Here is a 57671-nt window from a genome sequence, read left to right on the forward strand (position 1 = left end):
TTCACGATTCAACTGATGACTTAACACGCCATGCGCACTACTAATAATCACAGGCGCCAAAATCGAGAAGAAAATCAAAAGTACTTTTGTGGTTTCGCCAATACCGAACCAAATTACGAGTAAGGGTAAATAAGCTAACGGCGGAATTGGACGTAATAATTCAACTAAAGGATCTAGAACAGCACGAACCCATTTGTTCAGACCCATCCATAAGCCTAGCGGAACGCCAATCACCACGGCAGCAATCAAAGCTAAAAACACACGCGAGATACTAGCGGCCAAGTGTTGCCACAAAGTCGCCTTCATAAAGCCTTCTTGGCTGACCGATATAAATTTTTGCCAGACTGCCTGTGGGCTCGGTAAAAACAGTTCAGGTACGACATGCAAAGCAGTAATGAGCAACCAGAGTGCAACCACACTTCCCACACTAATTATGCTGACTGCCAAAGTTCGATGCTTCTCAAAAAATGACGATAGAAATGAAGCATTTTCTGTTTGTACATCTGGCTTAAGTTTTAGCTCTGCTTTGTCATATTCATAGACGTTATCTTTAGTATTCATGTAGGTAACGCCTCCTTACCGTTTTGTTTTTGTGCCCTTAAACTTTCAAACAGCTGTTCTCTGAGCTGAATAAATTGAGGGTCCGACTTAATCGAACGAATAGACTCGCCCTGACGATATCGTTTAGCAAAATCGAGATGTAGAGTTTCTACAATTTTGCCCGGATGTGCTGTCATCAGTACTAACTGATTGCTGAGCAATAATGCTTCTTCAATGTCATGAGTAATCAAAAAGAAGCTTTTATTTTGTTGAATCCATAAATCGAGCACTAACTGCTGCATGTTTTCACGCGTAAAAGCATCTAATGCGGCAAAAGGTTCATCTAATAAAATAAACGGCGCGTGACTGATCAAAGCTCTGGCAATACCAACACGTTGTTTCATACCACCGGAAAGTTCCCAGATATTGGCTTTTTCAACGTGACTTAAACCCACAATTTTTAAAATTGCACTCACTTGTTTCTCGATCTCTGCACGCTTTAAACCTTTTAACTGCAAAGCGAAGCCAACATTATCTGCAACATTCAACCAAGGAAGTAAGGCATGATCCTGAAATACAACAGCGCGAGTTACATCTGGTCCAGTTACCACTTCATGATTTACAAGCACATCACCTGAACTCGGCTTTTGAAAGCCTGCCAAGATATTAAGCAAGGTTGTTTTGCCACAACCAGACTCGCCCAAAATTACGGTTAAAGAACCTTCTTCAATCGTTAGGTTAATGTCTTGTAAAACTGGCTTTTGCTGTTTAGGAAAAGTCAGATGAATATGTTTGGCTTCTAATACACTCATGACAACTCCTTAAGGCTGCAAAAATGAAGAATTCACATTGCCTTTATAATCGGCTTTAAGTTGATCGACTTTGCCCTGACCTTTTAAGAATTTCGCCGTATCAAAAATATTTTGCGCAAATTCACCATCTAACGTTTGTTTTTGCTGAGCATGATCAAGATAAATATTTCCACTTAATAAAAGCGGGATATCTTTTGGATCAGAACCTGTGAGCTGGGCAATTTTTTGCACGTTATCGGCATCTTTAACGTAAGCGGCTGGATCTTGATTATATTTTTCAAGCTGCTCAAGTGTGGTTTGCACAAAAGCTTTTAAAAAGTCAGGATTTTTCTCTGCAAAATCTTTACGCACAACCCATAAGTCATAAGTTGGGGCACCCCATTCACCGACTTGTTTCGAGTCAGTTAAAACCGTACCAGATGCTTTGGCTTTACTTAAAGCAGGTTCCCAAACATAGGCAGCATCAATATCACCACGTTCCCATGCAGCTGAAATTTCAGGTGGACGCAAGTTAATAATTTTTACTTTGTCTTCTGGAATGTTCCAATGTTTAAGTGCAGACAAAAGGCTGTAATGGGTTGTTGAAACAAATGGTACAGCAATGGTTTTGCCAATTAAATCTTGAGGGCTTTTTATGCCTGATTTATTACTTACCACTAATGCTTCAGACCCACCAAGTTTTGAAGTAATTAAGAATACTTCAATCGGTAAATCACGGCTTGCGGCAGCAGCAAGTGGACTTGATCCAATATTGCCCAGTACCACATCACCTGAAGCAAGTGCATTTACAACATCTGAACCCGCATCAAATTTTTTCCATTGAATGGTACGTTGACTATGTTTTTCATAGTCTCCATTCGCCTGTGCAACTTTGCTTGGGTCAACTCCGGTTTGATAAGCAATCACGACAGGTTTGTTGTCACGAACTGAAGCACCCGTATTATTATCTTTCTTATTTTGCCATACGATAAATGCAACAATTGCTACAACCACAATTGCCGTGATAATCAACGGTTTGGTTTTTGTGCTCATAATTTCATGATCTTTCAATAATATAAGCCCATGGTATGCAGCCGGCTTTATAATGAAAAATAAAAAAATATGAGTTGCTTATCTAATTTTTATAAATAACTTTTCCTTATAAGTTTTTATCTTTTGGTAAAAAGCAAATTCCAAGTAAACTTACAGATTAAAATAAAAATAAAAATAAAAATAAAAATAAAAATAAAAATACTTATATATCAATAATTAAAAACCATATTCACAAATCATATGATTAGGCAAGCCTGACAGACGGCCTCTAAGTATTTTATCCTCTCATATTTGATCATTTTTATTTTTGCTTATTGCATCCAGAGTTTTGCATCTAATTAATTTTCATTCTTTTATATAAAGTTCAGATTTTATTATCTTTTTATCTTAAAACCTCTGCAAATATTGAGATTTGGGCAAATCTTTTTCTGGTTTATACATGACGCAAATTTAATTTTTATTTTTAAGAGGAGAAAAATTCTTTTGTTTAAACATTCTCAAATTTTGAAAAAAACATTAATTACAACGTCTTTGATTACATTCAGCCTTTCAAGTCATGCAGCACTTACCTTTGGCAATGCTGAAGAAGGTGAACTTAAAGTAAGTGGTACTGTTCGGGCTAAATATATTTATGATTTTGACTCTGAACCCACTACCAGTAAGTTTTCCTTTAATGACGCCGTATTATGGCTGGACTATAACTCTCCGAAATGGATTGGTCGTTTAGATTATCGGGTTTATGAATATTATGGGCGTTTAGGCGATGCCAATTGGCTCACCGATGCATGGATGGGTTATAAAATTAATGACAACAGTAAAATTATTGCTGGCTTAAACCCCGTTCCTTTTGGCTTGGGTCGCTTTTGGGGAAATACTTATTATTTAGGCATTGCCAATAGTGCCGGTTGGGAAGATGTACACAACCTTGGGGTGAAATATGATTTCAATGATGGAACTAATGAAGCACAACTCGCCTTTTATCCTACCGATGGTGGCACCTATAGAGGTAAAAGCAAAGACTCGAGTCGATTTAGTATCAACCCAGTCAATGCGGATGACTCTGTACCACAAGGCACCAATACTAAAGAAAAGAACTCCATTGTTGTTCGCGGTGCTCATACCTTTAAAAATGTCTTAGGCCAAGAAAATTTCTCTACTCAACTGGGTGCCTCCGCATGGTATTCCACTATTGAAAATAAACGTTCAGGGCAAGATGGCGATCGCCAAGTCTATTCAGTTTTTAGCAATACCAATTATAACCAATGGAATTTACAGCTTTTGGCTGGTTATCAAGACATTGATAATGCCGACACTGAATATAAAGACCACCTAACTTTGGGCGGTTTCGATTATTCATTTAACTCGGCAACCAAAGGTCAGATTTATTCAGCCGAACTGAGCTATTTATTTCCTCAGCAATTTGGCCCTATTACCTCTGTTCGTCCATACCTAAACTATAGTTCTTATCGCAAAGAGCAAGATGGCTTTAAAGACTCCACCCGTTTTATTCCGGGTATTGCGTTTAATTATCAAAAATTGACGGTACAAGCCGAGTTGCTGATGGGGAAACATGACCCATATTTAGGCGATAGCGAAGGCCTTGCGGCTGGTGGAAGTAATGATAAATGGAACAAAAAAGCATTTGTAATTTTTGCTTATTACTTCTAAATCCAAGAATAAAGGCCAACAGATGTTGGCCTTTATTTTTATCTAGATATTTATTTTTACTCTAGTCGATTACTGGTGAATTATTGAGAGGAAGTTCTGTTTTATCCTCATCGATAACATCGACATCTTGGGCGGTAGGCTCAAACTTAATCAGTAGCCCAATCACAATTAAAGGAATAAACGCAAAGATAGAAATAATCAGGTAAACATCAGTTTTATATCCCGCCATCCAGATTGGTAAAACAAACAAAGCAATTGCTTGAGCAACACCCGTTACTGCACGGTTAAAGCCAACACCAACACCACGAATCGAAGCTGGATAAGCCATAGTCGGATAGACCATCATTTGTGCACCTGGCCCAAAACCTTCAGCAAAAAGCCACAAACCGAGCATGCCAATTGCGGTGTAGAGTAAAAAGCTATTACCGGGTTCACCAATTAATGCTAAGGCAATCAGGGCAATAAACTGGAGTAAAAAGCCTGTAAGCAACACATGACGAGATTTAAATCTGCTAGCAACAAATACACCTAACAGCCCGCCCGTAAATGCAAACAGCAAATTGAGTCCGAGTGTTGTAGTAATGGTCGTCAAGACATCTGTATGAAAGAATCGCGTTAAAATAGAAGGTAAAAAGAAGGCAATGGTCGTGTACTGAAATGCCACCGAAATGTGAATCACAATGGCCACAATAGTTCTTGGCAAATAGGTTTTATTAAATAAAACCGCAAACCCCTCGCGCTTTTTCTTTTCAGCAGTTCTTTCTACTTTTTCAACTGTAGCGACTGCATTAATTGCATAGGATTCTTGTAGAACTTTAGCTGCACCTTTTAAATCACCTTGGTTTGCAAGCCAGATTGGTGATTCAGTTAAATATTTACCACGAATGAAAATAATGAGTAACGCGGGCACGGCTCCAAAAATTAAAGATGCTCGCCATAGCCAATTGCTATGCTCTGGTGGTAAAAGAAAATAAAGTGCCAGAACTAGACCAAAACACACCGAAGAAGCGGCATACCACATTGGGCACCATGCGGCTAAACGGGCTGCCTTGTTGCTCCTACCGTTAAACTTGGAAAACTCAGATAAGTATGACATTGCCACAGGCAGATCAATACCAACACTAATTCCCATAATAAATCTGGCTAAAATCAAAACCCAGACATTTGGTGCAAAGCCTGCGACAATTGCCGCAATGACAAAGAGCACCATGTCCGCCATGAAGACCCGATAACGGCCAATTTTATCTGTCAGCCAACCACTAATCAGGTTACCAACAATAGTTCCGCAGACAATTGCTGAAGCCACCACACCAGTCATCACAGGGCTTAAAGAAAACTCTGAGATAACTTGCTCAATACCGAAAGAGAGCGTTGTTAAATCATAGGCATCAATAAATACCCCAATCAGTGCCAACCAAATAACTTTATTCGATTTACCCTTCCCTGCAAATTTTGAAATTAATTGTGAAACATCATCGGGAGATTTAATTTCATAACGGTGGTTATGATCGAGTTCTTGTGTGCTCACTTAATAATTCCTGAATTTTAATAACAGAAACAAAATAATGATTATTCACATAATACAAAAACAAATTAATCTGATGTTTTAATCTAAATTATAGAATTATCTTTTCATTATTAACTCAGCAGTAAAACCGATATAAAAAGACAAAATAAAAGCTGGTATTTAACCAGCTATTTATTTAAAGGTTTTCTAAAATATTAACTCGCCTCAGCAAGTTTTAACTCTTTTAGATTACGATATTTTGCACCTCGGTGATTTTCAGGCAAATATGGCCCAGCACCAAATAGTTTTTCTCTTAATGTTCCTTGTGCATATGAGGTTTGATATACCCCACGTTTTTGCAACTCTGGCACAATAAATTCGACCACATCGGCAAAGGTTTGATGCGCCAAAATATAGGCAAGGTTAAAGCCATCGACATTTGTATCTTCCACCCATTGCTGTAGAGCATCTGAAACTGTTTCTGCCGAACCCACTAACACAGGTCCATTCCCACCTAAGCTGTTCCAGTTTGCAATTTCTTCAATGGTCCAAACACGTTCTGGGTCCGCATTTACATAAGAATCTAATAAAGATTGAATGGCATTGGTTTGAATATATTCAACTTTATCCGTTGGCTGGTATTGTGAAAAATCTACACCTGACCAGCCAGACAGCAAGGTTAAAGCACCATCATAGCTTCCATAGCTTTGATATTCTTTAAACTTAGCCTGAGCTTTTGCATCGGTTTCATCAGTGACAATCGATAAAAGCGCATAAATTTTGACAGAGTACGGATCGCGGCCTTCTTGAGCCAATTTCTGGCGAATGCCTTGTACCACTTTTTTAGTGGCAATTTTAGACGGCGCTGCTATGAATACACACTCGGCATTTTGACTGGCAAATTTCTGCCCACGTGAAGATGCACCTGCTTGGTAAAGTACTGGTGTTCTTTGCGGTGATGGTTCACAAATATGAATACCCGGTACAGTAAAATATTTACCTTCGTGCTGAATCGGATGCACTTTTTTATGGTCAGCGAAGATACCATTTTCACGATCACGCAGGACCGAACCTTCTTCCCAAGAACCTTCCCAAAGTTTGTAAAGGACTTCTAAATATTCATCAGCAATATCATAACGATTATCATGATTAACCTGAGTTTTTAGGCCCAAGTTTTTCGAACCACTTTCCAAATAAGAAGTCACGATATTCCAACCAACTCGACCTTTGGTTAAATGATCTAGCGTGCTAATACGTCTAGCAAAAGGATAAGGATGTTCAAAAGAAATAGAGGTCGTGACACCAAAACCCAAATGCTTGGTGACTGCAGCCATCGCTGGCACAATCTGAAGCGGATCATTGACCGGAACTTGTACTGCACCTGTTAAGGCATGTTCAGCACTTTGATGATAAACATCATAAATACCAAGCACATCTGCAATAAAAATACCGTCAAAAAAACCACGCTCAAGAATTTGCGCTAAATCTGTCCAATATTCTAAATCTTTATATTCAACAGATCGATCTTGAGGATGCCGCCATAATCCAGGAGATTGATGGGCAATACAATTCATTTCAAAAGCATTAAAACTAATTTTCTTAGTCATAAACTATCAACCAGCATTTTATTTAATTTTTATACTAAAGCAATTTTTAGGTTTTCTTTATAATATAAACCCCAAACAAAATATGATTTTATTCTAATAGGCTTTTATAATTTATTTTAAAAATATAAATAATATTAAGCCGCAAAAATAGCAGCTTAATATCTAAAACTATAATTTATTTTTTAGCAACATTCCCTATTCGCCATTGATACGGTGGTAATGTACCGTTTACACTAAAATCACCGACAATTCGATTTTTAAATACTCTCGGGTTATGTGAAGATAACGTTCGTACATTACGCCAGTATCGATCTAAGCCTAAATCTTTATCTGTTGCGGAAGCACCTAAAGCGTCAAATAAAATTGTAGAGGCATTTAAAATTAGATCGGTAATGACCGTTTGAGACTGTGCACTTTCAAGCTCGGCAAGTGCATTTTGTTCTTCTTCAAGCTGCTCATTATTTTGAAATGCAGCCAAGTAAGCACGTTGTAAGCTTTGTGCGACTTTTTCAACAATCGCCCCTGCACTGTAAGCCGCACCACGAATTTGTCCTACGACTTGTAAAATTTGCGGATCTTGTTTTACAAATTGGGCATTTGCATGCGTGTAGTTTCGGGTACGTTTAGCAACAGCTTGAGAAACATCATAGGTTGCAGCGCGCCCTAGACCTGTAATAATTGCCAGTTGAACCAGTTGATAGTAAGCCGCTGAATATTTAAAACGATCATCATCAGGTAAAATTTCAGCTTCATCGACCAATACATCATGGAAATATGCTGTACCACTTGCAGTGAGTTGCTGACCAAAGCCATTCCAGTCATCAACAATTTCGACACCTTCATCTTCACGGCGAACAACGACCGAACCAGATTCACCCTTTAAATCTGTTACACCAACATCAACCCAGTCTGCATATAAACTCCCTGTGGTGTAATATTTTTTACCTTTAACGCGAATTTTTCCTTCACTGTCTCGATACAAATGTGTTTCAAACTGATCAATTGACTCTTTCCCACCTTCTGACCATGCGCTACCGATTGTTTCTCCATTTGCAATTCGGCTAAACCAACGCTGTTGAAAAGCATTGTCTTTAGTTACCAAGACATCTTCAGTGAAACCAAAATGCACACGCAAAGCTTGCGGTAAGTTTGAATCGGCCTCTGCAAGTTCAATGAGCAATGCAAATAATTCAGGAATGGTTGCATCAAAGCCCCCATGAGCTTTGGGAAGTCGTAAGCGTGTAAACCCGATATCTTTAAGCCACTGAAGTTGTTCATAAGGTAAAATATGCTGTTGCTCACGTATTAAAGCCCCTTCTTTAATACGGGCAAAAGTCGGTCTGAAATTTTTTGCCAATTCATCATAACGTTCCGAAGGCCCTTCACCCCACACGCGAGAAATAATTGAGGCCTGACTAAGTGCTGCATGCGTTAGTGAACCGAGATGATGCTCAAAATTTAAATTTGTCATGTAAGTAAAACCAATATTGCTTTGCTTTTACCATAAAATATTTATTTCACATGAAAACGATTATTTTTTTATAACTGTATTCATTCTTTATATAACGCGAAACAAAAGCCTGAAAGCGCTAAGCAATCTCTTTCTTGTTAAGACTATGCTGACTTTGCAATAAGGTTTGCATATATTCTGAATAGACAGATAACTTTTCAAAAATATGTTCTGAATAAAACATGTCGTCAATTAAATGCGTCATTTGAGGCGTCGTAAAAGTGTCACAGAGTACTACCAATTCAGCATTCATTTGAGCAAATTTTGCGCATAATTTGACATAAGTTTCATTTTTATTTTTGAATAATAATTTCCGCATTTCTAAGCTATTTAAATTTTTCAAGTCATCATCTTTTGTCGTTTTAATCCAATAAATTTTGACCTTTAAAAATTGCTCCAGTGCTTCTAAATGCTCGATATCTATGTCTAAACTCGTAATTAAAAACACTGTAGAGAGATCACTTCGGCATAGTGCCTTGATTAAGCTTAGATAAATAAATTCGACTTCATTAAGCTCTGCAAGTTCCAAATCTATATAAATTTTTAGACTTTCTAAAACGTCATCTACTTTAAAGAGTACTTTCTTCTCAGCTTGGTAATATTTATTCAGAATAGAAAGCACAGGCGCAGTTGCAGGCGTTGTATAAATAGCTGCCTTGTTTAAGTTAGCAAAAATAAATGGTGAAAATAGATAGGCCACACTACTTTGCTGTGGCTCAATATGAGATTGGATTAAATATACAGTTTCAGATTTAGAAAAGTCTCTGAGTACTTTCGCTCTTAATAAAGTAGCTTCAAAATTAACGTAAGTCTGCTCTAACTGAACTAATATAGATACAGGAATAGGCTGATTTTTAATAATTTTATGCAGGACATTGAGTTGAGAAGTAATAAACATTTTTTAACATCCAAGCTATTTTAGAAGAGCTACACTTAAATCAGGTCTTTAATAACCTACGTAACAACCAGACCTCACGCAAAACAACAAAGGAATAAAAGAGAAGAAACTATTCTGCGCTTATTACCCAAAGTCGCATTCACTTTGTTTTGGAGAGTGATTTTGGCCATTCGTAAATCTTGTTCATTTATTTTGGACTTTTGAAGAATGGATACATAGCTACAGATAATTGAAAAAAAACTATAGCACACCTCATGACTGCTCCAGACTGTTATAGTTTTATAAAAAATTTCTGTATCTACATATACAAAAAGAGTAAGTGCATGATTAAGGAAACTTCTTAAGGTAGGTAGTTTTCATGAGACGATCTATTGCATATCGCCAGATATTTCATCAATGTTTCAATGCAACATGCATTTTTACAAATGCAACATCAAGCATAAACTTTGTTAACAGATTGAGAACAATCAATCAGTCTATTCTCTTGGAATATCAAGCAATTATATTGCTTAACCCTGTTGGCATTTTACTTGCTAAGAACATTTATCACAGAAGTAAGTTTAATCGCCAAAATACTTTGTTGCCTGAAAATAAGTATTTAACTCATTCAATCATCATCAGCTAGTTCACAGGGGGAAAGTTTATGAGCCTCGGTCTAACCGCTCTAGAATTAGCGCGAATACAATTTGCTTTTACAGTATCCTTCCATATTATTTTTCCGGCCACTTCCATCGGTCTTGCCTGCTTTTTAGCAGTGTTAGAGTGGAAATGGTTAAGAACCCAAAATCCGATTTATAAAGATCTATTTAAGTACTGGATTAAGATCTTTGCCGTTGCCTTTGGTATGGGTGTGGTCTCGGGCGTGGTCATGAGTTACCAGTTCGGTACGAACTGGAGTGAATTTTCACGCGTCGCCGGAAGTATTACTGGTCCTTTACTTACCTATGAAGTCTTGAGTGCCTTCTTCTTAGAAGCAGGTTTCTTAGGCATTATGTTATTTGGTTGGGGACGGGTTGGTCCTCGAGCCCATTTCTTCGCAACACTTATGGTGGCCATCGGAACATGTATTTCCATGTTCTGGATTTTATCTTCGAATAGCTGGATGCAGACTCCTCAAGGCTTTGCTATCGAAAATGGCATTATTGTGCCAAAAGACTGGTTTGCAATTGTCTTTAACCCATCCTTCCCTTACCGCTTTGCCCACATGGGTGCAGCAGCTTTCTTAGTTTCATCATTATTGGTCGTCGGAACATCTGCATGGCATTTAGTAAAAGGCCGTCGCGATGAATTGGTGAAAAAATCGTTCTCGATGGGTCTCTGGATGGTGCTTGTGACTTCATGTTTACAAGTGGTAATTGGCGATAACCATGGGTTAAACACCCGTGAACATCAACCTGCCAAACTTGCAGCAATGGAAGGACATTGGGAAACCAATCACAATGAACCAATGCCATTATTGCTATTTGCAATTCCCGATATGAAAGAAGAACGTAACCACTTCGAAGTAGGTGTTCCTTATTTGGGTAGCTTAATTTTAACGCATAGGTTAGATGGCCAAGTGACAGGTTTAAAAGATTTCGCACCAGAAGATCGTCCAAATTCAACCATCGTTTTCTGGAGCTTCCGTGTGATGGTGGGTCTTGGTGTACTCATGGTCACTTTGTCTTTAATTGCGCTTTGGTTACGTAAGCGTGGAAAACTCTATGAAACATCTTGGTTCCATAAATTTGCTTTAGTAATGGGGCCTTCTGGTTACGTTGCCATGCTTGCAGGTTGGGTAACAACTGAAGTCGGTCGTCAACCGTGGGTTGTATACGGCATTATGCGCACAAAAGACGGGCTTTCACATACTGTTTCCGCAGATCAGGTCGGACTTAGCCTGTTTATTTTTGTGGTGGTCTATACCATCGTTTTTGGTAGCGGTATCTACTACACCTTAAAACTGATTAATAAAGGCCCTGTATTTATCGATACACCAAATGTTGAAACTGGTGGCGTTGGACACTTTAAAACACCAATGCGTCCACTCAGTGCGGTCGATGAAAACATTGACGATAATCAAAAATCTGGGGAGAAACATCATGATTGATCTTTCTTTAATATGGGTCGGTATTATTGGTTTAGGTGTTTTAATTTACGTGGTCATGGACGGTTTTGACTTAGGAATAGGAATTATGTTCCCTTTCATTAAGAACAGCCAAGAACGTGATGTCATGATGAATACCGTCGCTCCTGTTTGGGATGGTAACGAAACTTGGATGGTTCTCGGTGGTGCTGGTCTATACGCAGCATTCCCACTGGTCTATTCAACAGTTTTATCCGCACTATATTTACCGATCATTTTTATGGTGATCGCCCTGATTTTCCGTGGCGTGGCGTTTGAATTCCGCTTTAAAGCTCATCGCACCAAACACCTTTGGGACTTAGCTTTTATTTGGGGTTCAGTTTTAACTAGCTTCCTGCAAGGGATTATTTTAGGTGCCTATATCCAAGGGATTAAAACCGAAAATGGTATTTATGCTGGTGGTCCATTTGACTGGTTATCTCCATTTACGATCTTTACAGGTATTGGTGTAGTTGCGATGTATGCAACTTTGGGCTGTGGCTGGCTTATCTTAAAAACTGAAAAAGGCTTGCAGCAACGTATGTATGAGCTTATGCCAAAGCTGATTATTGCACTGCTCATTATTTTTGGTGGCGTAAGTTTATATACACCTCTGACTCATCCTGAAATTGCAGATCGCTGGTTCTCTTTACCAAATCTGTTCTATTTTAGTCCTGTGCCTATTTTGGTCTTGTTATTTGTTGGTCTGATTTTATCAGCGTGTAAAAAGCAAGATCACGACCTCAAACCATTTGCATATACATTGGCCCTCGTTTTCCTTGCATTTACTGGTTTTGTAATTAGTTTATGGCCTTATATTATTCCGCCATCAGTCACCATCTGGCAGGCTGCAGCACCTCATTCAAGCCAAATGTTTGCTCTGGTTGGCGCACTTATCTTGATTCCAATCATTATTGCTTACACCATTGTCTCTTACTGGGTATTTAGAGACAAAGTCCGTGTAGGTGATGAAGGCTATCATTAAGTATGGAGGGTTTTATGAAAAAGTCATCCGTTAAACTCAATCAAACCCAATGGTTTATTTTGCTATGGCTCGGGGGGTTTTTAGCCTTAGCTGTGATTGCGGGATTGTTTAAAGTTATCTTGATTTATGCAGCCCCTTACTTAAAGTAAATCTATTGTTCTAAACAAATGCCGTTTGTAGATTCTGCAAACGGCATTTATTATTGATTAAGTGCTTCTTTCATTTTGTTATTTCGTGCAGCTCATACATGTATAAATCAGAACAACTCGCTCATAGCATTCGCCAACTCATTGAGAGCGGCACTTTAAATGCGCATGAAAAATTACCTTCATTAAGAGATCAAGTACAACGCTCTGGCTTTAGCTTAATGACTGTAATGAATGCTTATCAGGAGCTTGAATCACAAGGTCTGATCTATTCAAAAGAAAAATCTGGTTACTTCGTTGCCGAGCAAATTGCACTAAAGCCACTCGAACAATATTCAATTGTTTCACTAAACTCTAAAATTGAAATTAATTCCTTAGTTTTTAAATATCTTAAGTCAATCCAACATGAATCTGTCGTACCTTTTGGCTCAGCTTTTCCAGACAGTCAGCTTTTAACAGCACCTAAACTTATTCAAATTATGGGGCAACTTGCGCGCAAAAGACAAAGCTATGACCAGACCACAAGCTTGCCTCCTGGTAATTTAGCGTTAAGAAAACTGATTGCTCAGCGCTACTGTATGCAAGGTATACAGACCGATCCAGATGACATTGTCATTACATCTGGAGGTTTAGATGCACTAAACCTTTCGCTACAAGCGGTTGCTCAACCCGGCGATTATATTTTATTACAGCAAACCGTGTTTTATGGGGCATGGCAAGCCGCTGAGCGTTTAGGACTTAAAGTGATTACCATTCCTGAACATCCTCAACATGGTTTTGACCTAGAGGCTTTCGAACAGGTTATTCAAACATATCCAATCAGGGTGTGTTGGCTGATGCTGAATGCCCATAACCCGATTGGCTTTACAGTCAGTGATGACATTAAATATAAAATTGCCAAATTGCTTCACGAACATCAAATCTATTTAATTGAAGATGATGTCTATGAAGAGCTTTATTACGGTGGGCAAAAACCACTTTCAATGAAGTATTTTGATCAACAAAATCTGGTACTGCACTGTTCGTCTTTTTCTAAAACATTAGGTGCAGGTTTTCGGGTCGGTTGGGTCTATGCGGGTAAATTTTCAGACCATATTCAACACTTACAGCTCATGAGTACTATTTCAGTGAATGCACTCATTCAAAATGCATTGGTTGAGTTTTTGTCTCATCATCATTATGAAAAGCACTTGCGTACCCTTAGACTTTCCCTCGAGCGTTATAAAAAGCAGTTTTATCATTATTTGAAGCAACATTTACCTAACTCTTGTGAAGTGTATTACTACCCAAGTGGTTATTTTCTATGGGTCAAACTACCCAGTACCCTAGACAGTATGCAAGTTTATGAAGCGTTGATTCAGCAAGACATTGGCGTTGCACCAAGTCCTCTGTTTAGTGTTTTACCCGCACAGCAGCATTATTTGAGAATTAACTGTTCTTTTGAATGGAACACTAAAATTCAAAATGCTTTAGATCAAGTCATCAAAACCATTCAACAAAGAGTTGAAGCAAGTTTATAAAGATATGCTTCGACCTAAGCACAATTTTATAGTCTTTATTTTGTGCTAACTTTATAGCTCAAATCTATAGTGTTAAGGGAAACTGGTTCAAGGAATTAATATGGAAATTGATGAAGAACTCACCCTTAAAAAAATACAGATTTTTTTAGCTTTTATGCGCTGTGGGAATTTGTCTAAAACAGCCACAGAAATGCAGTTGAGTAATGTCAGTGTTCATAAAGCCTTACATTCTTTAGAAAGTGCTTTACGTTGCCCTCTTTTTAAAAATGAAGGCCGTAATCTCATTCCTTTAAAAAGTGCTTATGTCTTTGAAGAACGGGCACAAAAAATCGTACAAGACATTTTTATTACCGTAAATAAAACCAGAGAAGCCGCTGGCTTTGCAGCTAAGGTTTTACATTTAGGTTCTCTTTATTCTTTGACTGTAAATACAATTCCAAATGTGATTAGCGGTCTTAAGCTCCGACGTAGTGAGCTTGATATTCAACTGTTGCTGAGTTCAAATCAGGATTTGGTGAAAAAGCTGAAAGCCACGGAGCTTGATGCCATTATTGTGGCTTTAAATGAAACTACTCAAGATGATGACTTTGAAATTTTGCCAATGTTTTCAGACGATATCTTTCTGGCAGTCAATAAAGATTCAAAATATGCCGATTTTAAAGATATTGATTTAAGCCTTTTAAAAGAAGAAACTTTTTTAACTTTAACTAAGGGGTTTGCAACTCATAACGACAGCGACATCATTTTTAAAAAAGCTGGTTTTTCACCAAAAGTTGCTTTACAGGTCAATGATATTTTTACCTTAATTAGTATGGTCAGCTCAGGTGTCGGTTTTGCTCTACTACCCGGTCGTATTTCTGCAGTTTATGAAAGTTCAGTAAAACTTATTCCACTAAAACAGCAATATCACATGCAACAAGAAATCGGTCTCGTCTTTTTAAAAAGTAAAGAGCGCGATCCAAACTTACTTGCTCTGATTGCTGAATGTCGAATGTTTGCCTCTAATTTTCAAAGATAAATATCGGCAACTTATTAAAGAATAATGAGTTGCCGTTATAGGATTTTCAAAAATTTATCCAAAAATCGCATTAACCGTTAAGAAAAATACAGAAGGTCCAAGTAAGCACCCTAGTCCTGTATAGAAGGTTGCAACTAAAGCGCCATAAGGTACCAATCGTACATCAGTGCCAGCTAGGCCTGCTGCTGTGCCACTGGTTGTTCCAGCCAAACCACCAAAGACCATGGCAGAGCGCGGACTTTTTAGATACATAAATTTCGCAAGCAATGGCGTCCCTACCATAAAGAAAACTGACTTGATTAAACCAATTGCAATAGAAAGAGCGATTACATCAGAGCTCGCGCCAATTGCGGTTCCTGTAATCGGACCTACAATATAAGTCATTGCGCCTGCACCGATCGTTGTCATCGAAATTGGATCTCTATAGCCCATGCTCCATGCAACCAAAACCCCAATTGCAAAAGGCACAACACAACCAAGCATTAATGCAATTAGACCAATTTTGCCTGCTTTCTTCACTTCTTTCACATCAACTTCAAATGCAGTTGAAGCGATAGCTAAATCACGAATCATGGCTCCGCCCAACAGCGCAAAACCAGAAAAAATAGCGATGTCAGAAACGCCTTTGGTTCCTTGCGTATAAACCCCTGCAAAGTAAGCAACAACCAAACCTAAAGTAATCGCGATTGCAGAGCTTTGTAGTTTTCCCTTCGTCAAATATTTTGAGAGTAAATGGGAAACAAACATCATTAAACCCGTTACGGCAAGAGCAGTGACTAATGCATTTTTTGATAACACAGCAATTATAGCGTCCATCATTTAAATCCTTTTTGATTGAACTTTTTGTAGTTTATGTTGCTTAGGCTATTTTTTCCTTAGATTCTATTGTCCATTCATAGGTTTCATAGTCACCACTAATTCTATTTAAATAACGGATGACTAAAACCGTGCCAATTAACGATGCAATAGAGACAATCAGCCCTAACATGCCACCCGATAAAGCTGCAACGACATTTTGACCTGCCGACATCGCAACAACGATCGGAATATACATACCTGACCAATACAAGACGCCAAATTGTGTGACTTGAGGTAAATAACCTTTTTTTGCCAATAGTTCTTTAGATAAGATCAACAGAATCATTGAAATAGCAACGCCACCGACATTCGCTTTAACACCTAATACCATGCCTAATGTGTTGCCAAGATAGTCGCCTAATAAATGGCAGATCGCTAATATTGCTGTTCCATATATAATCATTGTAAATCCCTCATATCCTTGGGTTATTACTGAATTTTTAATTTATATTGTAATTACAAAGAAGCGTTATTTTCATTTTGCATTGCTAACTGAATGCTGTCTAAACGTGTTCCCTGAAATGACAATACAGTTCCTTCTTTAAATATTCGACGTGCAAGTGTAGTAAGCACCGTTCCCGGTAAAGCTTCGATCTGCAATCTTACACCTCGCTCCCATGCAGCTTGGATAGTACTTTCCCAATCTACAGTTCGACTCATGTTAAAAGCTAAGTCATCACCAATCTGTTCTGGCCTGCCCAGTGTACGAGCAGTTGTACCACTTAAATAACGTATTTTAGGCTGCTTTAAAGTCACTCCCTCCATAGACGCTGCAAGTTGCTTTGCTTGCTGACTTAATAATTCACAGTGCGATGGCACCGATACATCTAGTTTTTTTGCCACCACGCCTTGTTGCCTTGCTAAAGCAGCAACTTGGTTCATGGCTGTAAAGCTTCCTGAAATAACGATCTGGTTATGTGCATTAATATTTGCGACATAAACCTCTGACGTTATTTCATAAATCTGTTTGACCCATGTTTCAACAGCTGCACGGTCTGTACCAATCAGAGCTGTCATGCCATATCCAGTGGGGTAAGCGTTTTGCATAAGTTCACCTCGATAGGCAACGAAACGGACTGCATCCTCAAAGGCTAAAACTCCTGCTACAACCGCCGCCGACCATGCACCAATCGACAAACCCGCAACATAATCTGGTGTTAAGTTTTCAGCAGTTAATAGGGCTGAACTCACCACACCTGAAATAAGTAAACACAGCTGTACTGCACGTGTCGACTGCAATGCAGCCGGACTATCTAGCATCAAGACATCTTCTTTGAGTGCATCCGATGCACGCTCAAGGTATTCTTTAACCAGAGCGGTTTGAGGTAAATCGTGCAACATATTGCTTCGTTGCACCCCTTGCCCCGGATATACCCAAATTGAAGCCATGATATCTATTCCCTAATTCCATGGGTTTTCTACTAAAACAGCACCATCAGGACGTTTCAATAGAACTTTTCCACTGTTCCCAGCCCATTCTTTTAATGCCAAACCGCCTTGTGGAAGTTGAAGCTGTATATCCACATTCAGCCCTGCTTGCTGAAAATTTTCGAGTAGCTCAACCGCCTGCTTTTTAGCAAAAGGCTGTTCAGCTCGAATCAACAGATCTATGTCACTTTGCTCGGTTACTGTTTTAATGCCCGTTGCCAGTTCAAACCCAAAACTTCCTGTATATCCCCAACATCCTGAAAAATTTTTCATAATGCTAGAAATGTTCTGTAAACGTTCTGCCAAGTGCTCAAACTGTTGCGTATCTATGCGAGTCAGCGCTTCTGGCTTAAGCTGATTGCTGATTGCTGATAGTCGCATTTGAGCTGCATATCGTTGATAACGAAATTGTCCTCTTACACCCACAGCCACCTGATCTACAGGAGTAATTGCCCGACGAACCACAACAGGATCACCTCGTTGCAATACCTCTCTCACCCAATGCGGAGCATCAGCGGCTAAGCAATCGACCGTCATGCCCCACAGTAAATCATGGGCTTCGAGCTTAAGTTTCATGACCATTGCTCGCGCAATAACTCACGGACCTTTTTAGACATTTGACGGTTTTGGCCATGCAGTCTTTGTTCCAATCCCCTAGATTGATCGGCATTAATTTCTTTAAACGCTTGTGCAATTGCCTGTTTTGCTAATGAAAGATCATCATTTGTCGGTTGTTCAGGGTTTTCGACAGATAACAGTTCAGATAACAAACCCAGCGTTGCATAACTTTCAATGTCATAAGCCATTGGAGGAATACTGGAAGCCAATTGCTCTAACTCATCAACCGATCTTAAGGTAACGCGTGCAGCAGATTCCTTACCCATCGCATGCACCATAACACCTGAATCTTTTAAGGCAATAATACGATTGGCTTGGTATCCATGCGCCAAGAAAGCACCCGACATCGACTTACCAACCAATAAACTCACAATAGGATGACCTGCCAATCTAGCTCTAGCATAGCTATCTACTGCACCTGCTAAAGCTTGATGAATACCTAATAATTCTTCACGGCGCCCATAGGCCTGACTCGGGACATCAACCAAACATAAAATGCCGCGTTTAGTTTCAGCTTGTGCATCAGTCTGTATCACGTCATCAACCGCTTTTGCCAAACTCCAACCTTCCAAGAGTCCAACTTCACCTTGTCTTGCGCGTGGGAACAGATTATTGCCGTCTTGAACAACAGCAATAACACGTACTGCTTGTTGATCGATTTGACCATCAGCCACCCAAACTGAAGTTGGAAAACCTTCAACTGTCTTAAATCCCTGCGTGAGTGCTCTAAACCAATGTGCACCACGTGTAGATGCTTTTAATGTATCAACGGCGATATTCATGCTTGCTCTCCTTGATACAAAGCTTGTACCTGTGCTGGGGTAATCTGCTCAGCAGTATCGACTTGTTGTAACTTCGCTAAATAGAATGAGTAGTTTGAACTACGATGCTGCTGAGGCACACCTTGAGTTAAATAATCGATGACTTGCTCACGAATTTTCTGGCGATCATCGTCAACATAAGCATCTGCCAAACCACTAGCGAAACGCTGATTACCACCCGTAATACTCCATATAAATGGACGATCTTTGGCGTTGTATTCTTGTACCCCAGCTTCCTGTTCAATTACTTGCGGGCCATTTAAGCCTAAACGTCCTTCTTTTGTCATTACAATATAGCTACATAGCCCAGCCGCAATTGACATACCACCGAAGCACCCTACACTGCCTGCAACTACAGCAATGACGGGTTGATACTGACGTAAGTTCACAATTGCAGCCTGAATTTCAGCAATTGCAGCCAAACCCAGATTTGCTTCTTGTAAGCGAACGCCGCCCGTCTCTAATAGTAAAATTGCCGCTGTTGGAATACCTTTTAGATTATCTTCAACTGCAAGTTCTAAGGCACCCGCAATTTTGGCACCGCCCACCTCACCTAAACTTCCGCCTTGAAATAAACCTTCAATAGAAATTAAAACCACTGGGCGTTCTTGAATCGATCCTTTTGCAATCACTACACCATCATCGGCTTGCGGCACGATATTTTGCTGAGCCAACCAAGGCGACATAACACGTGCAAATGGGTCGAGTAGCTCTCGAAAAGTCCCTTCATCTAATAGCGCTTTGGCACGCTCTCTGACGCTGAGTTCAATAAAATCTTGTTTATTTAACAAACTCTGAATATCAGTCATGAGTTATCTCCTCCAATGCTTGTTCCAGACGTAAGCGAACGACACCGGGAGTTGCACCAAAGTCATGAATATCAATATTGACCGCTGGCGGTATTTGCGCAGTAAAAATCCGTTCAAAAAGATTGTGCCAACGTGCTGCACTGCCATCTACCGAAGTTACCACGTGAATAGAAGCTTTTCCTGTTTCACCAGGTTCCATCAAAATTTCTAAATCGCCAGAGCCGACACATCCTACTAGTGCTTTTTTTACAGGTGGCTCTGTGGCCACAAATTCAAAATGAAGTGTTTCCATAATCAAAATCCCTTTTTATTTTTTCCGGATGACTGCTCAGCACGATCTACAAATAGTGTTGCTGCCAACAAATCTGCGGCACCACCAGCAGAAGCTTTCATCCGAAGCAAGTCAATCTCTAAAAGATGCAAAGCACGTCGACCTTCTAAGCTTGAGCTGCCGCCCAAATCCAGTACTTGCTGAGCACCTTGTTGCATACGCTTTAAGCCAGATATTCCAGATCGATAAAGCACACAGGTATCGGTTAGATCAGTCATCATGGCAAGTAAGGCATCTAAGCGAGTGAACTCTTCTTTCATAGGTTTACTACGACTTTGGTAAAGCTGCTTTAAGCCAAAATTTACGATAGTTGGAAAACCTTGTTGAGCCTGTTCTTTAGCACCTAAGATGCCTAATTTCTTTTGTACTTGTTGACCATGACTTAAAGCCTGCTTTGGAATAAAACGATCTTCAAGCTGAGCAATCTGGCCTGCTAACTGGCATAGTTCAACAGCCGATAAATATTGTTGATTGGTGCGCGCCAATGCTGCTGCCGTAACCATTAAACCCAAGGCCCAAATTGCACCGCGGTGTGTGTTAACACCATCTGTTGCCAACATCATGGTCTTTTCACCTTGGCGACCAATTTCACCAATGTCTTCACGTAAAGCTAAACAGACTTTTCCGTGATGCTTTGCAGCTTGAGCCATCGCTTCAAACATGGGTCCTAAACTTTTCGCAGAGCGCTCCATTAATTCCAAAGTCAGGTCATCATGTGCACCACTGCCACGGCGATCTACCAAGGCTGGTTTAGGCGTCAGATTAACTTCCTCAATTAAAGCCTCGACCGCCATATCTGACAAAAGATGACTATCACTAAGTTTTTGATATTGAACTTGTGCCATCATTACCAACTCCTGAATTTTGCAGGTGGTTGATACAAACCATCGGACCATGTCACCAAGTCAGCAATATTTTTCGCAGCTAAAAGCTCACGTGTTGCATCGGTGCGGCGAATACCTAAATCTTCAGGGAATACCACCAAGCCTTCGCTTCTTAAACGTGCTGTTGTTTTAGGGTCTTGAGTTAAACCAATACTGGTCACACCTGCCACAGCAGCAATCATGGCTTGGCGCTCTTCTTGGCTGCTTGCTTTATATAGATAAGCAATGCCTTCTTCGGTGAGTAAATGGGTCACATCATCGCCATAAATCATGATTGGTGCTAAAGGTAGGCCAGCTGTTTTAGCAACATCAATGGCATCAAGACGCTCTACAAAAGTCGGCTTACCGCCCTCTTGGAAAGTTTCCACCATTTGCACAACGAGTTTTTTACCACGTGCCAAATAGGTTTCTGTTTCATTGGCACCTTGCAAGCGCATATCTAGCCATGCTGGCGTATCGTGACGACGGCCACGCGGATCATGCCCCATGTTTGGTGCACCACCGAAACCAGCCAAACGACCTTTGGTGACAGTCGAAGAATGTCCCATGCCATCAACTTGCAAAGTTGCGCCAATAAATAGATCAACAGCGTATTGACCTGCAAGCTGACACATCATGCGGTTGGAACGTAAAGCGCCATCACGACCTGTAAAGAAAACGTCGGGACGAGCAGCAACATATTTTTCCATACCGAGTTCAGTACCAAAACAATGTACGCTCTCAACCCAACCTGTTTCAATCGCTGGAATTAAAGTTGGATGCGGATTCAAAGTCCAGTTTCGGCAGATTTTTCCTTTTAAACCTAAAGACTCTCCATAGGTCGGTAAAATCAGTTCAATTGCCGCAGTGTTAAAACCAATACCATGGTTTAACGATTGCACATTATGTTTTTCATAAATTCCGCGAATTGCCATCATGGCCATAAGCACATGCACTGGCTTGATGTGTTTGGGGTCACGAGTAAATAACGGTTCGATATAAAATGGCTGATCTGCCACCACCACATAATCCACCCAAGAAGCAGGAATATCGACACGTGGTAACTCCGAGACATCATCAACCAGTTCATTGACCTGAACAATCACAATACCATCACTAAAAGCCGCGGGTTCAATAAGTGCTGGAGAATCTTCGGTACTTGGACCTGTATAGATATTGCCTTGACGGTCTGCCATAAAGCCCGCTGAGAGCACCACATTTGGAATGAGGTCGACCACCAAACGTGAATACAACTCGATATAGGTATGAATGGCACCAATCTCTAATAGTCCATCTTCAATTAACTGACTAATACGTAAACTTTGTGGGCCAGCAAAAGAAAAATCGAGCTTACGCGCAATCCCTTTTTCAAACAGATCAAGGTGTTCCGAACGCCCGACACTTGGCATAATCATATGCAAATCGTGCAAAATATCTGGATTGGTTTGAGCCAAAGAACGCGAAAGGAAATCTGCCTGCTTTTGGTTATTCCCTTCGAGTACAACTCTATCACCTGGTGTAATTAAGGTTTCTAAAACTTTAATAATGTCTTGAGTTGGAATTACCACACCATCGGTATATTGGTTTGCCATCTCTAGTTTTAGTTGTTTAGCATGACGCCGCTTTGTCCATAACCGTTCTTTATTCTGAACTGATCCTTCCATGTGCTTACCTATATAGATCGCAGTTTTGTTCTGAATCTATAAAAACGCTTTATGGACTTTTGATCAATCAACCTAAATCAGCAGTTATTAACTTCAGGTTAATGATTATCACAGCTTCTCTCTTCTGGCTAAGCCAAAAAAGAGAAAAACAGCTTGCTTAAAATTCCTTTTAACGTGGTTTATTCAACATCCATTCCAGATTTTGGCGAACCGAAGGCCACTCATGTTTTAAAATGCTGTAAACATGAGTGTCCCGCAAAATGTCATCTTTCACAATTTGATGGCTTCTCAGTACACCGTCTAACTTTGCACCCAAACGTATGATCGCGGCTTGACTTTGAACATTTAAAGAAGATGTGCGTAACTCGACTGCAATGCAATTTAAAGTCTCAAATGCATGAGCCAACAATAGCTTTTTACATTCAGTATTTACAGGCGTACGCTGTGCAGATTTGCGGTACCACGTCGAACCAATTTCTACACGGCGATGGGCTTCTTCAATATGCATTAAGGTTGTCATGCCCAACGCCCGCCCCGTTTTTCGGTCTTCAATATAAAATGGCAGCATAGAACCAGATTTTTGCAAACCGAGACGTCTTTCAATTTCAGCAGCCATTTGTTCAGGTCTTGGCACACGGGTATACCAAAGATTATAGAGTTCCCCATCACAAACAGCCTCTTTGAGCGCTTCAGCTTGAGTTAAGTCTAAGGGCTTTAAAATAACGTGCTCACCTACCAACTCAACAGGTGTAGTAAAAGACATCTTTGTCTCCTCAATTGATATTAAAGTTTTATATTTTCAAAATTATTTATTTAACTTAGCCACACTATACATAGCGTCCGCTATAGTTTGATGACCAGATTTTGATAGGCCATCTGCTGCGCCTAAAATGTCTCGGCGTTCTTTGTTTTGCCCAAGTTTTGATTTTCCTTGCAGCTTGGTAATTTCAATTTCTATTCCCACAATCGCCTTTAACATCGGTTCAAGATAGTCTTTTGGTGCATCGGACATTTTCCATGGTTCGGGTTGAGATGCTTCATGAGTGGGGTTAAAAGGAGCCACAACCCCACGAACGTAACGTTCATCATCTCGAATGGTTACTTTGCCATAAGCATGCACAACCCTATAGTTCCATGTCGGTACTTGTCTGTGCTGTTCATGTTTGGATGGGTACCAGTTTGGTGAAGTATAAGCATCGCCTGCTTGAAACACGACCAACACCTCATCTCCATTTTTAATGTCCTGCCAGACAGGATTAACTCTAGACACATGCGCACGTAGTACACCCAATTCCCCTTCATTTGCCTGTAATTCGAATGGAAGATGGTTTGCATCTAAGCCATTACTTCCATGCGTAAAAAGCACGCCAAACGGATATGCGGTAATAAGAGAATGCAATACATCCAAACGGTTTTCTGCATAATCATCGGGGATATACATGGCTCAAAACCTCACTGTAAATATCAGGGTTATTTATATTTTGTGTTGTAAATTTTCTGGTTTATGTGGTTTATTAAAAAGAACCACTTTGTATTTTTTTAAGTAGACCAGAATTATGGCCAGAATGGCAAAAGTTGTTGAACTTCCGTCTATTGCGAAGATTGATAAAAGCAAAGGTAAGATAAGTGCTCAACTGACTCAAGCTTTACGCGAAGCTGTACAAAGTGGTGATTTACAGCCCGGCGATCCGTTGCCTTCTTCACGCGAACTGGCTCAAACACTTGGGGTCGCACGAGGAACTATTATTGAAGCTTACGATCAGCTTTTAGCTGAAGGTGTGTTTGACTCTCAACCACGAACTGGCACTTATGTGTCTCATGCTTTGGTTAAAACATCTGTAATACAACATTCTTCAAAAGAAAATAAACCTAACTCGATCTCTTTGACCAAATCGGCACGTTCTTATGCCAAAGTGCTTGATGAATTTAAGCCACTTCCCCATGTTCCTTTTGCGGTATCTGTCCCCGTTGGACGTACTCAACCAAGTGATATTTGGCGTAAATTTGGTAATAAATTTAGATCACGAGGTGCAGGTGCACCTTCAGGATACGGCGAATCCCAAGGGGTATTATCACTAAGAATTGCTATAGCAGACTATGTACGACGGTCACGTTCTGTCCACTGCGAACCTGAACAAATTGTGATTACACCCGGCATTCAACAGTCACTTTATATTTGCAGTCAGATTTTATTTGAAGCAAAAGATGAAGTTTGGATTGAAGATCCAGCTTATCGGGGTACGACAGCCATTTTTGAACATGCTGTACAAAACATTCGGATGGTGCGTGTTCCTGTCGATGAAGAAGGTATTCAGGTTGAAGCAGGAATTAAACTTTCTAAACATGCACGTGCTGCTTTTGTGACACCGTCTCACCAATATCCACTTGGTATGCCGATGAGTCTTGCAAGACGTACGGCTTTATTGGCTTGGGCAAAACAGCAAAATGCTTGGATCATTGAAGATGACTATGACAGTGAACTTCGCTATAACGGACAGCCCTTCCCATCTTTGCAAGGCATGGCACCCGACCAAGTCATTTATCTTGGCACTTTCAGTAAAGTCCTATTTCCATCACTTAGACTTGGTTATGCAGTATTGCCTAAAGAGTTGGTAGCATCTTTTTGTGGACTCAGAGTATTAATTGATCGACACCCACCTGCTGCCGACCAGCACGTTTTGGCAGCTTTTATTCAAGAGGGTTATTTGGAACGACATATTCGACGCACTCGAAATGTCTATGCAGAAGTCCGAGAATACATTATTGGCTTGATTGAAAAATACATACCTCAAGAACTGGCTTGGTTACAGCCGGGCGATCAAGGCATGCATATGGTGTTATGGCTTGCTCAGCATATTAATGATATTTACGTTGCAAGCTCGGCAGTCGATGCAGGCATTGCCATTAAAGCAATTTCACCGACATTTTCACAAGAACAACAACGTCCGGGTTTAATTGTTGGCTTAGGTGATTTTGAACCGGAGCTGATGAGACAGGCCATCAAAAAACTATCAAGAATTATTCAACAACATGACAAATCAAGTTAGATAAAATCTACAACAGCAACCATAGATGAATCGCAAATGGCCCAATCAGTACCATTAAAATACCTGCAATGACCATGGTTAAACTGGCAATTACACCTTCTTCGCTATTGCGTTGCTGTGCTCTAACTGTACCAAAACCGTGGGCTGCATTTCCGAAGGCTGCCCCATTGGCCACATTAGAACGAATTTTAGTAATCGCTAAAATTGCATCACCACAAATCATACCGACCAAACCCGTAATGACAGTAAATAAAGAAACCAATGCTGCCGAACCGTGAATATCTTCCGCTAAAATCATGGCAAATGGTGTGGAAATAGAACGTGCCATCAAACTATTGGTCACTTCAGGGCTAAAGTGGAACCACTGCGCCATCTCATAGGCTGACATCACACCTACACTCATGCCCACAATAATTGCAATCGAAAGGACGCCAAGGTTTTTACGAATCGTTTCCCGATAACGATAAATCGGTACAGCGAAAGCAACTGTTGCAGGCCCTAATAAATTAACAATCCACTGCGTATCTTCTGCATAAGTTTGATAGGAAATTCCAAAAATCGTCATCAAAATAATGGTGAGTACAGGTACACTAATCGCGGGTGATAACCAAAGTTTTGGATTTTTCTGATAGATCCGCTTTGCCACAACATAGGCTGCCAAAGTCCAGATCAGACAAAGAATTGACCAAATATTCATGTCATTTTCTCTTAGATATGCTTATGTTGAAGACGTTTTCGAGCCTGTAAATAAGCCTTTAAACGATTGTAGTAGTGAATCGTCAGGCACGTACTGAGCATGACCGAAATGGTCCCAACCGCAATGCTCAACACAATTTGCCAGCCTTCGGTCATAAACAAAGTTTTATACTGAACAACGGCGACTACAACAGGCACGAAAAACAGCAACAGTTCACCTAAAACAACAGTTGCTCCCACTGCCACCTGATCCATTTTGATAATTTTAAAGAACAGGCATAAAAGCAATAAAAACATACCTAAAATGCCTGCCGATACAGGCACACCAAGTTTTTGATGTAAGAGATATCCGACCCACCAAAATCCAGCCAAAATCAAAATTTGTTTAACTAAAACTAAAAGTGAAGGTGGTGTGGGTGTGCCAGAAGCAGATTCAGTACTCATTTTGTGAAATTAAATGGTTAACTACACCATTATGCTATCTTGGTTAAATCTGCTAAATATGAATTATTCATGCTAATATTATTCTAAAATGGAATAATTTATTCTTTATTATGCTTTCACTAAAATCATTACAATGCTTCGTTACACTGGTAAAAACTAAAAGTTTTACCCGTACTGCTGAAGAGTTGTATCTGACTCAACCCACTATTAGTAAAATATTACAGCAACTTGAAGAGCAACTTCAGGTACAGCTTTTGGTTAAACCCGATCACGGCCGTAAAAGACAAATTGAGTTAACTGAAATTGGAGAGCGAATTTATCAACATGCGATTGAGCTTCTTCAAGCAGAACAGAACATCTTTCTTGAAATTGAAAACTACCAACAATTAAAAACAGGAACTTTAAAACTTGGCGTTCCGCCTTTAGGCTCGCAGCTCTTAACGACTGCCCTATTTGATTATCATCAGCAATTACCGGATATTGAATTGGCTTTTATGGAGGTTGGTTCACGCGGTATTGAGCAAGCTTTGCTTAACAATGAACTAGACGTTGGCGTTTTATTGCAGCCTTTTGATGAGCAAATCTTTAATAGCATTGAGCTATGTAACTACCCTTTAATGGTACTTTTACGTCGTGATGCCACTTGGGCAACCCGCAAAAAAATAAATCTAGAAGAGTTACAACATCAATCATTTTTAATGTTTCCAGAAAATTTTTCTTTAAACAGTATTATCCTTGATGCTTGTAAGCAGCATGGTTTTTACCCAACCATTGCTTGTCGTACTAGCCAATGGCACCTCTTGGCAGACATGGTGCTACAGCGAATGGGGATTGCACTTCTCCCGCAGTATTATACCGACATGCTTGACCCTAGTTTATTTGCAGCAGTGCCACTCGAGAAACCAAATATTCAGTGGCATTTAGTGATGGCTTGGAAAAAGAATCTTCCTGTCTCACCAGCAGTACAGGCGTGGCTTAGTATTGTTCGTCAGCATTTTCAGCACATTAAGCCCTAACGTTGAAATGGCTTAATTCAAAAACCGATAAAGCTTTTCCACAAAAAAGCTACCCAATCTTGGATCAGCTCACTTAGACTAGATCCGATTGTTTTATGACATGGACAATAACAATGAATAATGAACATTTTAAGCTGTACACAGATTCACAATTTCTAAGCCCCTACGCGTTTACAGTTTTTGTAGGGCTACATGAAAAACAAATTCCATTTGAAATAGCGACCATCAACTTAGGCCAGCAAGGCCAGTTTGAAAAATCTTATGTAGCAAAGTCATTAACTGCCAAAGTGCCTGTACTTGAACATAACGATTTTGCCTTATCAGAATCTTCTGCCATTTTGGAATATTTAGAAGAGCTTTATCCAAACACAGCTATTTATCCAAAAGATATTCAAGCACGCGCAAGAGCAAGACAAATTCAGGCATGGCTCCGATCAGACTTAGTTGCATTAAGAACTGAGCGTCCAACCGATGTTATTTTTATTCAGCCCACCTTCACTCCACTTTCAGAAGAAGGCAAAAAAGCAGCCGAGAAACTTTTCTTTGTTGCAGAAAAACTTCTTGCGTCTGATGCGGAATTTCTTTTTGGTTCATGGAGCATTGTGGATGCTGAACTTGCCCTGATGTTGCAACGCCTTATTCAAAATGGTGATACCGTACCACAGCGTTTAAAAACCTATGCATTACTGCAATGGCAGCGTCCGATCGTACAAAAATGGCTTGCCTTGCGACATAAATAAATCCTTATATTTACACCAAACATGAGATAAAAAATGAGTAATTCAAACTATATTCCTCCACAAGTTTGGCAATGGACTGGAGAAAAAACCGATTTAAACCAACCTACCTCAGGTGCGCGTTACGAGCATACACTTCCAGTAGGGAAACATCCGCACCAGCTCTACTCTTTAGCAACGCCTAATGGTCAAAAAGTCACTATTTTATTAGAAGAGCTTTTAGCGCTAGGACATCAAGATGCTGAATATGATGCATGGCTGATTAAAATCGGTGAAGGACAGCAATTTGGTAGTGGCTTTGTAGAAGCTAATCCAAACTCTAAAATTCCAGCATTGGTTGACCATAGCCAAAACCCGCCATTAAGAGTATTTGAGTCTGGCTCAATTTTGCTTTATTTAGCTGAAAAATTTAAGGCTTTCATTCCAACTGATATTGCTGCACGTACTGAATGCCTTAATTGGTTATTTTGGCAAATGGGCAGCGCGCCTTACCTAGGTGGTGGTTTTGGGCATTTTTATGCCTACGCCCCTGTCAAAATTGAATATGCAATTAACCGCTTTGCCTTGGAAACAAAACGCTTACTTGATGTCTTAGATAAGCATCTAGCAAAAAACGAATATTTGGCTGGTTCTGAATATAGCATCGCTGATATTGCAGCATTCCCTTGGTATGGTGGTCTTGTTAAAAACTGGGTGTATAACGGTGCGGAGTTTTTAGGTGTCGATCAATATAAAAATGTTCAGCGCTGGGCAGATGCGATTCTAGCGCGCCCTGCGGTACAACGTGGCCGTATGGTCAACCGTACCTTTGGTGATTTAGCCACACAGTTGCATGAACGCCATGATGCCAGCGATTTTGAGACCAAGACGCAAGATAAAGTTTAATTATCATTTTTTAAATAAAACCCACTTTTGCTCAAAAAGTGGGTTTTATCATTCTTCCAATAAAAATCTTATTGATGCAAAGAAAGTCCTTTAATTGCCTTATCAACTGCCTTTTTAGGTCCTCTTAATGCTAGCCCAACCAAATTTAATTGATTCGCATCTTCGGCCAAAAATACAGCTCGATTATCCTCATCATTGCCTGTAGAAAACATAGCATGTACATAGGGAATTATCGTTAAATCTTGCTCAATTGCTTTCCTATGCGCTTTTTGTAGACCAGATAAATCCCCCTCAAATACCAACATCGGTTGCCCTAGCATGTTGCCATACTCATAGCCATTTGAATCGATATAAGGTTTCCCCAGCATTTCAGGTACAGCAGAGGCAATCCCCGTTGCCAAAAAAGCCACCACATTTAATCTCTGCCACGTCGCAAGATCATTACGGACAATCAGCGCAATTTTTGTGTCAAACATAAATCTCTTTCCTGAATCGTTTATTTTAGACCGCTCATCATGACTCACTCAGATTTTTCTCGTCTTGTACGTTTGTGCAGGAGCCATCACAAACGTACAAGACCATAAATTTGCGAGTCACTATGCTGGGTTGTTTTTTGTTTCAGTAGATACGTTATGGAAATCTTTTTTTATACCTTGAGTGTGATGTATAGCCCCGGTCCAGTAAATTTTATGGGGCTAAACGCTGGGCTTACCGGACAATTCAAAAGAACAATTTATTTTTTTATGGGTGTCGGTTGTGCAATGCTGATGTTATTCATGATTTTTGGATATATCGGCGCCGCGATCATTCCACAAAATGCCTTGCACTATATTGCTTTATTTGGTGCATGTTATACGTTTTACCTTTCATATCAAATGTTAAAGTCAGATATCGATCTGAATAATGAGGCCACTGAAGTTCAGGTGCTTTCGTTCTGGAATGGTTTTTGGATACAAGCTTTAAACCCCAAAGGGATTTTAGTCATTTTGCCTGTTACAACCATTATGTACCCTACTGCACATATCATTGGCGTTCAAATATTCTTCGTATCATTGCTCATTTCACTGGGTGCAGCTGGCGCGCCCTGCCTTTACTCTTGGGCAGGTGCTGTGTTAGGTAAAAAAATTAAAAATAAAATCTGGTTTAATCGTATAAACCGAGCCATGGGATTGATGCTAATCATTTCCGGCATATTTATGCTTTATGATTTTTTGAAAGGTATGCATCTAATTTAAGATAAAGTCTATGTCAGCCTAAACAGGCTAGCTTTTGTTTATGAAGAGAGCTTATTGATCATCCGCCATCTGGCTGGAGTCAATCCAAATGCTTTTAAAAAATGACGTGTCATGTGGCTTTGATCAAAAAATCCTGCAATCAATGAAGCTTGAGTTAAGGACTCTCCATACATCAAACAGGACTTCACAACTTCCAGCCTACGCATAGTCATATATCGATGTGGACTTGTACCAAACAGTAGTCGAAAATCGCGTGAAAGACTCCAGCGGTCTCGTCCCACATTTTTTTCAATATCATCTAAAGAGATATTTTCATATAAAGAGGCATGTATAAATTCTCTAGCTCGCTCCGCTGCAACATAGTCATAAGCATGTGAGGTACGCTGATTATTACCAGAAATTTCGTAAAGTGTGGTTGCCAGATCATATAAAGCATCTTGTTTTTCTAACGGATCAATATACTGGTCCATCCCCTGTAATAAAACATCAGTTGCTTTAAATAAACGGGGATCCTGACTCAAGCCATTTTCAAAAAATGGTAAAGGTTTACCCTTCATAATTTTCTGTAGTGTTGCAGGTTCTACGTACCCCATCCGATATCTAAAACCGTCTCGACTACCTGACTCGCCATCATGTTTTTCATCAGGATGCAAAACCATCGTCATACCTGGCAAGCTATGTTTCATCTCTCCACGATAATGAAAGCTTTGAACACCTGTTAATGTTCGACCAATTGCAAAAGTATCGTGGCGATGCGACTCATAAGCATGATCGGTAAAAAAGGCTTCAATTCGTTCGAGACTGTTAGGGTCAGAATTTCTGACGATCCAATCATTTGCATTAGGTAATTCAATCACATATTCACCAGAATTTTATATGTGCTAGAGAGCATTCTACCTATACGTTATACGCTATGGTTATTTTGAAAAATACCCCGTATATAACTCACTCAGCCAAGCAACAAAAACTCGTACGCGTGGCGAGAGCTGCCGATGCTGCGGATATAAAGCAGAAACTGACATCTTCGGGATTTCCCACTCAGATAAAACGTCAACCAGTCGCCCGTCTTTTAACTCATTTGCCACATGGTAGCGCGGGACCTGAATTAAACCTGCCCCACGTAAAGCAGATAATACATAGTTTTCAGCGTCATTTACCGCGATCCAGCTTTTTAAAAAATAATCTTGTTTTTTACCGTTCACCATCAATTCAAATGGATAATTCCGTCCACCTGATGTCGAAAAGAAATTAACACAATAATGTGATAACAAATCCTCTGGTTGCTGTGGCATTCCATGTTTATTTAAATAGTCAGGACTTGCACAAATCACTTGTGGCATATCCACCAAATGTCTAGCAATTAAAGTGGAATCATCCAAACGCCCCGCTCTCACCACACAGTCTATCCCTTCCCTAATCAGATCAACCAAGCGATCCCCCGTACTGATTACTAGTTCAATGTCGGGGTACAACTCGTGAAATTGATCGATATTGGGTAAAACAATTTTAGTCGCATGTGCGCCTGATAAATCGACTCGTAATAAACCACGGGGCTGAGCAATTACATTGCGTAAAGATGATTCTGCATCATCAAGTTCCGATAATATTTGTGTGCAGCGTTCATAAAATGCCTGTCCATCTAGTGATGGTCTTACATGCCGAGTCGTCCGTTCTAGCAAACGGCACTGTAAATTACTCTCTAACTCCTTAATGGCATTACTTGCAGTAGCACGTGGGATATTTAGCTGATCGGCTGCCTGACTAAAGCTACCTAGCTCTACGATGCGGGTAAAAAGTTGCAAGGTATCAAATTTATCCATAGTGCTCGCTTTTAACTCTGCCAATTATTAATTTATATGGAATTATCTTATCCAATTCTGATGATTTATCCCATATTTCTATATTATTAAAATAAGCCATACTTACTCAAACAGGCAATCTAAAAATGAATATTTCAAGAAAAACAGCTCTGGTTACTGGCGCATCACGTGGTATTGGTCGTGCTATTGCTGAACGCTTAGCACAAGATGGCTTTTATGTCATTGTTAACTATGCTGGCAATAAGGTTCATGCCCAAGCAACTGTAGATCATATTATTGAGCAAGGTGGTCAAGCCTCAGCTATTAAAGCGGACGTTGCAAATGAACATGAGGTGAGCCGTTTATTTCAAGAGGCAAAGGCCATTAATGGTCAATTAGACGTTGTGGTTCATAGTGCCGGTATTATGCCTATGGCAAAAATTACACCTGAAAGCCTGCCAGATTTCGATAAAGTGATTCATACTAATTTACGTGGCTCGTTTTTAATATTGGCGCATGCGGCCGAAACAGTGCCAGATGGTAGTCGGATTATTGCGCTTTCAACCAGTGTAATTGCCAAATCTTTTCCGGCATATGGTCCTTATCTTGCTTCAAAAGCAGGTGTCGAAGGTTTGGTACATGTGTTAGCAAATGAGTTACGCGGACGGAATATTACTGTAAATGCCGTTGCGCCCGGCCCGACAGGTACTGACCTTTTTTATAATAGGAAAACTGACGAGCAAGTGGAAGCTATTGCAAAACTTGCTCCATTGGAAAGAATCGGGACACCTGACGAAATTGCTGGCGTAGTTGCCATGCTGGCTAGTCCAGATGGACGTTGGGTAAATTCACAAGTCATTCGAGTAAATGGTGGATTTGCTTAATTTTTAAAACCGTGTGGATTATTTTAATTCACACGGTTTTTTACTAACTATTAAAATTTCTTAAATCTATTTTATTTTAATAAGTTTATAAGATTAACTAATACTATTTTTATAAAAATATCCCTCATTCTTATTTATCAAAATAATATATATAAATAGATATTCCTTATTTTTGCTTATATTTAAAAACGCGTAAATTGAACCTTAACAATCTGAATCAAAGATAAGGATATATTCAATGAACGCTAAATTAAATACTGAAACTCCACAAAGTTTTATCTCAAATGGTTCAAATACATCCTTTTCGGCCGAAGATATTCTTGCTAAAGCACAGCAATATGCACAAGAACACGAACTAAATTTTAATGGCAGTTTATCACCTGTTGACGCATGGCAACTCGTACAACAAGGAGAAGCTGTTTTAGTTGATGTGCGTACCAATGAAGAACGCAAATTTGTGGGTTATGTCCCTGAAAGTATCCATGTTGCATGGGCAACAGGCACGTCATTTAATCGTAATCCACGCTTTTTAAAAGAACTTGAATCAAAAGTTGGTAAAGATAAAACCATTCTTTTGTTATGCCGTAGTGGCAACCGTTCAGCACAAGCTGCCGAAGCCGCATTTAATGCTGGTTTTGAGCACATTTATAACGTTCTTGAAGGCTTCGAAGGTGATCTAAATGATCAGCAACAGCGTAATCAGAAAAATGGCTGGCGCATCCACCAACTTCCTTGGCAACAAGACTAATACTTCAATCAATTTTCAGTGAATCAAGGAAAGCTTGTGACTCAATGGAACATTAATGCGGTTGTACAAGGTTTACAACAAGCAAGGCATGACTGGCGTCAGCAGCAGCATAGAACCAAAGAATTTGGGGGTCGTGAACTTCCATCTAAAGAAGCTTTAAAGGCCATTTTAGATGACCTGTGCGGGATTTTATTTCCAATGCGTTTAGGCCCTGCCGACTTACGTCAGGAAACTGAAGATTCTTATATTGCCTATACCTTAAATCGGGTACTAACAGCTTTACATGCTCAAGTACAACTGGCTTTAAATTATGAAGCGAAACGACATTTGAGTCATTCAAGCCCAGTGCAGCAGCCACAAGAACTTGCTCAAACTATTGTGCAGGATTTTGCCAACACTTTGCCCTCTATACGGCGCCTTTTAGACGGCGATGTGCGTGCTGCTTATGAAGGCGATCCGGCGGCACATAGTGTGGATGAAGTATTACTTTGCTATCCGGGCATATTTGCGATTATTTATCACCGAATTGCGCATCAACTGTATGCCCAAGTGCCTTTATTGTCGCGCATTATTTCCGAGTTGGCCCACTCTACAACAGGCATTGATATTCATCCGGGTGCGCAAATCGGCAAAGGATTTTTCATTGATCATGGTACGGGTGTGGTGATTGGTGAGACTTGTGTGATTGGAGAACGCGTTCGTATTTATCAGGCCGTGACCCTTGGAGCAAAACGCTTTGAAACCAATGATGATGGTGGTTTGAAAAAAGATTATATACGCCATCCGATTGTTGAAGATGATGTCGTGATTTATGCAGGTGCCACTATTTTAGGCCGTATTACCATTGGTCGAGGGTCAATTATTGGGGGGAATGTTTGGCTAACCCATAGTGTGGCCGCAGGTAGCCAGATTTTACAGTCACCGAATGAGTCTTATCAAAAAAATCATATTGCCGGTTAAAAACTATAGATGTGAAATAAATAGATAAGGAGATAAATAAACAAAGAACGTGCAGATTAATAAAATGCTTATTTCTAGTTTAAATATATTTTTATTTAGAAAATAGATAACTCATTAATAAGCTCAGTATTTAAAAAATTTATAACGCGATTTTAATTTTAAAACCAGAACTAATTCTAGTTTATATGCATCCTAGAATTTTTATTTTCAAAAAGCCAATGTAATAAGGAAAAATGATTCATGGCGAAAAATACAGATAAAGCCCAACTTGCACTTGGGGACCACGCAGCTCGCCAACTGGCCAATGCAACCAAGACAGCTCCCCAACTTTCTACAATTACTCCCCGATGGCTGACTCATTTACTGCAATGGCTTCCTGTTGAAGCAGGTATCTATCGCCTAAACCGTGTCAATAATACCGATGATATTCAGGTGGCTTGTACACAACGTGATGAAGCAACTTTACCGCAAACTTTTGTCGATTATGATCCAGAACCGCGTGAATACTTTTTAAATGGTGTATCTACAGTTTTAGATGTGCATACACGTGTAGCCGACCTTTACAGCAGCCCACACGACCAAATTAAAGAACAGCTTCGCTTAACCATTGAAACCATTAAAGAACGTCAAGAAAGTGAGCTCATCAATAACCCTGAATATGGTTTACTGGCAAGTGTGACAGATGACCAACGTATTTCGACCTTAAATGGCCCACCTACTCCAGATGATCTTGATGATTTGCTACGTAAAGTCTGGAAAGAACCGGGATTTTTCCTAGCACACCCTGATGCGATTGCAGCATTTGGACGTGAATGTACACGCCGTGGTGTACCGCCTCCAACGGTTAGTCTGTTCGGTTCGCAATTCATTACATGGCGCGGTATTCCACTCATTCCATCAAATAAAATTCCTGTAGAAGATGGCAAAACTAAAATCTTGCTGCTTCGTGTAGGTGAAAAGCGTCAAGGGATTGTTGGTTTGTTCCAACCGGGTCTTGCGGGTGAACAGTCACCGGGGCTTTCAGTACGCTTTATGGGAATTAACCGTAACGCGATTGCGTCGTATCTAATCTCGTTATATTGCTCACTTGCAGTACTCACTGATGATGCGTTGGCAGTATTAGATGATGTGGAGGTGGACAAATATCATGACTACCCAGTTAACTACAAGTAATCTGCAAGGTAGTCCAACGGGGCCTGAAGTGACTGGTGTTAACCCACCAGCCAACTTCCCTGATGAGTCCACCATTGCTCGACTTGCTAATGAGTTTTTTTCAGCATTACCAAGCTCAAGCAGTTCGACTTCTTCATCGGGCCTTAACTTGGACTTACCTGTCGGAGCGCCACCGCCCCCTCCACAACCGGGTGAACCATTCTCTGCTCTCAGTGGTCGTGCGCCCAATATCGCCTTTCAGAAAAGTCTCAATCCGGAATATCCTGAGCATATTCCAAATTTGCCAGACTACCCTGAACGTCGAATTGTAGCGTCTGCGCCTGTGGTTGGTGGAGCTAATTTGCCACGCCCACCATTTGAACCACATTTACCACAAGCTGCTCATAGTGAACCCAACGTGCCACGCATTGAACCAAGCTTACCAACGGGTGCAGGTGAATCACCTTATTATTTTTTAAATGATTTTTCTGCTCCCAATACAGCAGAACCGTCTGTTAAAGGTGTTGAAGATAATTATTCAGTTGCACAGTCTTTTCAATTGCCACATGGTGACCAGCTGAAAACATTGCTGACGGAAGATCGTTTTGCAACGAACACGCCTCCCCAAAGTTCGGCAAGCTCTGCATTTTATTTTTTAGACTTGCCTCAAAGTGGACAAAGTTATAGTCACTATCAACCATCGCAACCCACTTTTGTAGCAAGCAGTGCTCAACCACTCGATGTACATGCCATACGTCGCGATTTCCCAATTTTACAGGAACGCGTCAATGGTCGCCCTCTAGTTTGGTTGGATAATGCTGCGACCACACAAAAACCGCAGCGCGTGATTGACCGGATTGCTTATTTTTATCAGCATGAAAACTCAAATATTCACCGTGCTGCACATGAGTTAGCGGCTCGTGCAACTGATGCCTATGAGCATGCAAGAAATGTAGTTGCCCGATTTATTGCTGCACCCTCTTCTAAAGAAATTATCTTTGTTCGAGGAACAACCGAAGGCATTAACCTGATTGCAAAAACATGGGGTGAGCAAAATATTAGCGAAGGTGATGAAATTATTGTTTCTCATTTAGAACACCATGCCAATATTGTACCTTGGTATCAACTCACTAAAAAAGCAGGGGCAAAGTTACGGGTTATTCCTGTTGATGACACGGGTCAAATTATTTTAAAAGAGTTGCCAAAACTGATTAATGAACGCACTAAACTGCTGTCTATTACTCAAGTTTCGAATGCTTTAGGAACAGTCACACCTGTTGCTGAAGTCATTAAAATTGCGCATGCCAAAGGTGTACGTGTTTTAGTTGACGGCGCGCAATCTGTTTCGCACATCCCTACTAATGTACAAGCTCTTGATGCAGACTTTTTTGTATTTTCTGGACATAAAGTGTTTGGGCCAACGGGTATTGGTGTGGTCTATGCAAAACCAGAACTACTTGAAAGCATGCCTGTTTGGGAAGGCGGCGGTAACATGATTCAGGATGTGACCTTCGAACAGGTAGTTTACCAACCTGCACCCAACAAGTTTGAAGCTGGAACTGGGAACATTGCCGATGCTGTCGGGTTAGGTGCTGCACTTGAATATGTTGAAAGTCTAGGTATTCATAACATTGCTCGCTATGAACATGATCTACTCGAATATGGTCAAAATGTGCTGAGTAGGGTGTCAGGTTTACGTCTGATCGGAACAGCACACCACAAAGCCAGTGTTATGTCCTTTACCTTACAAGGTTATTCAACTGAACAAGTCGGTAAAGCTTTAAATCAACATGGCATTGCCGTACGTTCCGGGCACCATTGTGCACAGCCAATTTTACGCCGTTTTGGTGTGGAACAAACCGTGCGTCCGTCTTTAGCTTTTTATAACACAACTGAAGAAATTGATTTATTGGTTTCGGTGTTACATCAACTGACGCGTAATAGGCGTAGCAACTAAATCTATTTTTAGACTAGAAAAGACTGCTTTTGAGCGGTCTTTTTTATGGATTATTTATTAAAACTACTTGAGCTCAAAAGTTACATATGAAGTAACAAGTCAAAGTAGCTATTACAGTGGAGTCTTATTATTTAAATTCGATTTCTGAATTAGCCTTCGGCTAGACTTACTTTGGTTTCGCCCAAAGTAAGCAAAAGCATTTTCATCTGCAAAACCTGTCCTCTTCTTATATCTAATCGATATATCGCAGAAACATAAACTATTTAATACCACGCAGGTTGCAGATGATTTTAGCTCAAATTAAGAGTCATCAATAGTTCGGACAACTCAAAGTAGTTATCACTGCGGAGTCTTGTTATTTTAAATTCGATTTCTGAATTAGCCTTCGGCTCGTGCTAAGAGTCATCTACAGCCTGCCCATAATTTATAAAAATAATGTTTTTGCAACATTTCCTGATAGATGAAAACAGTGAACAGGTTCTGTAGATGACAAAGTTTTTTGGTTACTTTTTCCAAAAAAAGTAACAGAATTAGCTACTTTATTATGACGTATAAACGGTAAGACTCCGTCGTGCTACCCCATCCACTTATAAATACAACCAACTTAAACAAACAAACTCCAAATCAATCTCAACGCAATCCCAATCAACAACAATCCCATCACCCGCTCAAAATAAACCCCAAACTCCAAAAATCTTTTACGTACGATAGGCTGTGCAAACAGTACACTCACCACCATAAACCAGATGGCATTGACCATACACATCCAGACCCCATAAAAGACCTGAACTTTCATTGGTGTAGTTGTACTCACAATCGTTGTAAAAATTGCCAGAAAAAAGATAGTGGCTTTTGGGTTTAATGCATTGGTAAGAAAACCCATAGTAAAAGCTTTAAATAAACTTGGCGTATCACCGTTTGCTTGGCCATTAATTTCAATATTAGTATTCGGCTGGCTACGTAAACACTGCCATCCTAAATAAATCAAATAAGCTGCCCCTGCTGTTCTGATCAGTGACATGAGCCATTCACTTTGCTGAATCAAAAAGCCAATACCAATAAGTGTATAAAACACATGCACTGAAATCCCGACACCAATACCAATTGCGGTTAGACATCCAATCAGATAGCCATAACGTACACTTTGCCTTACCGTAATCACAAAATCTGGTCCCGGTAAAATCACCGCCATAAAGTGAATAAGAGCTAGCGTTAAAAACTCATGTCCATACAACTGCCACATAACAATTTAGTTTCCTGAAAATCACCTAAAAGATTGTATTGCGATTTTTTAGACGCGATAATCTAATCAAAATCCAAATAACTTTTGCCTCATGAGCACAAATCAAAGTCTGGTTCTGTTAAATGAAATGGCGACCTTCGTTAAGGTGGTCGAGTCAGAAAGTTTTTCTGAAACCGCAAGGCAACTCGGAACTACGCCTTCTGCTGTTAGCCGTGCGATTGCTCGATTAGAACGTGCTTTAGGCACCCGCTTACTCTATCGGACTACACGGAAACTTCGTTTAAGTGAAAGTGGACAACAGGTTTATCAACGTTGTTTAGATATGGTGAATGCTGCGCAAGGAGTCATGGAAAGTTCGGGCCAATTCCATGTCGAACCCGAAGGTATTATTCGCATGAGTGTTCCCAAAGCTGTGGGACATTTTATGATTCATCCGCATTTACCCGAATTTTTAGAACGCTACCCGAAAATTGATATACAAATGCTTTTAGAAGATCGTTATGTAGATCTCATTGATGAAGGCGTCGATTTAGCACTTCGAATTACAGAGCAACCACCGGGTGGCCTTATGGGTCGAAAACTCATTGATATTGATCACTTGGTTTGTGCTACGCCTGAGTATTTGGCCAAGCATGGCTTACCGAGCCACCCTCATGATTTAAAGCAGCATGAATGTATTTACTTAGGTGAACAAGCCAGTGACTCAAAATGGAAATTTCAGCAAGGAAATAAATCGATAAGTGTTGCCGTGCGTGGTCGTTATGCTGCAAATCATACAGGTGTGCGTTTGAGTGCTGCATTACAGCATTTAGGTATTGCGAGCTTGCCGTACTTCGTTGCACGCCATGCTCTACAACAAGGTACCTTAGTTCAGGTTTTACCAGACTGGTATTTTAAAACCTATTATAGTGGCGGGCTGTGGTTACTTTACCCACCGACACGGCATGTCCCGCCTAAATTAAGTGTATTGATTCAATATTTGGCAGATAAACTAGCAGCAGAGCCAACTTTAAAAATCTAGTCGGCTCCTAACTCGAGCAAATCCTATCTAGAGTCCTCTTTATTAGAATTACTCAACCAATAAATCTTTTGGATTAATCGTATCGCCATAGACTGGTTTTAAAGTCTTTTCATAAGCTTGATGAATCACGCCTTCTTTCGCCAGTTTCTCTAAATCTTGATTTAACCAGTCCAATAACTCTTTATCACCTTTTTTCACTGCTGGTGCAATTAAGTCCTGCTCACCTAAATTGGTAATGCCAACAGTGTAATTTGGATTTTCTTTAGCCCAAGCTAAAACCAGCAAGTTATCATGTGCAAGCGCAGCACCACGACCATCTTTTAAAGCATCAAAAGTTTCAGTGTTTTGCTCATATTTTTGTAGCTTAATTTCAGGGTGAGTCTTGGTGAAGAATGAATCAGCCGTTGTACCTTTGTTCACCAACAAAGTTTTATCTTTAAGTTGAGCAACATCGGTAATCGGATGACTTTTAGGAGAAACCACACCTAGTGCCACTTTTAGGTAAGGCTTAGCAAAATCGACAACTTCTTTACGTTCTGGTGTAACAGTAAAGTTTGCAAAAATAATATCCACTTTATTGGCTTTTAAGTATTCAACACGGTTAGCCGCTTCAGTTAAAACAAACTCAACTTTGTTTTCATCACCCAGTAGATCTTTCGCAACATGCTTAGCAATCTCAACATCAAAGCCCTGATTTTTACCTTGAGCATCTAAATATCCAAACGGCGGTTTATCACTAAATACGCCAATTCGTACCACGCCATTCTTTTTGATCTGTTCAATACTCGACACAGTTTGTGTGGTATCTGCCGTTTTTTCAGTAGACTGAGTTCCTTTGTCACATGCAACTAAACCTAAACTCAGTAAAGACGCAGCTAAAATATGCTTCACGTTTTGAAATGTTAATGTTGTCATTATTTCACCCTATCGTTCTTGTAAAAGTCTTATTTAAAATAGCAGCGCCTATTTCTAGACACTGCCTCAGCGATATCGAAAATTATTGGCCTACATCTAAAAACACATTCGGATTGACCGAGTCACCGTAAATTGGTTTCAAGGTTTCATCATAAATTTTATTAATTTCACCACTTGTTCTGAGTTGCTTAATTTCAGTATTGAGCCAATTCAATAATTGGGTATTGCCCTTTTTAACTGCTGGTGCAATAAACTCTTGATCACCAATAGACTGAATACCCGCCACATAACTTGGGTTCTTCGCGGCCCATGCCAAAGCATACGTACTATCTTGTGAAATTGCGTCACCACGACCGTCGGTTAAGGCTTTAAACGCATCCGAGTTTCTTTCAAACTTAAGTAAATTCACTTTCGGATAATGCTTGGTAAAGTAGGTATCTGAACTTGTGCCTTTGTTTACGATTAAGGTCTTACCTTCTAATTGGGCAATGTCCGTAATCGGCTTGGCTTTAGGTGAGACAATACCAAAAGCCCCTTTTAAATAAGGCTCGGCAAAATCGACAACTTCCTTACGTTCAGGGGTTACTGTAAATGTCGCGAACACCACATCGGCACGATTTGATTTTAAAAACTCCACCCGATTTGAAGCTTCAGTCACAATAAACTCAACTTTCTTTTCATCACCAAGCAAATCTTTAGTCACCCGTTTTGCTAGAGCTACATCGAAGCCCTGATTATTCCCCGCACTATCTACATAACCAAACGGCGGATCATCGGCAAAAACAGCAACGCGTAGAACCCCATTTTTTTTGACTTGTTCTAAAGAATGGTCTTCTTGACTATTGTTTGCCTGTTCAGTTGATGGCGTTTTACTACATGCAGTTAATAAAACCCCAGCAACGGCAAGACTGCTTAATATTTTTATTGAATTACGTTTAAACATTCACTTCCTCATGATTCAAATAATAAAAATTTAGTACGACAAAATATTTAGAAAGGCTTTCGCTCGTTCTGTTTTCGGCTGTTCAAAAAATTCTTCTGGTGAAGCCTGTTCAATAATCTTGCCCTTATCCATGAAAATAATGCGGTCAGCAACCTTGCGGGCAAAGGACATCTCATGTGTCACAATCAACATGGTCATTCCTTCATTCGCCAATTTGAGTACGACATCGAGCACTTCTCTGACCATTTCTGGGTCAAGCGCAGCGGTAATTTCATCAAGTAAAATGACTTTAGGTTGCATGACCAGTGAACGCACAATAGCGATACGTTGTTTTTGTCCACCTGAAAGCTGGCGTGGATAATCAAGTTTTCGCTCAAATAGCCCCACTCGCTTTAACAACTCATCTGCTACTTGTTCAGCTTCATCACGATGACGTTTTTGTACTTTGAGGGGTCCAAGCAAAATATTGTCAATGACATTCATATGCCCAAATAACTCATAGTTCTGAAAAACCATGCCAATTTTTTGACGAGCATTAGTCCAGTCCACATCTTTACCAAGCACACCTGAGCCAGTTAAACGGATTTCACCACCCTGAATCGGTTCTAAGCCGTTAATACAGCGCAATAAGGTACTTTTACCGCAGCCCGATGGACCTAAAATAACAACCACCTCTCCTTGTTCTACATCTAGATCAATGCCCTGTAAAATATGACTTTGTGCAAATGATTTCTGTAATTGTTGTATCGATAACAAAGGCATAATTACTCCCAGACCTTTTCTAAATGTGCCGCCAAACGCGATAAGGGATAGCAAATCAGAAAATACAAAATAAAAATAAAGCCATAAATCCAAAGAGAAGCGCTTGGCACGGTTAACAGCGAATTTTCAATAATTTGCTGGCCAACTTTAATGACCTCAACCACACCAATCAGGACTGCCAAAGAGCTGGTTTTCACCATTCGGGTAAATAAGTTAATTGCGCCTGGTGTTACTCGTTTTAGACTTTGCGGAAAAATGACATACGCCAAGGCTTGAACATGAGTTAGTCCGAGCGCATAGGCCGAATCGCGTTGATGCTGATCAATCGAAGTAATGGCTGCACGAACCAAATCGCCCATTTCGGCCGTACCCCACAAAACAAATACAACAACACATACCCACATTGCTGAAAACTGCCAGTTAAACCATGTTGCAAAGCCGAAATAAAACACAAACAGCAAAACTAAAATTGGAATGATTCTTATGGCTTCTAAATACAGACGGCACAACGATTTAACGACTATATTTTTAGAGGTCATAATGACGCCGAAAACTGTGCCGAAAATTGCAGAGAAAAACACTGAAATAAATGCAATTTTTGCAGTTGCCCAAAGTCCCCACATTAAACGTTCGAGGTGACTCGCTTGAAATAGATAATCAAGTTCCATGGCTCACCTTCCGACTTCTGTGCTCCAGATAGCTGGTTAAAATAGACACGGGCAATAAAATAATCAGATAAGCCATGATGAGTAAGAACAAAGCTTCTGTGGTTTTATAGTCCATGCCAATTAAGTCTTTGGTGACAAAAAGCAATTCAACGACAGCAATTGCACTGACCACAGAACTTTCTTTAATTAGAAATAGGCAATTTGCCCCTATTGCCGGAATTGAAATAGCCAGTGCTTGAGGGAAAATGACATATCTAAAAATTTGAATCGGTTGTAGTCCAATACTTTTTGCAGAGTCAATCTGCCCTTTTGCAACAGACTGCAAACCTGCTCGGAATGCTTCGGCCATATAGCTTCCACCCAAAAAGGTCAATCCGATCACACCACAGGCAAAACCATCGATTTTGATGCCAAGCTTTGGCAAACCGTAATACAAAAAGAACAGTTGAATTAATAAAGGGGTATTTCGAGATAACTCAATATAGAACTGGGCAATTCTATTTAGCACCCGCACGCGATATGTGATTAAAATGCTGCAAATTAACCCTACAAGAATTGCCAAAATAATGCTGATAATTGAAATTTTCAGCGTGGTCAAAGTTGCAGAGAAAAATTGCGGCAACACACTATGGATATACTGCCAGTTCAAGGAAAATTCCAAAAAATAATATTAAAACGTTATAAATATTTAGCTTTCGTCAGCTATTAAATATTTGTGCAAAGAGTTTATTTTTTTCCCAATTGGTCTAAAACTATTTTTATTAGATAAGCTTTTCTATAAGTTTGATAAATTCGATTTGGCAATCGAAAACCTTCAAATCAGTTGAATACAACTGCTTAAAACATATTCACTAAAACAAAGATGAATAATAAAGCCAATAAAAAATCGGACACCAACGCCCGATTTTTATAAAATGATTTTTAATCTATTGTTTATTTTCTAAGTACATCACCAATGCTTGGGTCTTTATCAAAAACCGATTTAGCATATGGGCAAAGCGGAATTACTTTTACGTCTTTTTCACGAACAAAAGCCACCAAAGCATCAAGTAATTGGCGACCTACACCTTGTCCCCGATAACTTTCATTTACATCTGTAGCATCAATAATCAGCATGCCTTCGCCTGCCCATGTATAAGTCATTTCGCCTGCAACAGTTTCATCATCAAGTAAGCTAAAGCTGCCGTGTTTTGCATCATCTTTTTGTTGAATATTCACAATGAATTCCTCATATTACAAATCGTATTTATTTAAAAATGACTTTATATATCTTTATCTATAAGAACAAATTTAAGTGTAAAAAAATAGACTATTTTTAGCAGTGAGTCTGTATGCTTTTTAAATACAATCATCAATTAAATTAGTGAAACTCTTGCACCAGACTATTAATGTGTGCCACGGCAGCAGTTCGGTTTTCAACACAAAGTTTTTCAAAAATATGCTCTAAATGCTTGTTCACTGTCCGTGGGCTAAGCTCCAAAATTTCTGCAATATCTTTATTGGTTTTTCCTAACAATAACCAGTGCATGACTTCTGCCTCACGTTGAGTCAACTGCGGGCAATATTTTAAAATATCAGCCATTTCCAAAGCTGGCGTAGAAGTCTTAATCTGTATCAGATAATTTTTTGCCACACTTGGTTCAGTTTGCCACGGCGTAAGCAATAAAAGCTGTAATTGCTGAGATGGCGTTGAATAAGAACAGCTTGTTAATTTTTTGGGGTCTTTTTCATGTTCCAAATCTGAAAACCAAGCTTTTAAGCCTGCTTCAAAGCCCTCTAATTCAGGTAAATATTGATTCAGTAGATCATTAGCCTTTTGGGTTTTCCATACAATCTTACCTTGAACATCTAGCGCAAGAATGGCTGTTTCCGTTGCATCAATTACCTGTTTCTGTTGTTGCAATAGTTTGGCATGTGCCAAATGTGTTTTTACCCTTGCTAATACTTCTTCAATATTCAAAGGCTTGGTCACATAGTCCACCCCGCCGACCTGAAAACCACGCACTATATGCTCTGTCTCAGACAAACCTGTCATAAAAATGACGGGAATAAACTGCGTAATTGGGCTCGCTTTAAGCTGAATACAACTTTCAAAACCATCCATATGTGGCATATTGCCATCGAGTAAAATCATATCTGGTAAGCATCGGTGGGCAATTTCAATTGCACTTAACCCATCGGTTGTGACAAGCACGCGATAACCTGCCTGATCCAGACTTTCATGTAACAAGCCTAAATTTTCCGGCACATCATCTACAATCAGAATAACAGCCTGCTCGGTTGGTGAAGCTTGCTGAAAAGAAACATGTTGCGTACTCATTACTTATCCTGAATTAATCGTTGGGCGTGTTTTAAATCAAACTTTTGAATAGCCTGTTCCAGCTGTTCCCATAACTCTTTATGCTCCGGAAAATTTTGACGACATTGCGTTAAAGTCTGTTGAATTCCACGAATGTAGCCCTGTCCAATTAAATCATTTAATTGCTGCAAGCTTTGCTGTAAATCAAGCAGATCATTATTTTCTGGTTGCTGGACTGGTGTATGAACAGTAGCTTGCTCTTGCTTAAACACCTTTACATCCAATGCTTGAACATCATTATTTTCAATGGATTTCTCTGATTTGGAATCAATCCATATCAAACCTAATTTGTCCCCAATTTTACTCAGCAACAAATTCAGGTCGATTGGTTTTAACATAAAGTCTTCACTTAAGACTGCATCTTGTGGATTGACTTCACGCTCGCCTGCATTGGCCGAAATAATTAAGATCGGCACATTGGTAATATTATTCTGACGTAATAATCGCGCTGTTTCCCACCCACCCATCAAAGGCATATTTAAATCCATCAAAATCAGGTTAGGATGAAAAATAGGTACACGTCTTAAACAGTCAATGCCCGACTCGGCTTCTTCAATCATAAATCCTAAAGGTTTGAGAAAATTAGCGACTAGGCCTCGGTCCACCGCTTCATTATCGACAACCAAAATTCGTTTACGCTCACCTTGATAGCCTGTAATCTGGTTGGAATAAATATTAGAAATTGGATGAACCACTTCTTTTGAAGGTAAATAAAACTTAATCTTAAATTGTGAACCCTGATTGAGCTGACTAGTCACAGATAGTTGGCCGCCGAGTAAATCGACTAATAATTTTACAATGGGTAATCCGAGTCCTGTTCCGGTAAACCCACCTTGAACCACATTACTGCCGCGTTCAAACGGGTTAAAGATTCGCTCTAAATCGGCCTCGGCAATACCACAGCCTGTATCTCTAATTTCAAAATAAGCCGTTTGAAAACGGTACTCAACTTTTAAAGTAATTGTACCGCTCGTCGTAAATTTTAAAGCATTACCCAATAAATTGATGAGCACTTGCTCTAAGCGTTTTTTGTCGGTACGGACATAGTGCGGTAGGTTCTCTCCAATTTCATAAACAAACTGTAAATTCTTCTGTTCAAACTGTGGCTGAAACATTTGAATAATCTGTTCTATAAAATTTGGAAAATGCACATCCACCACATTTAAAGAAATTTTGCCTGTTTCAATTCGCGCTAAATCTAATAAACCGTCAATCAATGAAGTCAGATGTTGCCCACTACGGCTAATCACGCCGAGCGCCATTTTGCCTTGTTCTGAGAGTTGTTCTTGTTTTTGAAGTAATTGGCTATAGCCCAAAATACTATTTAGAGGTGTCCGTAGTTCGTGGCTAATGCCAATGACATAACGGCTTTTTGCGTCATTTGCCCGCTCTGCTGCTATTCTGGCGTCTTGTAAGTCTTTTGAAGTGACTTCATGGGCAGCAATTTCATCAATCAATAATGCTGTTTGCTGGTGTGTTTCGATTTCAGCATTACGACGGCTTTCATCGTTTAATACGAGCCACCAAGCAGCAACACTCATCAATAGAAATAAAATGGTATAAATTTTGACAAATAGCGTAAATAGCTGAGGAACAGCTGCCGCATTAATGGTTTCTAAATAGGTTTTTTCTTGTATATAAACCAGACTTAAACTCACTGCCAAAACAATAGACAGCCCTAAAGTCAATAATAAATACAAACTGACCCTGCTATTTAAACGGCTAGCCCAACGTTCTGGTAAATAGTGCCAGATGGCCTTTTTGAGCTGTACTGACCAACGTGCATCGGGTTTACATAAATCGTGACAGCGTGCTTCAAGTGAACAGCATAGAGAGAAAATCGTCCCGTTATAGGCGGGCCACCCCGCCATATCAGCAAGCTCATAGTCCCGTTCACATACCACGCAGTTAGCAACCGAAGTCGCCTGAATTTTTTCAGGCTGGCGTGCAATGTAATATTTGCCTTTGGTTAAGTAAGCAATAATAGGAACACATAACACCGCACTCCCCAAAGCAATAAAACTCGCCAAGCCTTTCGCCATAAGACCGAAAAAGCCCAAATAGCTCAGCATCGATAACACTGAGGCAATCAGTAATGCGCCCACACCTACGGGGTTAATGTCATATAAATAAGCACGGCGAAATTCAATTCCTTTCGGGCTTAGACCTAAAGGCTTACAGATAATTAAATCGGCAACAACAGCGCCAATCCATGCCAAAGCGATATTGCTATATAGTCCCAAAATACGTTCAACCGCATGGCTAATGCCCATTTCCATCAAAACAATGGCAATAAACACGTTAAAAAGAAGCCAAACAATTCGCCCCGGATGGCTATGAGTTAAGCGCGCAAAAAAGTTGGACCATGCCAATGAGCCAGCGTAGGCATTGGTCATATTAATTTTAATTTGCGCCAAGCAAACTAGCGCTAGAGTCAATATTAACGCTAGCTGAGGGTTTGGAATAAATTGTTGATAGGCAACCCAATACAGATAAGTCGGATTGTCTAGTTCAGAGACAGGAATAAATAGCTGAAAAGCCAACACCATCAGCAGCATGCCCATCAAAACTTTTAAAAATCCAAAAATAATCCAAGATGGCCCCCCTAAAAAAACAGCAAAACGCCATGCAGTTCTGTTCTTTTCTTGTTGGGGTAAAAAACGTAAATAGTCGGCTTGCTCACCAATTTGGATCACAAATGAAAAAATAAGAGTGCACGCCGCACCAAAGTAATACAGATTAAAATCGGTCGAGTTTGAAACCGCACCAACAAAATGCAGGCTACTACTTAAAATTTGTGGCTGTTTCCAAAGTACAAAAAACCACGGCAATAGCAGCAATAAGAGCCAGATGGGTTGTGTGATCGCCTGAACTTTATTAATAAAACCAATGCCTTTGACCACTAAAGGCAAAATCACTAAGGCAGAAATTAAGTAACCAATAACTTGCGGAATGCCTAAGGCAAGCTCAAGTGCCATTGCCATAATTGCGGCTTCAAACGCAAGCAAAATAAAGGTAAAGCTGGCATAAATCAGAGATGTAATGGTCGAGCCAATGTAGCCAAAACCTGCACCACGAGTAAGCAGATCAACATCTACATTATATTTTGCAGCGTAATAACTAATCGGCCAACTGGTTAAAAATATAATCGTACATACGACAATTGCTGCCCAAACTGCATTGCTAAAGCCATACTGCCAAAGCATGGTTGCCCCAATGGCTTCCATAGCCAAAAAGCTAACGGTCGAAATTGCGGTGTTGGTAACGGTCCAAGGTGACCATTTACGTACAGAGGTAGGTGCATAGCGGAGCGCATAATCTTCGATGCTTTCATCTGCCACCCAAATATTATATTCACGGCGTGTTTTGATCACACGTTGTGGCGCTTGTTGGGGGCGTGAAGAATCTGGCATAACACTCATGTTTTGGATAGGGCTGTATTAAACCCAGCAATCCTTATGCCAAAAGTCATTTATCATGGCGATTTTCTCGAATACGCACATATACGCAAAATAACGTATTTTCAATTTTTCCCAAAAATCACACACTCAAATCCATCAAAAAACAATGATCAATATTTGTGTTGATTGACCGAAAATGATTGGGAGATTGATGTTATGAGTGTATCTGAACATCCAAATCTGGACACTGTGCAAGGTACAGATTCACAAAAAGCAGTGAATGAAACCTTAGAAGATTATACTTTACGTTATGCTCCACACAGCTTTCGGCGCTGGAGTCCCAAAGTTGTCGCTATTACTGCACTTGGTGGTATTGCCTATCTTGCTGACTTTTCTATTGGTGCCAGTATTGGTATGTCTTACGGAACAACCAATGCTGTTTTCTCCATTTTATTTGCAGCGATTATTATCTTCTTAACCGGCATTCCTTTAGCCTACTACGCAGCGCGCTATAACATCGATCTTGACTTGATTACCCGCGGTGCAGGTTTCGGTTATATCGGTTCAGTCCTGACCAGTATCATTTTCGCCAGTTTTACCTTTATTTTCTTTGCCCTTGAAGGTTCAATCATGGCGCAAGGGTTATTGCTCGGTTTAGGTATTCCGCTTTGGGCAGGTTATCTCATCTCAACAGTTATGGTCATACCGCTGGTAATTTACGGCATGAAAGCCTTAAGTAAATTACAAGTCTGGACTACCCCGCTTTGGCTGGTTCTGATGATTGGTCCTGTGGCCTATCTGATTTATCAAGAACCTACCTTAGTCAGCCAGTTTGCAACTTTCACAGGTAACGAAGGTTTCGCAACTGTAGACATGGCAGCAATCATGTTGGGTGCTGGTATATGTCTATCTTTGATTATGCAAATTGGTGAGCAAATTGACTACCTACGCTTCATGCCTGCCAAAACAAAAGAAAATAGCAAAGCATGGTGGGCTGCGGTTATTTCAGCGGGTCCGGGTTGGGTGATTTTAGGGGCAATTAAACAAATTATTGGGGCATTTTTAGGTTTCTATTTACTCACAAAAATACCGGGCGTAAACAGCACTGAACCTGTTCAACAGTTTAATGCGGCGTTTCATGACATGCTTCCGGGTTGGGCTGCTTTAACACTTGCAGTGATTTTGGTGGTTATTTCTCAAATTAAAATTAATGTGACCAATGCTTACTCTGGTTCCCTTGCATGGACAAGTGCCTACACACGTATTAGCAAACATTATCCTGGTCGTATTGTGTTTGTGATGGTGAACTTGGCAATTGCGCTTGCTTTAATGGAAGGCAACATGTTTGCGGTACTGGGTAAAATCTTAGGGTTCTATTCAAACTTTGCGATTGCTTGGGTTGTGGTTGTTGCAACAGATATTTCAATTAATAAATATGTGTTAAAACTTTCACCGAAAGAACCAGAATATCGTCGTGACATGCTATACAACGTAAACCCTGTCGGTATGGTTGCGTTCCTTGTATCAGCAGGCTTATCAATTGCAGCATTCTTCGGATTACTGGGTAGCTTCTTGGCGCCTTACTCACCGCTTATCGCACTTGTACTTGCCTTTGTATTAACACCAATCATGGGCTTATTAACCAAAGGAAAATACTACATCAAGTCACACGATGACGGCATTAAAGAACCACGTTATGATGCTGAAGGTACTCCTGTAGCAACTGTTTATCACTGCCGCGTATGTGAGCAAGGTTATGAACGTCCAGATATTATGTTCTCTCACAAACATAACGGTACAATCTGTTCTTTGTGTAAAACACTCGATGCTTAAATATTCTTAAAACTAAAAAAGAAGCTTTAAAGCTTCTTTTTTTATATCTGATGATTCTTAGCCAATCGGGAATAAACGTTCAGGCACTACATCTTTCATCACAATGGTTGAGATGAGTCGTTGCACACTTGGAATAGCAGATAATTTTTCATCGTACAAACGCTGAAAAGCAGGCAAATCTTTAGCCACCACATGTAGCAAATAGTCAGGTTCACCAAACAAGCGCTGGGCCTGAATAATTTGCGGGATATCAATTACGGCATTTTCAAACTTCTCGACTGCCTGTTTATCACCTTCTTTAAGCGTAATAAAAACAATCGCTGAAAATTCAAATCCAACTAAGTTTGGGTCGAGTTCTGCCCGATAACCTTTGATAGCTCCTGACTCTTGTAAAGCCTTCACTCGTCTATGACAAGGTGAAATGCTCAAACCGACTTTTTCTGCCAATTCAGTAATAGATAATCGGCCATTTAATTGCAATTCAGCAAGAATCTTTTTATCTGTGCGATCCATTTAGAAAAATTTACCCCAAATGAGTGTGATATGAGCAAACATTTAAAAGCACATTCTAAATACATGAGCATATTATTTTCAACAAGCTCGAATAAATAGGGATTTTTTCTAAACCACGAGTGAAACCTTTGGAAAAATAGTTCGCCGAGATAAGCATATGGCTTTTAACATTTTTATTGCATTTTGGAGTGTCTCCATTCTTTTTATTATTACGCCAGGGGCAGACTGGGCCTATGCCATTTCGGCAGGGATTAAAGGCAAAGTCGTCGTACCCGCTGTTGCAGGTATGCTATTTGGGCACTTTATTACGATTTTATTAGTAGCGGCTGGTGTTGGCCTACTGGTAGCAAATAATCCAACTGCTCTGATGATCTTAACAATTGCAGGTTCTGCTTATTTGTTATGGATGGGAATAAACTTATTACTTACCCCTCCTACTCCGAACGAATCTGGTTCTGAAAAAGCTCAGTCATGGTTGAGCTGGGCAACCAAAGGAGTTTACGTGAGTGGATTAAACCCGAAAGTTTTTTTGCTCTTTTTAGCACTGCTTCCTCAATTTATTGACACTACTGCTTCATGGACAGTGACAACACAAATTCTTGCCTTCGGTGTTGTCCACATGATTAGCTGCGCGATAATTTACTTAATAGTGGGTTATGGTTCAGAGGCTATTTTGAAAACCAGACCACAAGCAGCACAATTAGTCGGCCGTTTTTCAGGTGGTTTGATGGTTGTTATCGCAACGTGCTTATTGATTGGGCAAATTTAAAAGTCATTCAGCAAAAAGTTACTGGCCTCGATTTCAGGTCAGTAACTTAAATAATAAATATAAGAAAAAATTATCTCATTCGTTTGAGGTTATAAGTCACGACTCCCCAAATAACCAGTTCTTGCCCCTCTTCAATATAAATATTCTGATAATCAGGATTTTCTGCTTTTAGCCAAACTTTAGGTGGATGAAATTGACTATCAATCATTAAGCGCTTCACAGTGAAATCATTATCGATGAGTGCAATCACAATATCACCCGATTTAGCGGGAATGCTACGGTCCACAATAAGCGGATCATTAATATCAATTCCAGCATCTAACATGGATAAAGAGTTGGCTTTGACAATAAACGTGGCATTTTCATTTCTAATTAAATATTCATTTAAATCTAGTGCTTGCTCAATATCATCTTGCGCAGGCGAAGGGAACCCTGCCGCAACACGTTCAGTTGCCAAAGGAATATGGTAGATTTTATCGTTATTCGGGTGGACCTGTTGGACATTAAGTTTTGAGTTAAAGTCGGTCAAGTTATTGGTTTTGACATTATTCAGTAACCAATTTTTGATAAAGTTAACTTGAGACTCAGGAACACGAATGACTTTGGTGGGTTCATTGAACTGTGCTTTACGTCCGGCATTTTCTCGTGCACCGCCATGCTCGAACTCTTTTTTCTTTGGCATATTGCCTCCATTCCACTGTTCAAATCCTACACAAACAATGTAACTTGAAAAAGTTACATTTTCAAGTTGACGAAATATTTTTTTTGCATAACAATAAATCTCATGATCAGATTTTAATCCATTTTGCTTTTAACAGGGATGTTTTAACCAAAATGGCAATTTGAAGAAAATCAAAACCTATTTCGAAATAGTCGTTATCGCTGACTGTTTTTTTGATTTTTATCAAATGAGATTCTGAACACTTAACATTCTGGTTAAATTCAGTTTTTGGTATGGAGACATGCGAAATGAAAAATCAACGTGATGCGGTTTTAGGTTATGCAAATGAGCAACATGCTTACTATATTCGCCTAATTGAAAATGATGCGGTTTTAGGTGAAAGCTACGGATTATTTTGTGAAAATCCAGATAGCGAAGCAGCCGAAAGTATTATGACGACACTTTTTTTGAAAAAATCTTTTTGGTTAAACGGTTCTGAATACCTTGATATTGTAAAAGGCCTACAACCTCTCCCTCAGTAAATACAGTAAGTAAGCTAAAAACAAAGGAGGCAAAAGCCTCCTTTGTTTTTAAAACATTCTGCTTAAGACGTAAAACGTCCGTAGGCATCACGTTTTTGATTACGAGAGTTTTGACCACGGCCATCATAATCATCATCGTCATCACGGCTGCGACCACGACCTCGGCCGCCTGAACGGCCTCCGCGATCATCATCGTCATCGTCATCACGGCTGCGACCTCGGCCTCGACCACCTGAGCGGCCACCGCGATCATCATCATCGTCGTCATCACGACTGCGGCCACGACCTCGTCCACCTGAACGGCCACCCCGATCGTCATCATCATCGTCATCACGGCTGCGGCCACGGCCTCGTCCGCCTGAGCGACCACCGCGATCGTCATCATCATCGTCATCACGGCTGCGGCCACGGCCTCGTCCGCCTGAACGGCCTCCGCGATCGTCATCATCATCGTCATCACGGCTGCGGCCACGACCTCGTCCACCTGAACGGCCTCCGCGATCATCATCATCGTCGTCATCACGACTGCGGCCACGACCTCGTCCGCCTGAGCGGCCACGATCGTCATCATCATCGTCATCACGGCTGCGACCTCGGCCTCGACCACCTGAGCGGCCTCCGCGATCATCATCGTCGTCATCATCACGGCTACGACCTCGGCCTCGACCACCTGAGCGGCCACCCCGATCGTCATCGTCATCATCATCACGGCTGCGACCACGGCCTCGTCCGCCTGAACGGCCACCACGATCATCGTCATCATCATCGTCATCGCGGCTGCGACCACGACCTCGTCCACCTGAACGGCCACCGCGATCGTCATCATCATCGTCATCACGGCTGCGGCCACGGCCTCGTCCACCTGAACGGCCACCGCGATCGTCATCATCATCGTCGTCATCACGGCTGCGGCCACGGCCTCGTCCGCTTGAACGACCACCGCGATCATCGTCATCATCATCGTCGTCGTAACGGCTTCGGCCTCGACCACCTGAGCGGCTACCGCGATCGTCATCATCGTCGTCATCATCACGACCGCGGCCACGACCATTACGGCCATCATTTTTATGGCTTAATGCACCCGCTTCACGCGCTTCTTCAGACGTAAATTCATGAGCGTTACCACTTGCATGGGCTGCTCGGCCAGCTTCACGAGCTTCTTCAGAGGTAAACTCATGTGCATTACCACTCGCGTGAGCAGCTCGCCCACCTTTGCTGGCTATTTCTCGTACTCTTTCAGGATCCATACTTGCAAATCCACGATTTGAAGTACCTGTTCTATTGTTATCATCATCTTCATATCTAGTATTAGCCATAGTTATATCTTCCTATATTTAATTATAGTCACTACCGCTTTTAGTTAACGGATTTAATAACAATAGAATATCTATAATATTTTCCCACCCGAGTGATGTATCAATCCTTTTAAATGTATATCAATCAAAAAAGGAAATTTCTTATAAACATATTATTTTTAAAATATTTTAAAAATTTTAATTATTAATAATTTTACTCTTTAAATATTGGATATACTCATTATTACCTAAGGGCACACTACAATATATTTTTACAAACACAGTTAAAATATTTTAACTGATAACAAAAAATTTCAAAATGTACAAAACAGTAAACTAACACAACATCAGATCTATTGATAAAATAACAAGCAAACAATTATTTTAATTAAAAAACAATAACATATATCATTACATTTTCAGAATTAATTTACTTGAGAGATTAATATGAATATTTAAAACTATTTTTAATAAGATGGTTTGAGTAACTTAACTATGCAATTAAAAAATCAACAGTCAGCTCTACAATATATCCATATTTCTATCCCTGAAATTTTACTAGGACATATTAAGTCCAAAAACTCATGGCAGGACTATGACAAAGAATGGAGCTATAGATTAGACCCACCTCATGCAAGTCATCCCTTCCAAAGAGACTTATATATTATTAAATCAAAAAATATAGAACATGAAGATATAAAACTGTTGCTAGATAATATAGCTATTAAAAATAATAAAAATTCAGAAAATATAGATGGAGCAAAAGAAATTATTAAAAAAATATTAGATTTATCTAATAATATACCGATAGAAAACTGGTTAGAGGATACAGGAAATAGATCTATTATTGAAAGTATGATTGATAAAAACAAAATCAAGGTAATCGATATTATTTAATCCTTAAATATAAAAATATTTTTTTACATCCTTATAAATAAAATAACAAAGACAACTTATTAAAAAATTCATTTTACTCACATTTACGCGGTAACAGCTCACTATATGAAAATTAGATATTACAACCGAGGTATTTAAAAATGGAAAACTCAACAAACCAGTATCCAACATCTGCCCCCGCACAAGTTCAATCTCATCAACCAGGCGATCAGGAAAAAATGCACCCTGAACCTGAGATAATAAAAAGTACCCATAAAGGTAGCGATAAGCTAAAAGATAAAGTTGCCGTTATTAGTGGTGGCGATAGCGGTATCGGGCGTTCTGTCGCAGTATTGTTTGCCCGTGAAGGTGCCGATATTGCAATCCTTTATCTTGAAGAAGATCAAGATGCTGAAATCACTAAACAACTCGTTGAAAGAGAAGGACAGCATTGTCTTTTATTAAAAGGTGATATTTCTGATCCAGATGTGGCAAAACTTGATATTGATAAAGTTCTACAACATTACGGTAAAATTAATATTTTAGTGAATAACGCTGGTGTTCAATATCAGCAAAAAGAAATTGAAAGCATTAGTAATGAGCAATTAGAAAAGACATTTAAAACTAATATTTTCCCAATGTTTTATCTTACTAAAGAAGCCATTCCTTATATGGAAGAAGGCGACAGTATTATTAATACAACCAGTATTACCAGCTATCAAGGCCATGATGAGCTCATTGATTATGCAAGTACTAAAGGTGCGATTACGACTTTTACGCGTAGCTTATCGAACAATTTAATGAAGCAGAAAAAAGGAATTCGAGTGAATGGTGTTGCGCCAGGACCCATCTGGACACCATTAATTCCTAGTAGTTTCGATGCAGAAACCGTTAAGGAGTTTGGTAAAGACACTCCAATGGGAAGAATGGGACAACCAAGTGAAGTTGCTCCAGCCTATCTTTTTCTTGCCTCAGATGATGCAAGTTACATTACAGGTCAGGTCATTCATGTAAATGGTGGTCAAATCGTAAATGGTTAATCCCTAAGTTATAAAAAAGCCCTGAAAGTTAAAACTTTCAGGGCTTTTTTGTTTGTTAAGCCGGTATGTGAGCAGCTATTTGTTCTCGTGACCAAACACGATGAGCCATAATCAAGTTTTTGAACTTTTCAGCAATCGGCTGGAATTCATCTCCAACTAGAGTGCCTTCATCGGGAACTAAACCTAGTGGTTCAAGTAAATCAGATTTATTACCTAAAAACGCAATTGGTTTTAAATGCTTGTAAGCCTCTAATAGATAATGGCGAGTTACCCCGTCTTGCATGACGACATTTAAGTTATCGCTATCAGGAATAATCACTGCATCATATGCAATTGACGGTTCAGCCATCTGCATGCCATCAGCCGTAATAATACTGTCTTGATGATCTTTTACAGGAGCTAAGCTTGGCGCTAATAAATGAAGAGTCACCCCTTCTTTAATTGCCCAGTTTTTCATCGCTTCTAATGCATCAGATTTCACTAAATTATGAATAAGTACTGCAACTTTTCGACCTTGAATATCTTGGGGCG

General features: G+C 40.0%; 59 protein-coding genes and 1 pseudogene (2 of these 60 running past the window's edge). 23 read left to right on the plus strand and 37 right to left on the minus strand.

Going from position 1 to position 57671, the window contains the following annotated elements:
• The 3 genes in view from tauC to tauA are tightly spaced (at most 9 nt apart) and all read right to left on the minus strand, a layout consistent with a single transcriptional unit that may run on beyond the window.
• Nucleotides 1–561, minus strand: the 5' portion of a protein-coding gene (gene tauC, locus J655_RS07355; protein WP_005069758.1) for a taurine ABC transporter permease TauC. The gene continues 309 nt to the left of window position 1, outside the view; 561 of the gene's 870 nt are visible here — the first part of the coding sequence; it begins with the start codon at nt 559–561; its stop codon lies off the left edge, out of view.
• On the minus strand, nt 558–1352 hold the full coding sequence (locus tag J655_RS07360; RefSeq protein WP_005069761.1) for a taurine ABC transporter ATP-binding protein: 795 nt from the start codon (nt 1350–1352) through the stop codon (nt 558–560). Before J655_RS07360 ends, tauC begins: the two co-directional genes overlap by 4 nt.
• A gap of 9 nt (nt 1353–1361) precedes the next feature.
• On the minus strand, nt 1362–2402 hold the full coding sequence (gene tauA / locus J655_RS07365; protein ID WP_025469831.1) for a taurine ABC transporter substrate-binding protein: 1041 nt from the start codon (nt 2400–2402) through the stop codon (nt 1362–1364).
• Between the two features lie 465 nt (nt 2403–2867).
• Between tauA and J655_RS07370 the strand changes: the two genes are divergently transcribed.
• On the plus strand, nt 2868–4052 hold the full coding sequence (locus J655_RS07370; RefSeq protein WP_017481610.1) for a hypothetical protein: 1185 nt from the start codon (nt 2868–2870) through the stop codon (nt 4050–4052).
• A gap of 61 nt (nt 4053–4113) precedes the next feature.
• Here the strand turns inward: J655_RS07370 and J655_RS07375 are convergent, their stop codons facing one another.
• The 4 genes from J655_RS07375 to J655_RS07390 all read right to left on the minus strand — a co-directional run bounded on the left by J655_RS07375 (nt 4114) and on the right by J655_RS07390 (nt 9574).
• Nucleotides 4114–5580, minus strand: a complete 1467-nt coding sequence (locus tag J655_RS07375; protein ID WP_032052211.1) for an MFS transporter — start codon at nt 5578–5580, stop codon at nt 4114–4116.
• A 194-nt stretch (nt 5581–5774) separates the two neighbouring features.
• Entirely contained in the window at nt 5775–7166 is a 1392-nt protein-coding gene (locus tag J655_RS07380; protein WP_032006709.1) for an LLM class flavin-dependent oxidoreductase, read from the minus strand.
• Between the two features lie 175 nt (nt 7167–7341).
• A complete protein-coding gene (locus J655_RS07385; RefSeq protein WP_032006710.1) occupies nt 7342–8637 on the minus strand; it encodes an acyl-CoA dehydrogenase family protein in 1296 nt (431 codons plus the stop codon).
• Between the two features lie 118 nt (nt 8638–8755).
• Nucleotides 8756–9574, minus strand: coding sequence for a hypothetical protein (locus tag J655_RS07390; protein ID WP_032006711.1), 819 nt, complete (start codon nt 9572–9574; stop codon nt 8756–8758).
• Between the two features lie 643 nt (nt 9575–10217).
• On the opposite strand from J655_RS07390, the gene J655_RS07395 reads away from it, so the two are divergent.
• The 5 genes from J655_RS07395 to J655_RS07415 all read left to right on the plus strand — a co-directional run bounded on the left by J655_RS07395 (nt 10218) and on the right by J655_RS07415 (nt 15347).
• A complete protein-coding gene (locus J655_RS07395; RefSeq protein ID WP_032006712.1) occupies nt 10218–11663 on the plus strand; it encodes a cytochrome ubiquinol oxidase subunit I in 1446 nt (481 codons plus the stop codon).
• A complete protein-coding gene (gene cydB, locus J655_RS07400; RefSeq protein WP_032006713.1) occupies nt 11656–12663 on the plus strand; it encodes a cytochrome d ubiquinol oxidase subunit II in 1008 nt (335 codons plus the stop codon). The genes J655_RS07395 and cydB overlap by 8 nt, the downstream gene beginning before the upstream one ends.
• A gap of 14 nt (nt 12664–12677) precedes the next feature.
• Nucleotides 12678–12812, plus strand: a complete 135-nt coding sequence (locus tag J655_RS24350) for a hypothetical protein (RefSeq protein ID WP_000749813.1) — start codon at nt 12678–12680, stop codon at nt 12810–12812.
• Nucleotides 12813–12910: 98 nt separating this feature from the next.
• The gene (locus J655_RS07410) at nt 12911–14329 is read left to right on the plus strand and encodes a PLP-dependent aminotransferase family protein (protein WP_032052212.1); all 1419 of its coding nucleotides are present in this window, start codon (nt 12911–12913) and stop codon (nt 14327–14329) included.
• A gap of 100 nt (nt 14330–14429) precedes the next feature.
• Complete coding sequence (locus tag J655_RS07415) at nt 14430–15347, plus strand: LysR family transcriptional regulator (RefSeq protein ID WP_032006715.1); 918 nt, start codon at nt 14430–14432, stop codon at nt 15345–15347.
• 54 nt (nt 15348–15401) lie between these two features.
• Here the strand turns inward: J655_RS07415 and madM are convergent, their stop codons facing one another.
• From madM to J655_RS07470, 11 genes are all read right to left on the minus strand, one after another.
• On the minus strand, nt 15402–16163 hold the full coding sequence (madM, locus tag J655_RS07420) for a malonate transporter subunit MadM (protein ID WP_000338775.1): 762 nt from the start codon (nt 16161–16163) through the stop codon (nt 15402–15404).
• A gap of 43 nt (nt 16164–16206) precedes the next feature.
• Entirely contained in the window at nt 16207–16608 is a 402-nt protein-coding gene (madL, locus tag J655_RS07425; protein WP_002114391.1) for a malonate transporter subunit MadL, read from the minus strand.
• A 53-nt stretch (nt 16609–16661) separates the two neighbouring features.
• Nucleotides 16662–17594: a malonate decarboxylase subunit epsilon gene (gene mdcH, locus J655_RS07430; protein ID WP_032006717.1), complete on the minus strand. Its 933-nt coding sequence runs from the start codon at nt 17592–17594 to the stop codon at nt 16662–16664.
• Nucleotides 17595–17606: 12 nt separating this feature from the next.
• Nucleotides 17607–18215 (minus strand): malonate decarboxylase holo-ACP synthase, encoded by a 609-nt coding sequence (locus tag J655_RS07435; protein WP_065421941.1) that lies wholly within the window; start codon nt 18213–18215, stop codon nt 17607–17609.
• Entirely contained in the window at nt 18206–19033 is an 828-nt protein-coding gene (gene mdcE, locus J655_RS07440) for a biotin-independent malonate decarboxylase subunit gamma (RefSeq protein WP_032052213.1), read from the minus strand. Before mdcE ends, J655_RS07435 begins: the two co-directional genes overlap by 10 nt.
• On the minus strand, nt 19030–19881 hold the full coding sequence (locus J655_RS07445; protein WP_032006720.1) for a biotin-independent malonate decarboxylase subunit beta: 852 nt from the start codon (nt 19879–19881) through the stop codon (nt 19030–19032). Before J655_RS07445 ends, mdcE begins: the two co-directional genes overlap by 4 nt.
• On the minus strand, nt 19874–20173 hold the full coding sequence (locus tag J655_RS07450; RefSeq protein WP_013198183.1) for a malonate decarboxylase subunit delta: 300 nt from the start codon (nt 20171–20173) through the stop codon (nt 19874–19876). The genes J655_RS07445 and J655_RS07450 overlap by 8 nt, the downstream gene beginning before the upstream one ends.
• A 2-nt stretch (nt 20174–20175) precedes the next feature.
• Entirely contained in the window at nt 20176–21060 is an 885-nt protein-coding gene (locus J655_RS07455) for a triphosphoribosyl-dephospho-CoA synthase (RefSeq protein ID WP_032006721.1), read from the minus strand.
• Nucleotides 21060–22739 (minus strand): malonate decarboxylase subunit alpha, encoded by a 1680-nt coding sequence (mdcA, locus tag J655_RS07460; protein ID WP_032006722.1) that lies wholly within the window; start codon nt 22737–22739, stop codon nt 21060–21062. The genes J655_RS07455 and mdcA overlap by 1 nt, the downstream gene beginning before the upstream one ends.
• Nucleotides 22740–22908: 169 nt before the next feature.
• Nucleotides 22909–23502 (minus strand): GNAT family N-acetyltransferase, encoded by a 594-nt coding sequence (locus J655_RS07465; protein ID WP_032006723.1) that lies wholly within the window; start codon nt 23500–23502, stop codon nt 22909–22911.
• 42 nt (nt 23503–23544) lie between these two features.
• Nucleotides 23545–24180, minus strand: coding sequence for an FMN-binding negative transcriptional regulator (locus J655_RS07470; protein ID WP_032052214.1), 636 nt, complete (start codon nt 24178–24180; stop codon nt 23545–23547).
• Nucleotides 24181–24295: 115 nt separating this feature from the next.
• Here J655_RS07470 and J655_RS07475 point away from each other — a divergent pair, with 115 nt between their 5' ends.
• Nucleotides 24296–25786 (plus strand): PLP-dependent aminotransferase family protein, encoded by a 1491-nt coding sequence (locus J655_RS07475; RefSeq protein WP_032052215.1) that lies wholly within the window; start codon nt 24296–24298, stop codon nt 25784–25786.
• A gap of 7 nt (nt 25787–25793) precedes the next feature.
• Here the strand turns inward: J655_RS07475 and J655_RS07480 are convergent, their stop codons facing one another.
• A complete protein-coding gene (locus J655_RS07480) occupies nt 25794–26483 on the minus strand; it encodes an LrgB family protein (RefSeq protein WP_002157453.1) in 690 nt (229 codons plus the stop codon).
• 11 nt (nt 26484–26494) lie between these two features.
• Nucleotides 26495–26926, minus strand: coding sequence for a CidA/LrgA family protein (locus J655_RS07485; protein WP_032006751.1), 432 nt, complete (start codon nt 26924–26926; stop codon nt 26495–26497).
• A 110-nt stretch (nt 26927–27036) separates the two neighbouring features.
• Between J655_RS07485 and J655_RS07490 the strand changes: the two genes are divergently transcribed.
• From J655_RS07490 to yghU, 3 genes are all read left to right on the plus strand, one after another.
• The gene (locus J655_RS07490; RefSeq protein ID WP_032006752.1) at nt 27037–27942 is read left to right on the plus strand and encodes a LysR family transcriptional regulator; all 906 of its coding nucleotides are present in this window, start codon (nt 27037–27039) and stop codon (nt 27940–27942) included.
• A 113-nt stretch (nt 27943–28055) separates the two neighbouring features.
• Complete coding sequence (gene yfcF / locus J655_RS07495; RefSeq protein WP_032052216.1) at nt 28056–28682, plus strand: glutathione transferase; 627 nt, start codon at nt 28056–28058, stop codon at nt 28680–28682.
• 33 nt (nt 28683–28715) lie between these two features.
• Nucleotides 28716–29564, plus strand: a complete 849-nt coding sequence (gene yghU, locus J655_RS07500; protein WP_032042244.1) for a glutathione-dependent disulfide-bond oxidoreductase — start codon at nt 28716–28718, stop codon at nt 29562–29564.
• Nucleotides 29565–29632: 68 nt separating this feature from the next.
• On the opposite strand, the gene J655_RS07505 is transcribed toward yghU, so the two are convergent.
• Nucleotides 29633–30040, minus strand: coding sequence for a DUF2000 domain-containing protein (locus tag J655_RS07505; RefSeq protein WP_017481588.1), 408 nt, complete (start codon nt 30038–30040; stop codon nt 29633–29635).
• A 156-nt stretch (nt 30041–30196) separates the two neighbouring features.
• Here J655_RS07505 and J655_RS07510 point away from each other — a divergent pair, with 156 nt between their 5' ends.
• A complete protein-coding gene (locus J655_RS07510; RefSeq protein WP_031945056.1) occupies nt 30197–30799 on the plus strand; it encodes a LysE family translocator in 603 nt (200 codons plus the stop codon).
• Nucleotides 30800–30837: 38 nt separating this feature from the next.
• On the opposite strand, the gene J655_RS07515 is transcribed toward J655_RS07510, so the two are convergent.
• Both J655_RS07515 and J655_RS07520 read right to left on the minus strand, forming a co-directional pair.
• On the minus strand, nt 30838–31656 hold the full coding sequence (locus tag J655_RS07515; protein WP_032006755.1) for an AraC family transcriptional regulator: 819 nt from the start codon (nt 31654–31656) through the stop codon (nt 30838–30840).
• 60 nt (nt 31657–31716) lie between these two features.
• Nucleotides 31717–32619, minus strand: coding sequence for a LysR family transcriptional regulator (locus tag J655_RS07520; RefSeq protein WP_017481585.1), 903 nt, complete (start codon nt 32617–32619; stop codon nt 31717–31719).
• 125 nt (nt 32620–32744) lie between these two features.
• On the opposite strand from J655_RS07520, the gene J655_RS07525 reads away from it, so the two are divergent.
• The 5 genes from J655_RS07525 (at nt 32745) to J655_RS07545 (ending at nt 38299) form a co-directional block, all read left to right on the plus strand.
• Nucleotides 32745–33482, plus strand: coding sequence for an SDR family oxidoreductase (locus J655_RS07525; protein ID WP_017481584.1), 738 nt, complete (start codon nt 32745–32747; stop codon nt 33480–33482).
• Between the two features lie 238 nt (nt 33483–33720).
• On the plus strand, nt 33721–34230 hold the full coding sequence (locus tag J655_RS07530; RefSeq protein WP_017481583.1) for a rhodanese-like domain-containing protein: 510 nt from the start codon (nt 33721–33723) through the stop codon (nt 34228–34230).
• Between the two features lie 18 nt (nt 34231–34248).
• Entirely contained in the window at nt 34249–35190 is a 942-nt protein-coding gene (epsC, locus tag J655_RS07535) for a serine O-acetyltransferase EpsC (protein WP_080973447.1), read from the plus strand.
• 240 nt (nt 35191–35430) lie between these two features.
• Nucleotides 35431–36363, plus strand: coding sequence for a family 2A encapsulin nanocompartment shell protein (locus J655_RS07540; protein ID WP_001107602.1), 933 nt, complete (start codon nt 35431–35433; stop codon nt 36361–36363).
• Nucleotides 36338–38299 carry a family 2A encapsulin nanocompartment cargo protein cysteine desulfurase gene (locus J655_RS07545; RefSeq protein WP_032052217.1) on the plus strand — a complete coding sequence of 654 codons (1962 nt, stop codon included), beginning with the start codon at nt 36338–36340 and terminating at the stop codon, nt 38297–38299. Before J655_RS07540 ends, J655_RS07545 begins: the two co-directional genes overlap by 26 nt.
• A gap of 395 nt (nt 38300–38694) precedes the next feature.
• Here J655_RS07545 and J655_RS25485 read toward each other — a convergent pair.
• Nucleotides 38695–38815 (minus strand): annotated as a pseudogene (locus J655_RS25485) (hypothetical protein).
• Nucleotides 38816–38903: 88 nt separating this feature from the next.
• Nucleotides 38904–39542 carry a LysE family translocator gene (locus J655_RS07550; protein WP_032006763.1) on the minus strand — a complete coding sequence of 213 codons (639 nt, stop codon included), beginning with the start codon at nt 39540–39542 and terminating at the stop codon, nt 38904–38906.
• Between the two features lie 91 nt (nt 39543–39633).
• Between J655_RS07550 and J655_RS07555 the strand changes: the two genes are divergently transcribed.
• A complete protein-coding gene (locus J655_RS07555; RefSeq protein WP_032006765.1) occupies nt 39634–40563 on the plus strand; it encodes a LysR family transcriptional regulator in 930 nt (309 codons plus the stop codon).
• Nucleotides 40564–40611: 48 nt separating this feature from the next.
• Here J655_RS07555 and J655_RS07560 read toward each other — a convergent pair whose 3' ends face one another.
• The 5 genes from J655_RS07560 to J655_RS07580 form a co-directional block, all read right to left on the minus strand.
• A complete protein-coding gene (locus J655_RS07560) occupies nt 40612–41478 on the minus strand; it encodes a cysteine ABC transporter substrate-binding protein (protein ID WP_000209985.1) in 867 nt (288 codons plus the stop codon).
• Between the two features lie 82 nt (nt 41479–41560).
• Entirely contained in the window at nt 41561–42421 is an 861-nt protein-coding gene (locus tag J655_RS07565) for a transporter substrate-binding domain-containing protein (RefSeq protein WP_032034658.1), read from the minus strand.
• Between the two features lie 30 nt (nt 42422–42451).
• Nucleotides 42452–43183 (minus strand): amino acid ABC transporter ATP-binding protein, encoded by a 732-nt coding sequence (locus tag J655_RS07570; RefSeq protein ID WP_001130360.1) that lies wholly within the window; start codon nt 43181–43183, stop codon nt 42452–42454.
• Nucleotides 43184–43185: 2 nt separating this feature from the next.
• A complete protein-coding gene (locus tag J655_RS07575) occupies nt 43186–43851 on the minus strand; it encodes an amino acid ABC transporter permease (protein ID WP_032034657.1) in 666 nt (221 codons plus the stop codon).
• Nucleotides 43841–44500: an amino acid ABC transporter permease gene (locus tag J655_RS07580; protein WP_013198201.1), complete on the minus strand. Its 660-nt coding sequence runs from the start codon at nt 44498–44500 to the stop codon at nt 43841–43843. The genes J655_RS07575 and J655_RS07580 overlap by 11 nt, the downstream gene beginning before the upstream one ends.
• A gap of 64 nt (nt 44501–44564) precedes the next feature.
• On the opposite strand from J655_RS07580, the gene J655_RS24360 reads away from it, so the two are divergent.
• A complete protein-coding gene (locus J655_RS24360) occupies nt 44565–44678 on the plus strand; it encodes a hypothetical protein (protein ID WP_079381051.1) in 114 nt (37 codons plus the stop codon).
• A 106-nt stretch (nt 44679–44784) separates the two neighbouring features.
• Here J655_RS24360 and J655_RS07585 read toward each other — a convergent pair whose 3' ends face one another.
• From J655_RS07585 to J655_RS07595, 3 genes are all read right to left on the minus strand, one after another.
• Nucleotides 44785–45069, minus strand: coding sequence for a GNAT family N-acetyltransferase (locus tag J655_RS07585; protein ID WP_032052218.1), 285 nt, complete (start codon nt 45067–45069; stop codon nt 44785–44787).
• 142 nt (nt 45070–45211) lie between these two features.
• On the minus strand, nt 45212–46171 hold the full coding sequence (locus J655_RS07590; protein WP_032052219.1) for a response regulator transcription factor: 960 nt from the start codon (nt 46169–46171) through the stop codon (nt 45212–45214).
• Nucleotides 46171–49632, minus strand: coding sequence for an ATP-binding protein (locus J655_RS07595; protein WP_032052220.1), 3462 nt, complete (start codon nt 49630–49632; stop codon nt 46171–46173). Before J655_RS07595 ends, J655_RS07590 begins: the two co-directional genes overlap by 1 nt.
• A 195-nt stretch (nt 49633–49827) precedes the next feature.
• Here J655_RS07595 and J655_RS07600 point away from each other — a divergent pair, with 195 nt between their 5' ends.
• Nucleotides 49828–51444: a purine-cytosine permease family protein gene (locus J655_RS07600; protein WP_002114289.1), complete on the plus strand. Its 1617-nt coding sequence runs from the start codon at nt 49828–49830 to the stop codon at nt 51442–51444.
• Nucleotides 51445–51501: 57 nt separating this feature from the next.
• On the opposite strand, the gene J655_RS07605 is transcribed toward J655_RS07600, so the two are convergent.
• Entirely contained in the window at nt 51502–51957 is a 456-nt protein-coding gene (locus J655_RS07605) for an Lrp/AsnC family transcriptional regulator (RefSeq protein ID WP_032052221.1), read from the minus strand.
• A gap of 157 nt (nt 51958–52114) precedes the next feature.
• Here J655_RS07605 and J655_RS07610 point away from each other — a divergent pair, with 157 nt between their 5' ends.
• Nucleotides 52115–52726 carry a LysE family translocator gene (locus tag J655_RS07610; protein WP_014206465.1) on the plus strand — a complete coding sequence of 204 codons (612 nt, stop codon included), beginning with the start codon at nt 52115–52117 and terminating at the stop codon, nt 52724–52726.
• A gap of 70 nt (nt 52727–52796) precedes the next feature.
• On the opposite strand, the gene J655_RS07615 is transcribed toward J655_RS07610, so the two are convergent.
• Complete coding sequence (locus J655_RS07615; protein ID WP_005069871.1) at nt 52797–53408, minus strand: LexA family protein; 612 nt, start codon at nt 53406–53408, stop codon at nt 52797–52799.
• A 287-nt stretch (nt 53409–53695) separates the two neighbouring features.
• Between J655_RS07615 and J655_RS07620 the strand changes: the two genes are divergently transcribed.
• Nucleotides 53696–53929 (plus strand): hypothetical protein, encoded by a 234-nt coding sequence (locus tag J655_RS07620; protein WP_002114518.1) that lies wholly within the window; start codon nt 53696–53698, stop codon nt 53927–53929.
• A 62-nt stretch (nt 53930–53991) separates the two neighbouring features.
• Here the strand turns inward: J655_RS07620 and J655_RS25655 are convergent, their stop codons facing one another.
• Nucleotides 53992–55245, minus strand: coding sequence for a KGG domain-containing protein (locus J655_RS25655; protein ID WP_032052222.1), 1254 nt, complete (start codon nt 55243–55245; stop codon nt 53992–53994).
• A 474-nt stretch (nt 55246–55719) separates the two neighbouring features.
• Here J655_RS25655 and J655_RS07630 point away from each other — a divergent pair, with 474 nt between their 5' ends.
• Both J655_RS07630 and J655_RS07635 read left to right on the plus strand, forming a co-directional pair.
• Nucleotides 55720–56121 carry a DUF6367 family protein gene (locus J655_RS07630; RefSeq protein WP_014206462.1) on the plus strand — a complete coding sequence of 134 codons (402 nt, stop codon included), beginning with the start codon at nt 55720–55722 and terminating at the stop codon, nt 56119–56121.
• Nucleotides 56122–56261: 140 nt separating this feature from the next.
• Nucleotides 56262–57140 (plus strand): SDR family oxidoreductase, encoded by an 879-nt coding sequence (locus J655_RS07635; RefSeq protein WP_000432004.1) that lies wholly within the window; start codon nt 56262–56264, stop codon nt 57138–57140.
• Nucleotides 57141–57195: 55 nt separating this feature from the next.
• Here J655_RS07635 and katE read toward each other — a convergent pair whose 3' ends face one another.
• On the minus strand, nt 57196–57671 hold the end of the coding sequence (katE, locus tag J655_RS07640; RefSeq protein WP_081311941.1) for a catalase HPII. The gene runs 1669 nt beyond the window's last position; 476 of the gene's 2145 nt are visible here — the last part of the coding sequence; its start codon lies beyond the right edge, outside the window — the gene reads right to left on this strand; the stop codon is at nt 57196–57198.

Source organism: Acinetobacter sp. 1294243, assembly GCF_000588015.1.
In the GTDB taxonomy this organism is placed as follows: domain Bacteria; phylum Pseudomonadota; class Gammaproteobacteria; order Pseudomonadales; family Moraxellaceae; genus Acinetobacter; species Acinetobacter pittii.

What these genes read in the sequence shown, in the direction of transcription:
- J655_RS07360 (WP_005069761.1), bottom strand. Translation starts at nt 1,352, where the DNA reads ATGAGTGTATTAGAAGCCAAACATATTCATCTGACTTTTCCTAAACAG.
- J655_RS07380 (WP_032006709.1), bottom strand. Translation starts at nt 7,166, where the DNA reads ATGACTAAGAAAATTAGTTTTAATGCTTTTGAAATGAATTGTATTGCC.
- J655_RS07385 (WP_032006710.1), bottom strand. Translation starts at nt 8,637, where the DNA reads ATGACAAATTTAAATTTTGAGCATCATCTCGGTTCACTAACGCATGCA.
- J655_RS07390 (WP_032006711.1), bottom strand. Translation starts at nt 9,574, where the DNA reads ATGTTTATTACTTCTCAACTCAATGTCCTGCATAAAATTATTAAAAAT.
- J655_RS07395 (WP_032006712.1), top strand. Translation starts at nt 10,218, where the DNA reads ATGAGCCTCGGTCTAACCGCTCTAGAATTAGCGCGAATACAATTTGCT.
- cydB (WP_032006713.1), top strand. Translation starts at nt 11,656, where the DNA reads ATGATTGATCTTTCTTTAATATGGGTCGGTATTATTGGTTTAGGTGTT.
- J655_RS24350 (WP_000749813.1), top strand. Translation starts at nt 12,678, where the DNA reads ATGAAAAAGTCATCCGTTAAACTCAATCAAACCCAATGGTTTATTTTG.
- J655_RS07410 (WP_032052212.1), top strand. Translation starts at nt 12,911, where the DNA reads ATGTATAAATCAGAACAACTCGCTCATAGCATTCGCCAACTCATTGAG.
- J655_RS07415 (WP_032006715.1), top strand. Translation starts at nt 14,430, where the DNA reads ATGGAAATTGATGAAGAACTCACCCTTAAAAAAATACAGATTTTTTTA.
- madM (WP_000338775.1), bottom strand. Translation starts at nt 16,163, where the DNA reads ATGGACGCTATAATTGCTGTGTTATCAAAAAATGCATTAGTCACTGCT.
- madL (WP_002114391.1), bottom strand. Translation starts at nt 16,608, where the DNA reads ATGATTATATATGGAACAGCAATATTAGCGATCTGCCATTTATTAGGC.
- mdcH (WP_032006717.1), bottom strand. Translation starts at nt 17,594, where the DNA reads ATGGCTTCAATTTGGGTATATCCGGGGCAAGGGGTGCAACGAAGCAAT.
- J655_RS07435 (WP_065421941.1), bottom strand. Translation starts at nt 18,215, where the DNA reads ATGGTCATGAAACTTAAGCTCGAAGCCCATGATTTACTGTGGGGCATG.
- mdcE (WP_032052213.1), bottom strand. Translation starts at nt 19,033, where the DNA reads ATGAATATCGCCGTTGATACATTAAAAGCATCTACACGTGGTGCACAT.
- J655_RS07445 (WP_032006720.1), bottom strand. Translation starts at nt 19,881, where the DNA reads ATGACTGATATTCAGAGTTTGTTAAATAAACAAGATTTTATTGAACTC.
- J655_RS07450 (WP_013198183.1), bottom strand. Translation starts at nt 20,173, where the DNA reads ATGGAAACACTTCATTTTGAATTTGTGGCCACAGAGCCACCTGTAAAA.
- J655_RS07455 (WP_032006721.1), bottom strand. Translation starts at nt 21,060, where the DNA reads ATGATGGCACAAGTTCAATATCAAAAACTTAGTGATAGTCATCTTTTG.
- mdcA (WP_032006722.1), bottom strand. Translation starts at nt 22,739, where the DNA reads ATGGAAGGATCAGTTCAGAATAAAGAACGGTTATGGACAAAGCGGCGT.
- J655_RS07465 (WP_032006723.1), bottom strand. Translation starts at nt 23,502, where the DNA reads ATGTCTTTTACTACACCTGTTGAGTTGGTAGGTGAGCACGTTATTTTA.
- J655_RS07470 (WP_032052214.1), bottom strand. Translation starts at nt 24,180, where the DNA reads ATGTATATCCCCGATGATTATGCAGAAAACCGTTTGGATGTATTGCAT.
- J655_RS07475 (WP_032052215.1), top strand. Translation starts at nt 24,296, where the DNA reads ATGGCCAGAATGGCAAAAGTTGTTGAACTTCCGTCTATTGCGAAGATT.
- J655_RS07480 (WP_002157453.1), bottom strand. Translation starts at nt 26,483, where the DNA reads ATGAATATTTGGTCAATTCTTTGTCTGATCTGGACTTTGGCAGCCTAT.
- J655_RS07485 (WP_032006751.1), bottom strand. Translation starts at nt 26,926, where the DNA reads ATGAGTACTGAATCTGCTTCTGGCACACCCACACCACCTTCACTTTTA.
- J655_RS07490 (WP_032006752.1), top strand. Translation starts at nt 27,037, where the DNA reads ATGCTTTCACTAAAATCATTACAATGCTTCGTTACACTGGTAAAAACT.
- yfcF (WP_032052216.1), top strand. Translation starts at nt 28,056, where the DNA reads ATGAATAATGAACATTTTAAGCTGTACACAGATTCACAATTTCTAAGC.
- yghU (WP_032042244.1), top strand. Translation starts at nt 28,716, where the DNA reads ATGAGTAATTCAAACTATATTCCTCCACAAGTTTGGCAATGGACTGGA.
- J655_RS07505 (WP_017481588.1), bottom strand. Translation starts at nt 30,040, where the DNA reads ATGTTTGACACAAAAATTGCGCTGATTGTCCGTAATGATCTTGCGACG.
- J655_RS07510 (WP_031945056.1), top strand. Translation starts at nt 30,197, where the DNA reads ATGGAAATCTTTTTTTATACCTTGAGTGTGATGTATAGCCCCGGTCCA.
- J655_RS07520 (WP_017481585.1), bottom strand. Translation starts at nt 32,619, where the DNA reads ATGGATAAATTTGATACCTTGCAACTTTTTACCCGCATCGTAGAGCTA.
- J655_RS07525 (WP_017481584.1), top strand. Translation starts at nt 32,745, where the DNA reads ATGAATATTTCAAGAAAAACAGCTCTGGTTACTGGCGCATCACGTGGT.
- J655_RS07530 (WP_017481583.1), top strand. Translation starts at nt 33,721, where the DNA reads ATGAACGCTAAATTAAATACTGAAACTCCACAAAGTTTTATCTCAAAT.
- J655_RS07540 (WP_001107602.1), top strand. Translation starts at nt 35,431, where the DNA reads ATGGCGAAAAATACAGATAAAGCCCAACTTGCACTTGGGGACCACGCA.
- J655_RS07545 (WP_032052217.1), top strand. Translation starts at nt 36,338, where the DNA reads ATGACTACCCAGTTAACTACAAGTAATCTGCAAGGTAGTCCAACGGGG.
- J655_RS07550 (WP_032006763.1), bottom strand. Translation starts at nt 39,542, where the DNA reads ATGTGGCAGTTGTATGGACATGAGTTTTTAACGCTAGCTCTTATTCAC.
- J655_RS07555 (WP_032006765.1), top strand. Translation starts at nt 39,634, where the DNA reads ATGAGCACAAATCAAAGTCTGGTTCTGTTAAATGAAATGGCGACCTTC.
- J655_RS07560 (WP_000209985.1), bottom strand. Translation starts at nt 41,478, where the DNA reads ATGACAACATTAACATTTCAAAACGTGAAGCATATTTTAGCTGCGTCT.
- J655_RS07565 (WP_032034658.1), bottom strand. Translation starts at nt 42,421, where the DNA reads ATGTTTAAACGTAATTCAATAAAAATATTAAGCAGTCTTGCCGTTGCT.
- J655_RS07570 (WP_001130360.1), bottom strand. Translation starts at nt 43,183, where the DNA reads ATGCCTTTGTTATCGATACAACAATTACAGAAATCATTTGCACAAAGT.
- J655_RS07575 (WP_032034657.1), bottom strand. Translation starts at nt 43,851, where the DNA reads ATGGAACTTGATTATCTATTTCAAGCGAGTCACCTCGAACGTTTAATG.
- J655_RS07590 (WP_032052219.1), bottom strand. Translation starts at nt 46,171, where the DNA reads ATGAGTACGCAACATGTTTCTTTTCAGCAAGCTTCACCAACCGAGCAG.
- J655_RS07595 (WP_032052220.1), bottom strand. Translation starts at nt 49,632, where the DNA reads ATGAGTGTTATGCCAGATTCTTCACGCCCCCAACAAGCGCCACAACGT.
- J655_RS07600 (WP_002114289.1), top strand. Translation starts at nt 49,828, where the DNA reads ATGAGTGTATCTGAACATCCAAATCTGGACACTGTGCAAGGTACAGAT.
- J655_RS07605 (WP_032052221.1), bottom strand. Translation starts at nt 51,957, where the DNA reads ATGGATCGCACAGATAAAAAGATTCTTGCTGAATTGCAATTAAATGGC.
- J655_RS07610 (WP_014206465.1), top strand. Translation starts at nt 52,115, where the DNA reads ATGGCTTTTAACATTTTTATTGCATTTTGGAGTGTCTCCATTCTTTTT.
- J655_RS07615 (WP_005069871.1), bottom strand. Translation starts at nt 53,408, where the DNA reads ATGCCAAAGAAAAAAGAGTTCGAGCATGGCGGTGCACGAGAAAATGCC.
- J655_RS07620 (WP_002114518.1), top strand. Translation starts at nt 53,696, where the DNA reads ATGAAAAATCAACGTGATGCGGTTTTAGGTTATGCAAATGAGCAACAT.
- J655_RS25655 (WP_032052222.1), bottom strand. Translation starts at nt 55,245, where the DNA reads ATGGCTAATACTAGATATGAAGATGATGATAACAATAGAACAGGTACT.
- J655_RS07630 (WP_014206462.1), top strand. Translation starts at nt 55,720, where the DNA reads ATGCAATTAAAAAATCAACAGTCAGCTCTACAATATATCCATATTTCT.
- J655_RS07635 (WP_000432004.1), top strand. Translation starts at nt 56,262, where the DNA reads ATGGAAAACTCAACAAACCAGTATCCAACATCTGCCCCCGCACAAGTT.